This window comes from Microcystis aeruginosa NIES-4325 (genome assembly GCF_008974145.1).
Lineage (GTDB): Bacteria > Cyanobacteriota > Cyanobacteriia > Cyanobacteriales > Microcystaceae > Microcystis > Microcystis aeruginosa_G.
The window spans coordinates 1-51025 of sequence record NZ_BJKP01000026.1 but is presented as its reverse complement, the minus strand read 5'-3'; the positions used below and the strand labels follow the sequence as shown (position 1 = coordinate 51025).

General features: G+C 43.4%; 41 protein-coding genes, 1 tRNA gene and 2 pseudogenes. 20 read left to right on the top strand and 24 right to left on the bottom strand.

The features are described from left to right. The 8 genes from MiAbW_RS14130 to MiAbW_RS14095 all read left to right on the top strand — a co-directional run. A partial coding sequence (locus MiAbW_RS14130) for a hypothetical protein (protein ID WP_151696627.1) occupies positions 1–251 on the top strand: 251 nt, incomplete at its 5' end. Positions 252–895: 644 nt separating this feature from the next. Then, positions 896–1345: a nucleoside-diphosphate kinase gene (gene ndk, locus MiAbW_RS14125; protein WP_151696626.1), complete on the top strand. Its 450-nt coding sequence runs from the start codon at positions 896–898 to the stop codon at positions 1343–1345. Between the two features lie 158 nt (positions 1346–1503). Continuing rightward, a complete protein-coding gene (locus MiAbW_RS14120; protein WP_151696625.1) occupies positions 1504–2412 on the top strand; it encodes an RluA family pseudouridine synthase in 909 nt (302 codons plus the stop codon). A 204-nt stretch (positions 2413–2616) separates the two neighbouring features. Beyond that, the gene (gene dnaK / locus MiAbW_RS14115; protein ID WP_151696624.1) at positions 2617–4779 is read left to right on the top strand and encodes a molecular chaperone DnaK; all 2163 of its coding nucleotides are present in this window, start codon (positions 2617–2619) and stop codon (positions 4777–4779) included. Positions 4780–4952: 173 nt separating this feature from the next. Next, the gene (locus MiAbW_RS14110; protein ID WP_151696623.1) at positions 4953–5822 is read left to right on the top strand and encodes a DnaJ C-terminal domain-containing protein; all 870 of its coding nucleotides are present in this window, start codon (positions 4953–4955) and stop codon (positions 5820–5822) included. A gap of 71 nt (positions 5823–5893) precedes the next feature. Continuing rightward, positions 5894–7102 (top strand): quinone-dependent dihydroorotate dehydrogenase, encoded by a 1209-nt coding sequence (locus MiAbW_RS14105; RefSeq protein ID WP_151696622.1) that lies wholly within the window; start codon positions 5894–5896, stop codon positions 7100–7102. Between the two features lie 235 nt (positions 7103–7337). Continuing rightward, positions 7338–9023, top strand: coding sequence for an alkaline phosphatase PhoX (locus MiAbW_RS14100; RefSeq protein WP_151696621.1), 1686 nt, complete (start codon positions 7338–7340; stop codon positions 9021–9023). Between the two features lie 944 nt (positions 9024–9967). Beyond that, a complete protein-coding gene (locus tag MiAbW_RS14095) occupies positions 9968–11557 on the top strand; it encodes a DUF3352 domain-containing protein (RefSeq protein ID WP_151696620.1) in 1590 nt (529 codons plus the stop codon). Here MiAbW_RS14095 and MiAbW_RS14090 read toward each other — a convergent pair. The 8 genes and pseudogenes from MiAbW_RS14090 to MiAbW_RS14050 all read right to left on the bottom strand — a co-directional run bounded on the left by MiAbW_RS14090 (position 11531) and on the right by MiAbW_RS14050 (position 21370). Continuing rightward, the gene (locus MiAbW_RS14090) at positions 11531–12778 is read right to left on the bottom strand and encodes a bifunctional folylpolyglutamate synthase/dihydrofolate synthase (RefSeq protein ID WP_151696619.1); all 1248 of its coding nucleotides are present in this window, start codon (positions 12776–12778) and stop codon (positions 11531–11533) included. The genes MiAbW_RS14095 and MiAbW_RS14090 overlap by 27 nt on opposite strands. An 83-nt stretch (positions 12779–12861) precedes the next feature. Continuing rightward, positions 12862–13587, bottom strand: a complete 726-nt coding sequence (locus MiAbW_RS14085) for a 2-phosphosulfolactate phosphatase family protein (protein ID WP_002748299.1) — start codon at positions 13585–13587, stop codon at positions 12862–12864. A 618-nt stretch (positions 13588–14205) separates the two neighbouring features. Then, a tRNA-Met gene (locus MiAbW_RS14080) sits at positions 14206–14279 on the bottom strand. A gap of 91 nt (positions 14280–14370) precedes the next feature. After that, on the bottom strand, positions 14371–16197 hold the full coding sequence (locus MiAbW_RS14075; RefSeq protein ID WP_151696618.1) for a peptidoglycan DD-metalloendopeptidase family protein: 1827 nt from the start codon (positions 16195–16197) through the stop codon (positions 14371–14373). A 1025-nt stretch (positions 16198–17222) separates the two neighbouring features. Continuing rightward, a pseudogene (locus MiAbW_RS14065) lies at positions 17223–17532 on the bottom strand (IS1 family transposase); the annotation flags it as partial. A gap of 6 nt (positions 17533–17538) precedes the next feature. Then, positions 17539–19071: an NHLP bacteriocin system secretion protein gene (locus MiAbW_RS14060; protein WP_151696617.1), complete on the bottom strand. Its 1533-nt coding sequence runs from the start codon at positions 19069–19071 to the stop codon at positions 17539–17541. A 765-nt stretch (positions 19072–19836) separates the two neighbouring features. Beyond that, entirely contained in the window at positions 19837–20010 is a 174-nt protein-coding gene (locus tag MiAbW_RS19625; RefSeq protein WP_167341548.1) for a hypothetical protein, read from the bottom strand. A gap of 481 nt (positions 20011–20491) precedes the next feature. Next, positions 20492–21370, bottom strand: a complete 879-nt coding sequence (locus MiAbW_RS14050) for an integron integrase (protein WP_172967380.1) — start codon at positions 21368–21370, stop codon at positions 20492–20494. Between the two features lie 347 nt (positions 21371–21717). On the opposite strand from MiAbW_RS14050, the gene MiAbW_RS14045 reads away from it, so the two are divergent. From MiAbW_RS14045 to MiAbW_RS14000, 10 genes are all read left to right on the top strand, one after another. Then, a complete protein-coding gene (locus tag MiAbW_RS14045) occupies positions 21718–22527 on the top strand; it encodes a hypothetical protein (protein ID WP_151696616.1) in 810 nt (269 codons plus the stop codon). Continuing rightward, positions 22524–23192: a YopT-type cysteine protease domain-containing protein gene (locus MiAbW_RS14040; protein WP_151696615.1), complete on the top strand. Its 669-nt coding sequence runs from the start codon at positions 22524–22526 to the stop codon at positions 23190–23192. The genes MiAbW_RS14045 and MiAbW_RS14040 overlap by 4 nt, the downstream gene beginning before the upstream one ends. Positions 23193–23359: 167 nt before the next feature. Continuing rightward, the gene (locus MiAbW_RS14035) at positions 23360–23575 is read left to right on the top strand and encodes a hypothetical protein (RefSeq protein WP_151696614.1); all 216 of its coding nucleotides are present in this window, start codon (positions 23360–23362) and stop codon (positions 23573–23575) included. Further along, entirely contained in the window at positions 23563–24000 is a 438-nt protein-coding gene (locus MiAbW_RS14030) for a type II toxin-antitoxin system VapC family toxin (RefSeq protein ID WP_151696613.1), read from the top strand. The genes MiAbW_RS14035 and MiAbW_RS14030 overlap by 13 nt, the downstream gene beginning before the upstream one ends. 142 nt (positions 24001–24142) lie before the next feature. Then, positions 24143–24835, top strand: a complete 693-nt coding sequence (locus MiAbW_RS14025; protein ID WP_151696612.1) for an SDR family NAD(P)-dependent oxidoreductase — start codon at positions 24143–24145, stop codon at positions 24833–24835. A 50-nt stretch (positions 24836–24885) separates the two neighbouring features. After that, positions 24886–25938: a DUF4189 domain-containing protein gene (locus MiAbW_RS14020; protein WP_151696611.1), complete on the top strand. Its 1053-nt coding sequence runs from the start codon at positions 24886–24888 to the stop codon at positions 25936–25938. Between the two features lie 119 nt (positions 25939–26057). Continuing rightward, positions 26058–26333, top strand: coding sequence for a hypothetical protein (locus tag MiAbW_RS14015; RefSeq protein ID WP_151696610.1), 276 nt, complete (start codon positions 26058–26060; stop codon positions 26331–26333). After that, complete coding sequence (locus MiAbW_RS14010) at positions 26330–26698, top strand: clan AA aspartic protease (RefSeq protein WP_151696609.1); 369 nt, start codon at positions 26330–26332, stop codon at positions 26696–26698. The genes MiAbW_RS14015 and MiAbW_RS14010 overlap by 4 nt, the downstream gene beginning before the upstream one ends. Before the next feature lie 532 nt (positions 26699–27230). After that, on the top strand, positions 27231–27704 hold the full coding sequence (locus tag MiAbW_RS14005; protein WP_151696608.1) for a type II toxin-antitoxin system VapC family toxin: 474 nt from the start codon (positions 27231–27233) through the stop codon (positions 27702–27704). A gap of 2 nt (positions 27705–27706) precedes the next feature. After that, positions 27707–27934 (top strand): hypothetical protein, encoded by a 228-nt coding sequence (locus MiAbW_RS14000; RefSeq protein ID WP_016516182.1) that lies wholly within the window; start codon positions 27707–27709, stop codon positions 27932–27934. A 322-nt stretch (positions 27935–28256) separates the two neighbouring features. On the opposite strand, the gene MiAbW_RS13995 is transcribed toward MiAbW_RS14000, so the two are convergent. The 12 genes and pseudogenes from MiAbW_RS13995 to MiAbW_RS13940 form a co-directional block, all read right to left on the bottom strand. Beyond that, complete coding sequence (locus MiAbW_RS13995; RefSeq protein ID WP_151696607.1) at positions 28257–28559, bottom strand: DUF5615 family PIN-like protein; 303 nt, start codon at positions 28557–28559, stop codon at positions 28257–28259. Between the two features lie 181 nt (positions 28560–28740). After that, a complete protein-coding gene (locus tag MiAbW_RS13990) occupies positions 28741–29133 on the bottom strand; it encodes a hypothetical protein (protein WP_002753443.1) in 393 nt (130 codons plus the stop codon). After that, positions 29126–29344 (bottom strand): hypothetical protein, encoded by a 219-nt coding sequence (locus MiAbW_RS20165; RefSeq protein WP_002753442.1) that lies wholly within the window; start codon positions 29342–29344, stop codon positions 29126–29128. The genes MiAbW_RS13990 and MiAbW_RS20165 overlap by 8 nt, the downstream gene beginning before the upstream one ends. Before the next feature lie 191 nt (positions 29345–29535). Further along, positions 29536–29760 carry a DUF433 domain-containing protein gene (locus MiAbW_RS13980; protein WP_151696606.1) on the bottom strand — a complete coding sequence of 75 codons (225 nt, stop codon included), beginning with the start codon at positions 29758–29760 and terminating at the stop codon, positions 29536–29538. 275 nt (positions 29761–30035) lie between these two features. After that, a complete protein-coding gene (locus MiAbW_RS13975) occupies positions 30036–32246 on the bottom strand; it encodes a hypothetical protein (RefSeq protein WP_151696605.1) in 2211 nt (736 codons plus the stop codon). Positions 32247–32301: 55 nt separating this feature from the next. Continuing rightward, complete coding sequence (locus MiAbW_RS19620) at positions 32302–32478, bottom strand: hypothetical protein (RefSeq protein ID WP_170915562.1); 177 nt, start codon at positions 32476–32478, stop codon at positions 32302–32304. A gap of 497 nt (positions 32479–32975) precedes the next feature. Beyond that, a pseudogene (locus tag MiAbW_RS13965) lies at positions 32976–33296 on the bottom strand (DNA cytosine methyltransferase); the annotation flags it as partial. Between the two features lie 69 nt (positions 33297–33365). Next, the gene (gene gltB / locus MiAbW_RS13960) at positions 33366–37970 is read right to left on the bottom strand and encodes a glutamate synthase large subunit (protein ID WP_151696604.1); all 4605 of its coding nucleotides are present in this window, start codon (positions 37968–37970) and stop codon (positions 33366–33368) included. A gap of 826 nt (positions 37971–38796) precedes the next feature. Then, complete coding sequence (locus MiAbW_RS13955) at positions 38797–40554, bottom strand: hypothetical protein (protein ID WP_151696603.1); 1758 nt, start codon at positions 40552–40554, stop codon at positions 38797–38799. Positions 40555–40739: 185 nt separating this feature from the next. Beyond that, a complete protein-coding gene (locus tag MiAbW_RS13950; RefSeq protein WP_151696602.1) occupies positions 40740–42443 on the bottom strand; it encodes a hypothetical protein in 1704 nt (567 codons plus the stop codon). A gap of 25 nt (positions 42444–42468) precedes the next feature. After that, the gene (locus MiAbW_RS13945) at positions 42469–44124 is read right to left on the bottom strand and encodes a hypothetical protein (RefSeq protein ID WP_151696601.1); all 1656 of its coding nucleotides are present in this window, start codon (positions 44122–44124) and stop codon (positions 42469–42471) included. Positions 44125–44177: 53 nt separating this feature from the next. After that, positions 44178–45101 carry a glycosyltransferase family 2 protein gene (locus tag MiAbW_RS13940; protein ID WP_151696600.1) on the bottom strand — a complete coding sequence of 308 codons (924 nt, stop codon included), beginning with the start codon at positions 45099–45101 and terminating at the stop codon, positions 44178–44180. A 222-nt stretch (positions 45102–45323) separates the two neighbouring features. Here MiAbW_RS13940 and MiAbW_RS13935 point away from each other — a divergent pair, with 222 nt between their 5' ends. Continuing rightward, positions 45324–46016, top strand: coding sequence for a hypothetical protein (locus MiAbW_RS13935; RefSeq protein WP_110546079.1), 693 nt, complete (start codon positions 45324–45326; stop codon positions 46014–46016). Positions 46017–46333: 317 nt separating this feature from the next. Here the strand turns inward: MiAbW_RS13935 and MiAbW_RS13930 are convergent, their stop codons facing one another. Both MiAbW_RS13930 and MiAbW_RS13920 read right to left on the bottom strand, forming a co-directional pair. Next, entirely contained in the window at positions 46334–47221 is an 888-nt protein-coding gene (locus MiAbW_RS13930) for a succinate--CoA ligase subunit alpha (protein ID WP_151696599.1), read from the bottom strand. Positions 47222–47395: 174 nt separating this feature from the next. Further along, complete coding sequence (locus tag MiAbW_RS13920) at positions 47396–48580, bottom strand: ATP-grasp domain-containing protein (protein WP_151696598.1); 1185 nt, start codon at positions 48578–48580, stop codon at positions 47396–47398. Between the two features lie 425 nt (positions 48581–49005). On the opposite strand from MiAbW_RS13920, the gene MiAbW_RS13915 reads away from it, so the two are divergent. After that, positions 49006–49683, top strand: coding sequence for a hypothetical protein (locus MiAbW_RS13915; RefSeq protein ID WP_151696597.1), 678 nt, complete (start codon positions 49006–49008; stop codon positions 49681–49683). Positions 49684–49736: 53 nt separating this feature from the next. On the opposite strand, the gene MiAbW_RS13910 is transcribed toward MiAbW_RS13915, so the two are convergent. Further along, complete coding sequence (locus tag MiAbW_RS13910; RefSeq protein ID WP_151696596.1) at positions 49737–50675, bottom strand: GDP-L-fucose synthase family protein; 939 nt, start codon at positions 50673–50675, stop codon at positions 49737–49739. 12 nt (positions 50676–50687) lie between these two features. Continuing rightward, the coding region (locus MiAbW_RS13905) for a GDP-mannose 4,6-dehydratase (protein WP_172967378.1) at positions 50688–51025 on the bottom strand (338 nt) is incomplete at its 5' end.

Sequence of the window (51025 nt, the reverse complement as noted above, 5' to 3'; positions counted from 1 at the left end):
AAATCACCCAATACCTCATCCATACCCTCGATAAAAAGGGCGAAACCGGAGCGGCGGAACTCCTAGCCAAACTAGGAAACAAAGCCCACCTAGCCAAAGAACTCGCCTATAGACTTTATAGCCTCTGCGACAGAAAAGGTTGGACCCAAGAAGGCATAGCCTACAATAGCCTCGTCACCTCTTGGCCAGAAATCACCCGCCTAGCCAACGAATATAAACCCTCTCCCGAACAACTATCCTTTTCTTTGTGACCTCTGTGCCTCTGTGGTAAATCCCCCTTAGTGACCTTTGTGCCTCTGTGGTAAATCCCCCTTAGTGACCTTTGTGCCTTTGTGGTAAATCCCCCTTCGTGTGGTTATCTCTCCGATTACTATGACCGAATATGGTTTTCCCGTGTTCACTCTTTGCTCTGTCGTCCTTGACCTGCTACCCCTTACACAAGATGTGTCAGGCACTCAGGACGGCGACAGTCAAGCAGGTTAATTGATAATATTTAAATTCTCGCTCATTTATTAACTATCGATGCTTTTGGCTTAGTAGCTTTGTCCAATCTATTAATCAACTTCGTGCAGATTTTTTCTAATCGTGGGAAGCGGAAGGTGGGGAGAAGGGAGAGCCGTATAGATATTTCGGCAAAAATGAGATGCCACGGATCTTTATCTGGGGAAATTATTCTTTGTTTCTCCGTAATTCTCTAAATTACCACTATATTTAGGGTTTGCTGACAAAGTTTTTTCTAGGGGCAGGGTGTCCGGACTGAAAACGAAAACTTCCTATCTGATTCGGACGGCAAGCTAACTCAGCAATTTAAGCGAAAACTCTGCCATTCTCTAGGATGCCATTCTGGGTTAATCTGGGTTTTGTGACAATTTGTTACTAAATTTTAAGAGGCAGTATGGAACGCACTTTCTTAATGATTAAACCCGACGGTGTGCAGCGCAATCTGGTGGGGGGAATTATTCAACGCTTTGAAACTAAAGGTTTTACCCTTGTTGGTCTGAAAATGATGCAGGTTTCTCGCGAATTAGCAGAAAAACACTACGCTGTTCACAAAGAAAGACCTTTTTTCGGTTCTTTAGTCGATTTTATTACTTCTTCTCCCGTGGTAGCGATGGTGTGGGAAGGAGAAGGAGTCATTGCCTCCGCTAGAAAAATTATTGGGGCAACTAATCCCCTGAATGCTGAACCAGGTACGATTCGCGGTGATTTTGGCATTAGTGTCGGACGCAATCTTATCCATGGTTCCGATGGTCCAGATACCGCCAAAGATGAAGTTAGTCTCTGGTTTAGCGATGCAGAATTGGCTAATTGGACTCCCGCCATCACTACCTGGGTGGTGGAATAAACCCCTACTTGAAGCCGTCAGCAGACAGGAGACCAGAGATAGGAGATAGGGTGTTGGGGTGGTCACTGCGTGCGCGTTGCGGGGGGTGTTAGGGTTTTAGTTGAAATTCCCCCACTTCCCCATTCCCCACTTCCCACATCCCACACCCCACTTCCCCAATGCCCAATCAAGGCTGGATTTATCGAGATAAAATTAGCAAAAATCAGGCAGGATTAAGCTTATTAGCCTACTATACGGGTAAATATCCCCATTCTAGCCCCGAAGAATGGCTCGATCGCATTTTATCAGGAGCAATTCTAGTCAATGGTTATGCTGCTTCTCCTGAAACAGTCTTAGAAATCGGGCAGCAATTGACCTATCAGCGCCAGCCGTGGACAGAACCGGATGTACCGCTCTTTTTTGAGGTACTCTACGAAGATGCGGAGGTGTTAGTAGTGGCGAAACCTTCAGGATTACCCGTATTAGCGGGGGGTGGATTTCTCGAACATACTCTTATCCATCTGGTACATCAGCATTATGCCGAGGTCACTCCCTATCCAATTCATCGTCTTGGTCGCGGCACTTCGGGCATAGTCTTAATGGCGAAATCAAAGCCCGCTAGAGCTAAATTAAGTCAACAGATGCGAGAGGGGAAAATTACCAAAATCTATCGAGCTTTAGTGGGTCGGGGCGACATACCAGATAACTTTACTATTAATCAAGCGATCGGGAAAATCGCTCATCCCATTTTAGGCTACGTTTACGGTGCGGTGACAGATGGGTTATCGGCCCGCAGTGATGGTCGAGTCCTAAAAAAACATCCCGATAGTACCCTATTAAAAGTACAAATTTTTACGGGCAGACCCCATCAAATTCGCATTCATCTGGCCTTTTTTGGCTATCCTTTAATCGGCGATCCCTTGTATGGCGTGGGAGGATTACCACGACCAGATGCAGTGCCGGGAGATTGTGGTTATTATCTCCATGCCAAGGAAATCGTTTTTAATCATCCCAGTACGGGCAGAACAATCTCTATTTCCTGTCAGCCGCCACCCGAATTAGTGAATAGGGAAAATCTGAAAATCTAGCCATATTTTCATCCCCCCCAAACCTGAGTGTCAGCGATCACTAAAAGACCACTTCGGTAATCACACCCTCAATCCCCGCTAAACGATAGCGAGAAACTAACACAATTCGATACAATATTGTCAACAAGCATTAAGCGATTTAAACTATCGATCGAACGTAAAAGTCCCGAAGTTATCGAAATCTAGGGGGAGACAAAAACAAGCATGGGTAGAGTAGTAGGCATTGATCTAGGGACAACTAACTCCGTCGTCGCTGTGATGGAAGGCGGAAAGCCAGTGGTCATCGCCAACTCAGAGGGCATGAGAACCACCCCTTCTGTGGTCGGTTTTAATAAAGATGGGGAGTTAGTGGTCGGTCAAATGGCCCGGCGACAAGGGGTACTCAATCCCCAAAACACCTACTATGCAATCAAACGCTACATAGGTCGTCGCTACTCGGAATTAAACCCCGAATCGAAGCGCGTCCCCTACACCATCCGCCGGGATGAGATGGGCAATATCAAAATTAAATGCCCCCGTCTGCAAAAAGAATTCGCCCCCGAAGAAATTTCCGCCCTAGTTTTACGCCGATTAGCCGAAGAAGCCGGCCGTTATCTAGGGGAAGAAGTCACCGGGGCCGTAATCACCGTCCCTGCCTATTTTAATGACTCCCAACGTCAAGCCACCAGGGATGCGGGCCGAATCGCGGGGTTAGAAGTGCTGCGGATTCTCAATGAACCCACCGCCGCCGCCCTAGCCTACGGTCTCGATGAACAGGAAAGCAAGAAAATCCTCGTTTTTGACCTAGGAGGCGGTACTTTTGATGTTTCTATCCTGGAAGTGGGTGACGGCGTTTTTGAGGTGAAAGCCACCAGTGGCGACACCCAATTAGGCGGTAATGATTTCGATAAAAGAATCGTCGATTGGTTAGCCAATCAATTTTTGGAACAGGAAGGCGTGGAGCTGCGCCAAGACCGGCAAGCCCTACAAAGACTGACAGAAGCGGCAGAAAAAGCCAAAATTGAACTGTCTGGGGTCAGCGTCACCGATATTAATCTACCCTTTATCATCGCCACGGAAGACGGACCCAAACACATCGAAACTCGTCTGAGTCGCGCCCAATTTGAGGAATTATGCGGCGATTTAATCAGTCGTCTCCGTCGTCCTCTCAAACGCGCCCTTTCCGATGCCGGTTTGTCCCCCGTCCAACTAGACGAAGTGGTACTGGTGGGCGGCGGCACGCGGATGCCGGTGGTTAAGGATTTAGTGCGGAGTTTTATCGATAGGGAACCCAATCAAAATGTTAACCCTGATGAGGTTGTAGCGGTCGGGGCGGCTATTCAAGCGGGAATTTTAGGCGGCGAGGTCAAAGACGTGCTGCTCCTCGATGTGACCCCTTTATCCTTGGGTTTAGAAACCATCGGCGGTGTGATGAAAAAGTTAATCCCCCGCAATACCACTATTCCCGTCCGCAGATCTGACCTTTTTTCCACTTCCGAAAATAATCAAACTGTGGTGGAAATCCACGTTTTGCAGGGAGAAAGGGAAATGGCCAGCGATAATAAATCCCTGGGACGTTTTAAATTAACTGGTATCCCCCCCGCACCCCGGGGTATTCCCCAAGTGCAGGTGTCCCTCGATATCGATGCTAACGGTATTCTACAAGTCACTGCTAGGGATAAAATGACCGGACGGGAGCAAAGTGTCACCATTCAAGGTGCTTCTACCCTCAGCGAAGGGGAAATTAACCGCATGATCGGCGATGCTGCCCGATTTGCGGAAGCAGATCGTACCCGTCGCGAAAAGGTCGATAAACGCAATCGCGCCCGCTCTCTGGTGGATCAAGCCCAACGACGCTTAAAAGATGTTACTCTCGATTTTGGTAATGAGTTTACCCGTTCCTATCGTCGTCAAATTGAGTCTTTGAGTACGGAAATTATCGACGCTTTGGAGAAAAATGATGATCGTCGCATCGATCGCGCCCAGGCAGACCTACAGGATGTTATCTATGAATTAAATCGCGAGGTACGCCTACAATACGACGAGGAAGACGAGGGCTTTTTTAGTGCTATTCGCAAGACTTTTACCGGAGATAAGGAAGATGATCTTCCCTATGAACCGCGCCGCGATCGTTATCGCCAGGATTATCGTCCGGGTACACCGGGTTATCAGAGTGATTATCGACCCAATTATTCGGCTAATCAAGAGAGTTATCGCCCCCAGGGTCAGGACAATTACGACAATGGCCGCGATAGCGATTGGTCAAGTCCCCCTCGTTCGGAGGAAAAAAGTTATAACAATAATAAAAGTAGCCGCAGCGGCGGCAATCGTTCCCGCAATATTCCCCCCCAAAATAACTGGGATGATGACGATGACGATTGGTTCTAATTAGTGAGCGGTAAACAGTGACCAGTAAACAGTAAACAGTAATCAGTGAAAAGACAGTGGGAAACTACTATTTAATACTGCTCGCTTAATACATACTGCTCACTTAGAACCCAAATCTGAAAACTGAAAACTGAAAAATCAAATCTGAAAACTCAAATCTGATAACTGAATATATGCCAGAATTAGTTAATTATTATAATGTTTTAGGTGTATCTCGCACGGCTACTGGTGACGAGATAAAAAAGGCTTTTCGACGACTGGCGCGCCAATATCACCCCGATCTCAATCCGGGTAATAAATCCGCAGAGGAAAAATTCAAAGATATTAATGAAGCTTATCATGTTCTCTCCGATGATCAAAGGCGAATTCAGTATAATAGTACCTTTAAGGGGAATAACCACCGTGAGAAGCGTGCGGGGGAAAAAGGGAATAGTGGTGGTAATGGGAAAGCACCCCGTACAGAAGAGGATTTATGGAAGTTTAAAGATGACGCTGATGCTAAACGCGCTAAAATTACCTCCTCTACCCGTTTAAATCGTCGAGATGTGGAGGCGAAATTGACTTTACCGTTGGAGAAAGCTTATCAAGGTGGTAGACAAAGAATTCGTCTGGAAGATGGCCGATCGATCGAGGTTGATATGCCAGCAGCCATGATCGATGGGCAGAAAATTCGTCTCAAAGATCAGGGTATTGACGGGGGTGATTTATATTTAAAAATAACTGTCTCTAAGCATCCTTTTTTTAGGATTCAAGGTTCTGATATTGTCTGTCAAGTACCGATTACTCCTAGCGAGGCAATTGTGGGGGGGTTTGTGGAAATTCCTACTATTGACGGTTTAGTTAAAATGATGATTCCTAATGGAGTTAAAAGTGGTCAAAGATTACGTTTGGCTAACAAAGGCTATCCCACTTCCAAAGGAGAAAGGGGCGATCAATTAGTGGAAATTCAATTAGTTAATCCTCCCTATCCTAGCCCCGAAGAATTAGAACTTTATCAAAAAATACGAGCGATCGAAACCTTTAATCCTCGACAAGGTTTATAAAGATGATGCTAGGTGGGTTAGGGCAAATTTGTCCTCGCCGAACCCACCCTACACCTTAATCCCGCTTAATTATGACAAATATAATTGATACAATTAAACCTTTTTATCCTCTAGCTTTCAAGGCTATTCGGGGCAATTTAGAGGAAACACAAAAACAATTATTAAATACTCTGCAAAAAATTGATCGCTCGCGGGGGGAATTTTGGGGACAATGGTTAATCTCACAATTATCAGAATCCCTCAGTTTTAGCGATTCTCGCCTATCTCAAAGCCTCTGGGGGTTAAATTTCCCCAATCCCGTCGGATTAGCGGCAGGATTCGATAAAGACGGTGTAGGGGCAGGACTTTGGCATAGTTTCGGCTTTGGTTTTGCCGAGGTGGGTGCTGTCACCCTAGAAGGGCAACCGGGCAACCCAAAACCGAGATTATTTCGTTTACCGAAAGATTTGGCCGGATTAAACCGTATGGGGGCAAATAACCTCGGTGCGCCAGTTCTAGCGGCAACTCTCCAGCAATCTTGGCAAAGACAACCCCGACAGATTCCCATCGGCATTAACCTCTGTAAATCGAAAAATACGCCCCTAGAAAAGGCCCCAGAGGACTATTTAGGCAGTTTTCGCTATTTATTCCCCCATGCTGATTATTTTGTCGTTAATGTTAGTTCTCCCAATACTCCCGGTTTGCGTTCCCTGCAAAGTGGTGAACAACTCGATAAAATCCTCGACATTTTACAAACAGAAAATCAAGGCAGAAAACCCCTATTAGTGAAAATTTCTCCCGATTTGGAATGGCAAGATATCATAACGATTATTGAGTTAGCTTTCTCCTATGAGTTAGCCGGAATTGTCGCTACTAATACCACCACTAAACGCACGGGATTAAAAACTACAATTCTGCCTGAAACTGGTAAACCAATCACTGAAGAAGCGGGGGGAATTAGTGGGCAACCTTTGCGGGAACGTTCCACGGCAGTGATCCGTTTTATCTATCAGCAAACCCAAGGCAATTTACCGATAATTGGAGTGGGAGGCATTTTTTCTCTCGATGATGCTTGGGAAAAAATTACCGCCGGTGCGAGTTTATTACAGATTTATACCGGTTGGTTATACCGAGGACCCTGGCTAGTATCAAATATTTTACAAGGATTAACAGAAAAATTAGAGGCTAATGGGTTGACTAATATTAATCAAGCAGTGGGAATTAATAATGAACTTCTGCCAAAAATCAAAAATATTCCCTTAGGGAAAGAGTCACGGGACAGTATTAAGGAGTCAGAATAAGCAAAAGAAAGACATTGTTTACTAGGCTCGATGATTAAATAACAATTGTTAACAGAAAGAATCTAGGTCGTGAGCATCCAGCTTTTTTACAATTGTTTGCATAAATATTAATAATTATGACAAAGCATCAGTTCTTAAAGAGTTTTTATTCTGGGCTTATCAATCCCTTAATAAAAGCCTTCTAATCTCAAGAGAGAACGTTTTGTTTCCTTGAGATTAGAGGACTAAAAAATTAATGATTGCTTCACATTCTAACCCCAAAAATGTTCTAGCGGCAACTCTGCTAACAGTGGGAATTTCCCTAATAAACGTACCGACGGTTTTAGCGCAAGCCCATACTAATACAGGCGGACCGCAGGTGACAGGATTAAATGGTTATAAATATACGCCCCTATTTACAGTGGGTGAAACCATCAACAATTACACTCCCATCGGTATTCTGGATGGAATTGGCGTTATCGATCTAGGAAATGGGACGATTCGTGCCTTGGTCAACCACGAAGTTAGAAATAACCAAGGAGCCTCTTATGCCCTGAATCCGGGTACTGCTAACCAGCTTTCCGTGAGAGGAGCAAGAATCAGTTACTTTGACATCGACACCAGTAGTCGTCAAATTATCGGTTCTGGATTAGCCTTCGATAAAATCTACGATCGCTCTTACAATCTAATCACCAGTACCAGTCAATTTGAACTCGCTCCCACTATTGGAGGTTTAGATCGTTTTTGTGCTGGTGCCGCTTTCGGTCGTTATTCCTTCGGTCAGGGGATCGGTTTTGAAGATAATATCTACTTTGCTGGAGAAGAAACCAGCAATGGGACTCAATGGGTTCTCGATCCTACCAATTTCGATATCTGGGCTGCCCCAGAAATGGGTCGCGGTGGTTGGGAAAATTGGACAGAAATTGATACTGGTAGAAGTGATCGCATTGCGATGATCGGGGGTGATGATACCGAGTCCGCGCCTCTCTATCTCTACATTGGGGAGAAAAACGGGGTCGGAGATGGTAGTTTTCTCGATCGCAATGGTCTCAAACAGGGCAAACTGTATGTTTGGGTAGGCGATAAAGGTATCGATCCCCGGGACTTTGGCGGTACTGGTAACACCAGTGCCGGACGTTGGGTAGAAGTGGTGAACGAGGGAAATGGGGTTGGTTTTCTCAATGGTTTTGCCACCGATAGCAATCTTCGCGCCCAAGCGGACGCTTTAGGAGCTTTTTCCTTCTCCCGTCCGGAAGATGTTTCGACTAATCCCAGTGATGGTTCCCAAATTGTTCTTGCTTCCACCGGACGCAGTTCTTTATTCAATGGGGCCGATAGCTGGGGAACCGTTTATATCTTCGATAATAATCTGGTTTTCGATCAAAACGGCAATCTCGACACCGCTGCTTCTAGCGTCAGCGCTCGCATTCTCTACGATGGTAATGATGCGGGTGGCGGTCAATTTAGCGGTCCCGATTTTGGGGTGAGAAGTCCTGATAACCTCGATTGGTCCGATGACGGTACTATCTATATCCAAGAAGACCGTTCTTTCTCTGGTTTCGGTCAAACCTCTGGAGAAGAAGCCTCGATTTGGCGACTTGATGCCACCACTGGACGAGCGACACGAGTAGGTCAGATCGATCGTAGTCCTAGTTTACCAGGTGGTCAAACCGACAGCAGCCCCAATGATTTAGGTAACTGGGAAACTTCGGGGATTTTGGATATTACTGAATTCTTTCCGGGCGCTCGACCGGGAGAAAAAATTCTGATTCTCGACGTGCAGGCCCACAGTGTGCGAAATGGCAGCATCGGCGGTCCTAATAATCTTGTCGAAGGTGGTCAATTAGGTTTATTAGCTGTCCAAACCCCGGAACCGACTCTCCTTTTTGGTTTAGGTTTCTTTGGTTTATCTGCCTTGGCATTAAAACGGAAACAACGCTAAAACGATAATTTCTTGTAGTTTAGGGGACTGAAAATAATCCAGCCCCTATTTTTTGTCATTTTTGGCTCTCTTGGATATTGGGTTAAAAAGGGGCTCTTCGTTACTTGTTATGGTTCGATAGGGTGGCATAAATAAACTAAATCCTTATCTGGCAAGAGATTTAATTGATTAGTTCGCTCTAGATCAAAAACAATTGACAAAAATCGCCAAACGTCTTTCTCTATAAGGGTTCCATCCCTTATAACCCGCGTACATTGCATAACACAAACCGAAGAACCTAAAAAGGTCTAATACTAAATCCGTTGAGTATAGGCTACATATCAGGAGAGGCAATAGGCAATAGGCAAAAGGAGCAATAGATAATCAGTTTTTAATAACCAGATTTAGTATAATATAGGTTCATAATAACCTTATTTTTTCAAAAAGCTGTACTTTTCAACGAAATTATTATCATTCTGATAGCTTTTTAAGCATCAGAGTTAACAGCAGGAGTTTTAATATTTTTACATAAATATATTTGAAATAAATGCACCAATTCAGCAACAATATTTTTTAATCTCAACTATTTTCTAATAACAGGGATTTTTCTTGTCTGTATTTCTGCATACTTAGTAATCAGAAAATTTTCCAGAATCATGTCCAGTTTAATGATAAAATTAGCCCTTGATGGTGTTCATATCAACAATATTTGAGCATTCTAAGCTGTACTGCATTTAAACTGAGCATTCGATCTGTTATTACAAATGCCAAAACTCCCTCTCCCTGCTCCATTTTACCATCTTCCGTAAAGTCTTAACGAGTAATTTAGATAGTCAACAGCCTAGCACCTCCAGAAGCTATAATAATAGTTAAAGCTTACTAAAGATTAACCAATTCTCGAGAAACTACAACCAGAGACAAATCGATCGCCAAGTATTGAACTTTTTTAACCAAACCACAATTCTATGTCAAAAAAATCATTTTTACCCGGTTGTTTAGTCGTCCTAGGACTAACAGCAGTAACCGCAGGAGGTGTCTATCTTTATCTACGAGGACAACTACCTTGGCAAAGATTCACCCCCTTAGAATCGGCAAAAGTTATCCCAGAAACTGCCTTTGCTAGTAGTTTTGTCTCCACGGATGCAAAAGCTTGGTCAGTGTTAGCTAAATATGGTACACCAGAATCACGAACTGCGGTTAGTCAAGGACTAGAAGAATTACAAAAAAATATCTTCACCGATAAGATTGATTATCAACGGGATATCGAACCTTGGATCGGTAGTATTAGCTTTGCTTTCCTTCCCGCAACTGACCCCGGACAATCAGAATTATTAACGGTTATCGGGATCAAAGATAAAATTAAAGCGTCAGAATTCCAGAAACAACTAGGACAAAAAGTTAATCGCAAAACTAGCACCAGTGACTACAAAGGTATTACAATTACTGCTATAGATTGGCAGGATAACACCACCATTTATACTGCCGTTACTGGCGATTTTTTGTTGCTATCCTACGATAAAAAGGTGTTAGAAGCGGCGATCGATACCTACCAAGGACAGCCCTCTTTTAGCAGTAAACCGGAAGTGAGAAAACTGCTTTCCCAATCCCTCAACCTACCCAATACCCTAGCGACAATTTATATTGATGATTATGCCAAAATCTTGGGAGCAGATGCTAATTTATCTCCCCAAAGTCGGCAAGAATTAGCAAAAATTCAAGATATTGTCGCGGGAGTGGGTGTCACCGATACGGGATTACAATTACAAATGGTGGCTAAACTTGCCCCTGAAACTATTTCTAATCTACCTTCCCCTAGCAAAAATCAAGTTTTAAATTATTTACCCGGAGATACCATCGCACTCTGGAGTGGGAATAATCTTAAACAGGGATGGGAAGAAGCAGAAAAACAGTCCCAAACTAACCCAGAATTACAAGTTTTTCTGCGTCAGATCCGTGAGAATTTTCAGATGGCAACCCTTGACCCGGATAAGGAAGTTTTTAACTGGATGGATCGAGAATTTGCCTTCGGAATTATCCCCAACCAGCAAGCGGTGGGAGGGTTAGGTTTTGGGGGAATGATGATCTGGCAAACTGGCGATCAGAAAGCGGCAAAAACTACCCTCGATAAGTTAAGTCAATTGGTGAAAACTGTTCCTCTTATCACCATAGAAAACAGTCAAATTTCTGGTCAAGATGTGACCCAATGGAAAGCGGAAGAACAAGCGATTTTAACCTATGCTTGGCCTAATAATGATACCTTAAAAATGACCGTCGGAATTCCCTATCAACCCCAACCGAATCAACCGATTAGCAAAAGTGAGAATTTCCAAGCATCGATCGCAAATTTGCCTAAAAATAATCTCGGTTATTTCTTCATCGATGTGGAACAAATTATCGCTAAAGCAGGGGGAATTAATAATCTTCCTGCCACGGAATTAACCCCAGAAACAAAAGCCTTTTTAGAATCGGTACGCGGGATCGGAATTACTGCCACTATGCCTGATAAAACCACCAGTAAAATTGATGTTTTATTTTCCCTGAAACAAACTCCCTAAAAAGTAACCAACTAGATAAAGCGATCCACAGAGAATTATCTGACTATCGGCCGATTCTTGGAGGGCTTTTTTTAGTCCTAAAAATAAATCGGAACAAGTCTCTAGGTGAGATAATTCTGGACAAATTGATGCCGCTAATTCCGCTAAGTTTTCAGGATTGGCACTGCTATGATCGGGGACAGGAACTAAATATAAACTATCGCTTTTTTTTAATAAAGCTTGGAATATTTCCCGATGATCTTTAGTCGATAAAATTCCCATCACCCAGATAATTTTTGGAGCTTTTAAGCCATCTACATACTGCCTTAAACCCATGGCAGCAGCGGGATTATGAGCGCCATCTATTAAAATTTCTCGCTGACACCAATTAACGGTTTGTAAACGTCCTAACCAGCGAGTTTTTGCCATTCCTTCTTGCACGACTTCATCGCTAATTTGCCAACCTTGCTGGCGTAAAATATTAACAACAGCGATCGCTATAGCGGAATTAGTTAATTGAAAATCTCCTGCTAAGGATAAAGGGTATTCTAACCCTTGATATTTAGCCCGATTATCGGCAATTTTTTCGGCAGCTTCTACCCATACCGTCGGACAATTTAACAGCTTGATTCTCTCCCTAACTACCCCCCGCGCTGATTCCGGTAATTGTCCGATAACTGCGGGACAATTCGCTTTTAATATACCCGCTTTCTCCCCGGCAATATCGGCAACCGTCGGGCCTAAATTTTGCCAATGTTCCCGACTGATAGAAGTGATGACAGTAACCAAAGGTTGAGCGCAAACATTAGTCGCATCTAATCTTCCTCCTAAACCCACTTCTATCACGGCAATATCCACCTTTTCCATGGCAAAATACAGCCAAGCAGCGGCAGTAATTACCTCAAATTGAGTAGGACTTTCCTGCTGGGGATCGATAAGCGATTCTATATCTTTAAGCAGGTTTTCTAAAGTGGCGGTTTCAATATTTTCGCCATTAATAGAGATTCTTTCTGTCCAATCAATTAAATGGGGAGAAATATAACGTCCGACTTTGTAACCGGCAGTGCTGAGAATGGAGGATAGATAGGCACAAACTGAACCTTTGCCATTAGTTCCCGTGACATGAATAATCGGAATTTTATCTTGGGGATTGCCTAAAATCTCCAGCAGATTTTTTATTCTTTCTAAACTGAGATTGACACCAAAACGCTGAAAAGATTGCAGTAAAGAATCGATAGTCATGGTTGGCAAACTATAAATAAAAGAATCCGGGTAGGATTGATGCTCCTACCGGCACGGATGACCCTTTCTCTGGGGGGCAATGTCTAAAGTTTGACTAAAATGCTCGGTTCTTTTTGGATCGGTAAAACATCAAGAGAGTCAATATTAGCGCAGTATTTTAAATCTTCTTGACAGTGGAGACGCAAGAGGCGCTGACCGTGACTACAACTGTGGAACATTCCTAAAAGATCATTTTGCCATTGACGATAAAGAGCGATCGAGGCGATCACCTCATCATTACCGATCGCCATTTGCCCCGATTGTTCTTGTAGCGCATTGGCGATCGCTCCAGCACAGGCTGTATCTTCCAGAGAATAACCCCCTTCCCAACCAGAGCCAACAATCCAGACGGTGTCGGGCTGCCTATCCAATAAGTAATTAACCGCAGCTTGCCGATTGATCATAGCCGCAGTGATCACGATTGGGGATTCTTCCACTCTTTGCAGAGCGCGGGTGCCGTTAGTGGTGCTGATGAACAGACGACGACCTTTCATTAAATCAGGGGTACAATCGAGGGGAGAATTGCCCAGATCGCAGCCTTCCACTTTCGCGCCGCCTCTTTCTCCTGCCCGGAGACGTTTTTCTGGTTGCCAGGTATCGCTCACCTGCATCAGGGTTTTCAGATCGCTGAAGGTTTGCACTGCTTCTGCACCGGCATTGAGGGCAGTGGCGATCGTGGTTGTTGCTCTTAAAACATCGATAACGACGGCGCAATCGGGTAGAGTATGGACGGGGGTAAGTTCGGGAGTATGATAAATGAAAACCTGCACGATTTATACCAAGTAAAAAGTAAAAGGGGAAATAAGCTCAATATACCGCCGCTCGGTGTTGCGCTGGCAGAAGAAACACAAGGCCGATTTTATCACGATGGATGTCAGCTAGTTACCTAGGGTTGGCTGAAAAAGTAGGGGCGAAGCATTCGGACAATAACCTATCGCTGAAACCGTAGATTCTCTAACCGAATGCTTCGCCCTGACAGGATGCGATCGCCAGTTCAGATGTGGTGAGTCAGACCAAATTAGGCAAAATTTTGCTTGCTTTTGTCGGGAGATTTTGCGATAATATTTTTAAAGGATTTTATTCATAATGGGAATCTGTACGTTTTTAAAAATTTTGCACAGATTGCCATTATAAAAAGAGCATAGCGCAAGTCGCCAGCGAAGTCAAGTCCTTTCCCATTACTTATGGGTGAGAATTTCTAGGAATCAAAAAAGGGGGGCTGGTGTTGGGGAGATTTTTGCTGTGTTCGGTGAACATTTATAAGTGATCAAGGATAAATTGTATCATAAGCTACATTTTTTCCCTAAAAGCGAAATCCTTATATTTTCTTGACAATCTTCAAGGAAAATTCTGTATTTCTAAAATTCTACACTTAGGTTTTCCGAAAATGGCTCAGGGCAGATTTGAACTGCCGACCTTGGGCTTATGAGTCCCCTGCTCTGACCAACTGAGCTACTAAGCCGTTGTTTACACAGTTATCAATCATAACACACAATCACCCAATTGCACAAGAGCAAAAAAGGGAAGATTTTCTCTTCCCTTTGCGGGCATCTTTAACGTCTGCCTGGCAGGAAAGCGATGGGATTAACTGCGCCCTGGCCGGAAGGGTGAATCTCGAAATGGAGGTGGGGGCCAGTGCTAAAACCGGTGCTACCCATCTGGGCGATTGGCTCACCTTGCTGAACAGTTTGGCCGCGACGCACGAGCAGACGGCTGTTATGGGCATAGAGAGTGACGCTACCATCGGGGTGACGAAGTTTGACCAGATTGCCATAACCGCCAGAATTCCAACCGGAGGAGATTACTTCACCGGCAGCTGCCGCCACAACTGGAGTTCCCACTGGACCGGCGATATCGATGCCGCGATGAGGTCGGCCCCAGCGCCAACCAAAACCGGAGGTTAACACGCCCCTAGTGGGCCAGATAAAGCCGGTAAAAATGGGGGCTGGATTAGGTAAATACTCATCGGGATTAGTGAGGGGAGGAAGGGAAGGTTCTACGGTTTCGCCGACGGGAATTCGGAGGCGGTCATTATATTCTTCCACATTAGTAGGAGCCGAACCGATAATCTGGGGGGGGGGGCTTTGGTTAGAACGCGAACGAATGGCAGCCCATTGAGGATTAGGGGTTATTTGCCGATCATCGACGGTTTCTGCGGGATTATCGACGGGAATAGTGATACTTTTCTGGGTTTCCGAAAGGTTAGTTTCCCGCAGATTAGCCACCTCTTGGCGCAATCTTTCCCGATAGCTGCCAGTGATATTTTCGGGGAATTCTTCCGTCCCTGTGGTGGTAGTTTCTGCGGGCAAATTTTGTCGATTGCCAGGGTTAAAGGACAATCTTGGGCGATCGCCGACCAAGGGGGTGAGATTTTGATTAACTCTAGCGTTGGCAGAGCGATCGGGAACCACTAGGGTTTGATTAACTTTAATCCGGTTAGGGTTGTCAATGCCGTTTTCCCTGGCTAATTCGGCGGGAGTGATGCCGAGAGCGCGAGCGATCGTGTTTAAGGTATCCCCTGGCCGAACCCGATAAACTTGGTTTTCTGGGGGAACTATGACCCGAGGATTGGGAATAGCGGGAATTTCAGTCACAGGAGCCGGATTTCGTAGGGCAACGCTGGGAATTTCCGGTCTGCTGGTTAAGGGAGGATTAAGGGGAATTGTGGCTATCGGGCGATCGCTTTCAGGGGTGGGAACGGGAATCGGGATCACCTGGCCAGTGGGTCGGGGGGATTCTTCGGGAGCAATAACGGGAATCTCGACGCTAGTTGGCGAATTATCGGGAACGAGAGCGGTAGTTTCAGTAACGATTACCGTTTCCCCAGAATTGGACTGATGGGTGGTTTCCTCAGTCCGTAAGGCGGCCAAACTTTCTTGAAGACGTTGACGGGTTTGACGCAGACTAGCAGAGGAACTATCCAACTGCTCAGGAGTTGCTGCCGGGGCTGCCGGGGGCAACTGCTCAGGAGTGGGAATTTTTAAGGTTTGTCCGATAATCAGGTCCGATTGGGGGGAGAGATTATTGCTGTTAGCGATCGCTGTGGGAGTGGTTTGATAGCTGTCGGCTAAACTCCACAGGGATTCTCCCGGTTTTACCTGATGCTCAACCACTGATGTGGCGATGAATTTGACGGTGGCGAGTGCTTGGGATTGGATTATTTGCGGTTCTTTTAGTTTTTTCCCCGCATCCTTGGCTTTTGGGGACAGGTCGATCACTTCCCATTCTAAGGGTACAGAATTGGCGGCCTGGGCTGATTCTGAGGTGGAGTTGAGAATGCTAGGTACTCCCAGAGAGAGTGCTAATCCCAGCAGGGCAACTGAGTAACGGACTCGGTTAGACTCAGCAGTGCAATTCTGTGCTGGGGTAGCGGATGTCATGGGGTTGTGGATAAAAGTCTCTTTCAAACAGACCTCCTGTGGTGTAAAGAGTTAGCTAGAGCCAGTCGATTAAGCCGATGATTTTAGCTTTCAGCATTAGCCTTGAGGCTAGAGTAGAAGTTAGGCCACTTTATTTTTTAGTCAAAATACCTAAAGGTGACTTTTAGGTGAGACTAACTCAGATTTTGAAATTATGCAAGTCTCCCTCTGACTGTTAGCATCGGGATCACGGCAAGTTGCTGACATTTTGAATGTCCAGATTGACGATGCTCTATCTCAGATGTTCCAAGCTGATCAGCATTTTTCGTCCTGCCAATTTTTGCCAGTTTTTTGATAGAAATTTTTTATCGGTTTTGCCGTTTACAAAGAAATTATTAATCATTCGCTGCTCGAAAGGGGCAACGATGGTTATTTAGGAGGCAATACCGGATAATACTAAATCCTGTTGAGAAAGTATAAGAGAGTGGCAAGTGGGGAGCACCGGAGCCTGGTGTGAGGTGTGGGGTTTTACCGAGAACAATACGGGGCGTTGATGTCATAACAAATACAGCCCAACGCCTACTGGTTCCTCATAGAAATTCCCGAAGCTAGAGAAAATTATTGGGATGAGCCTCAAAGATATTATTGGTGCGTTACCTGCGGGTTTTTGCACCCGACAAGATCGGTGATCGTACTATCCTCATAATTGGTATCCTAATGTTACCAACACAACATCTTCTAGTTGAGCTATTGTTTCAGTCCTAAGTTGGCTCTTCTGGTTTCTGTGTGGAAACGAGGTCTATACTGAAAGTTTCTTCCGCAAAATAGCCCTAAAAGTCTTGCCCGATCAGCATTTCACGATTCCATAAGCAAAAATTATCACACAAAGTCGAGAAGAGCCAGATAGTGACAATGAACTACCCCGCCGCAAGCGGACGGGGTAGTTCATTAAGGATTTTTACTTACTTATTTAACCCCCAAAAAAAACTGGATTTACATCCAGTTTTTCGGGTTCCTTGTTTTTTGGTTCATGAATAATGCAGGTTAGAATAACAAAGAGTTTTTCTATGTAGCCTAGCCAAATAATGTCTTAGCTTAGTATTTTCTCCCTCTACTCTAGTCATATAGGTTTTGCTAATAATCTGATCTCCGTCGGGGATAAAATTAGGATAAACTTTCCATCCATCTGTCACATAAAAATGACATCTCCACCGACTAACAATTTCCCATAAGTCCGCACAAGTTTTAGCACTATGTTGCCGAAGGCACTCGCCTTGCAAGACCGCCTAAAACTCACCCTAAAATCCCTGTTTTAAAGTGGTCTACCGATGTCCATAACCAGATTTTGTTTTTTTTGAGTGGTTAACGGTCGTACACCCCTGTAATCCAGCGAAAAGCAGGGGTTATATAACTCACTAAAGAACGCTCTTCTACCACGGCATGGACATCTGCGGTAGTCCCGTTGGTAATTCTTTGGGGCGCTCCCTTAGCTTGAGTCCAGTAAAAACCACTCGGTGTATTGCGATCAACCTTCAGCGCTAAAGTGGCTTTGATAACACTTGCATTGACGGGTATAGGCTTATCGCGATCGTCTTCATCTCTACCCAGAAACAGCTTGCTGGCGAGTTCATTACTTCCGACTATATTTGCCAGTTCTGCGACAGTTACCGGCTGCTGATCGACGGAAACGACCTTAGCGACGATACCCCCATAGCGTTCGCGATCATAGAGATCTGGAACGACTTCTACTTCCTTGCCCGGTTCTAATCGTTTGGCATCACCACTCTTAAACAAGGCTACCACGTTGGTCTTGGCCTTTAGATTGGAGACTTCTAACGTACCTATGCGCCCCCCCGGAGCCAGAACTTCCCCCGGATTAACAGATAAGTCTAAAATCTTGCCGTTGTACAGACTCACTACATTTTTGTTGGCTTGAATAGTGGTTTTTAACGTATTAATCTCTCGTTGCTGATCAGCGATCGCATTGTAACGAAGAATATCACTGGCTGTATCTTGGAGGTCTATTTGCCGTTTTTCTGTGTTTAGTATATTATTCTGTGCCGTCAAGGCGTTCATCTGCGCTCGCAGGCTTTCATCAACCCCCTTCAGGCGATCGAGTTCTATTTGGACGCGATTGATACTATTAGAAGCCTCTAGATTATTGAACTGAAATAAATAGGAGGGAAAATCTAGCTTGGCGACAGCTCCCTCTTCGATAAGTTTATCGTAGGCGGCCAGTCTTTGATCCGTTGAGTTCTGGAAATTTTTAAGGTATCGAGCATGGGAGAGATAGGCTTCTCGCTGTTTTTGATTACTGGATAATTGAACTTGAAGTGCTTTAATCTGAAGCTGATTCGCCTTTTGCTGGCGATCTATTGAGGCTGCATTCAATTGGCGACGACTCACTTCAATAGAGTCAACTCTTTTATCCTGCTGCTTGAGATCTGCTAGTCTATCCTTTTTATCCTTTAATTCTGTTTCTAATTCAGGAAACTCTAAAGTTGCCAGTAATTGCCCTTTTTTGACAGAATCTCCCGGTTGAATCAGGAGGGTTAACACCCGCCCACCTTGACGGGGTTCGATATTAACAATAGAACGAGGAATCAAAATGACCGCTCGTCCTTGAATAGGAGTCGGAATCTTGCCAACTATCGCCCAATAACTCAGTCCTCCGAGCAAAAGACCCACCGGCATTAAGCGCAGGATTATCTCCCCTAATCTTCCTGTTGGCTCCGAATATTTAAACGTTTTTTCCGAATCAATTTTAGGATCAACTCCCGTTTTTATTTGCTTATTATCCTGATCTTCTATCCTAGCCTGCGTTGTTTTCTTCGCACCCATATCTGGTTGCTGATGATTCTGATCAGACATAGATTCGGCTTGATTTTTTGCCATTGTAATGAGTAAAAATCACTTAATTTGTAACATGATAAACATTCAGAGGATATTACTTTAGATTAGGAAAATCCTCTTAAAAAATCGCTCAAGCTATTTTTGACGTAAGATAACTAGGCTACCTCGAAAGATTTACCGAAGGCTCAAACCTTTAAAATTTCCTGTAAGAAACCTAATAAAGTAGTACACTTGATGTGACCTAAAACAAACTAATAGGCAGCAAGTGTTTGAGTCTAACACTCCGACTAGAGAGATAATCAATCGAACGAGTTTACACCATTCCAGTTTCTAACTTACATAAGGCGTATAGTCTCATTGTAACCGTTCAGGGGGGGGATGTCAAGCCGCCAGTATCATTGACTCAGTGGAAGAACTCTCCTGGTGCAGGAGAGAGGGAGGAGAACTCCCTTGACGAGAGGTGCGAATCGCCTCGGTCATGAATTCCAAGACATTAGGGGGGGGGCATCTCATTTATGCAAGTAAGTAATTATAGCGTTTCTGATTCACAAGAGGTACATTCCCGATCCTGAACAACTTAATCAGCAAAGGTTTAAGTGTGCCGCACAGATACGAGAACCGCTATATATTTATTCCTAAAACTGGTTTCTAGCAAGGCTTTCAAAATAGCTTGACATAAAAACCTGATTTAGGGGTTACAAAGGTGAGATGCTCCCCATTAGGGTTTGTCAAGAAGTTTGTGTTGAGAGAGAAAAAGCTATCAAGGAAACCGCCCATCAAACTCAATAGCAAAACGTAGGAGCTTACCTATTGGGTGTAGGCAGGTAAGTCTTGACTCATTTGATTTAAGTTGCTGGCAATGGCTTTCATCGTCATAAAAGCCGAGCTAAAGGCGATTAGCTCATTTAAGGGATAACTTCGACTCTCAACCCGCAAGCTCAGTAACTGCTTCTCAAGAGATTCAATTTCTTGGATGAGCAATCCTAACTTTGGTGGGTTGAGAATTACCTGGGCAGCGATCGCAGTTTGTTGTGCGGTCTCGCGTAGCGAGCGCGTTGCGACCGCTGGTAATTCATTTGGTTGCTAAAACTGTGGAAATTTGTTCGAGACTGGCAATCTTAACCGAGGCTCGCTCGACCCCGTGTCGGTTGAATGACAGTGACCACTGCACCTACTATCTAACAAAAATAGCATTTTCTGAATTAGAAATTATTTGTCTTGCTGACTTACTCAGAGTTTTATTATTATCTAACCACCAAAGCAAAATATGAGTATCTAGTAAATATTTTAAAATTACTCTCTTTCAAAACTGTTGATAATATCATCGGGTAAAACATCAAAATCATCAGCCATTTTTAGCTACTAATAATTAAGGTTCCAATATCGATAACGGTAGCAGTCATAATTTAATAATTCCCTGGTTTATTATGTAAATTATAGACTATCTGTCATTACCAATCAGTCAATCATCAAGGGGACTTCTCACACCTCTGCCACCTCTGGCTAAAACGTGGGTATAAATCATCGTCGTCCTCACATCTTTATGACCTAACAATTCTTGAACGGTGCGAATATCATAGCCATTTTGCAGGAGATGGGTAGCAAAACTATGGCGAAAGGTATGGCAACTCACTCGCTTCGGCACACCGGATTGCTGAACGGCTTGTTTGAGAGCTTTTTGGATGGTGCTTTCGTGGAGATGATGGCGGCGGGTTTCGCCGGAACGGGGATCTTGGGATAGGGTGTAGGACGGAAAAATATATTGCCAAATCCATTCACGGTCAGCCGTTGGATATTTTTGCGCCAGGGCAGAGGGCAAATAAACAGAACCGTAACCTCTTTCCAAGTCTTGTCGATGTAGGCGTTGTACAGTTTGGAGATGTTCTTTGAGAGAGGTTTGAAGGCGTTGGGGTAGGGGTGTTACGCGGTCTTCTTTGCCTTTGGTATCACGGATAATCAGTTGATTTTGGGCAAAATCCACATCCTTGACTCGCAGATTGAGGGCTTCAGCCAATCTTAACCCGCTACCGTAAAGGAGTTGAACGATAAGATGATCCACGCCACTGAGGTGCTTCATGACGTTTTGCACTTCTTCTTTGGTGAGGACGGTAGGCAGGCGTTTGTGGCCTTTTGCCCGTAAATATGAACCGATATTTTCCAGTTCAATTTTAAGAACTTCTCGATAAAGAAAGAGGATGGCGTTGAGGGCTTGGTTTTGGGTGGCGGCGGCAACGTTTTTATCAACGGCAAGATGGGTCAAAAAGGCTCTAATTTCTTCACCCCCCATTTCACGGGGATGTTTTTTCTGATGGAAGAGCAGGTAACGCTTAATCCAGTCCACATAGGTCTGTTCGGTGCGGTAGGAGTAATGCGGTAGGGCGGATCGTCTCTCGCACTACGTCTAGGAGTTTTCGGGGTGGGGGAGGGTTCATCACAGAGTACGCTAATCGGCATAACACGCTTATCGTAATATTATACGGAAAACTTCTTGCGATCACTCCATTTGAGCGTAATATACGGAAAGATTCTTTAAAAAGTGCGTATTTAGCGTGATATACGGAAAATTTCCGCATAATATATAGTTAGCTGGCTTCCCATAGAGACTTTGCACTCTTTTGTTAGTCATACAGTGCTCCGGAAATACGGTGTCGTACACCTGAACCACTCAAGAATAAGGATGGTAAGAAAATGGGAAAATCTCAGTCAATTGCGGATTTGGAAAGTCAAGACGACAGTTTCAGCAAATACATTGCACATGCAACAGACAATCTCAAACAGCGAGCAACATCAGACCAAAATACATTCGATCAATATGTCAAATCATTCTACGAACAAAATGGATGGGATCAACAGCCTATAGCAGGTGGTTCGTTCATGAACTACCATCAGGAAGCTGAGTTCGCTCTAGATTCAATCAAGACTACGCTCAATTCAGTTGCTGACTCCATTTTCAAAGGTGGCTCACCTCCTGACGGGACAACAGTAGATAAAGCTGAAGCAGTGGCAAAGGTTGTTACTGAGATCATGAGCTATGAAGCCCTTGCTTTATGTGCGGCAGAAGCATTTGTCCTGAATATTTTAGGTGCTTTCGACACAAGTATTTCAGCTGAATACCATTCAATCGTGAAGAGTCAGAGTCTTGCCCCAGGACTAATGTTACATGCTTGGAACTTTGGTGATGCCTTCCACCAAAGTGATTATTTTAATAACGAATTCATTGTCGAGAACGCCATTAACTTCAAGCTCATCTATTCATTCGCTCAAGCTGCTATGGAACAGGATATTGAGTACATGAAAAATCATTCCAAGCTAATTGAGGATCAAGAGACGCAAATTGAAAATATGCAGAAGAAGATGGATGAGTTGACGTTAGATCCAGATACTGACCAGAAAAAAATAGATACGTATCAAGCTCGTATTGACGGTGTGAAAAAGCAACTCGAAGCCTACAGAAATGAGGTAGATGCAGTTGTCAAGAAGCATGGAGGACATTCATGAACTACGACCAAATTGTGTCTCGAATTGATGGACAGGGCATTCAGGCATATGATCAGGGCGAAGAATCAGTTCAAGAACATATCAATATTGGTAATGGTGTTTGTCGAGCATTGGTTGTGATGTGGCTCAGAGCTAAAAAGGACAATCAAGATTTTTGGAGTAGTAGAGGTACAGTTGAAGAGCCATTGTTAGCTGCGAGTAAGAAGCTTGAGGACGCTGTTGATCTACAAGATGAATATGAGCGTGTAAATGAATCTCGTTTCATACCTGATTCGGCTACAGTCACTGAACTTCTACAATCTCATCTTCAATACAAACAAGAGGATGTTATTGCTTCTGCTCAAGAAGGGTTTGCTCAGGAACTTCCGAATGACGAACCAGCGAAGATTGCCAAACAAGTGCTTTCATCTAGCTCCCGTTTCTTCATCCTATCTGCGAAAGGTGATAGTGGTGCTCATTCAATTGGCATTCACAGACCATATAGCCTAGTTGGCAAGTCTAGCGATGCATATCTGTTCGACCCTAACATCGGAGAATTCAAAGTCAATGGTGAGCAAAATCTTAGGAACTTGTTGATTGAACTCAATGCCATTGGATATGTCAACTCTGGGATAGATTTGAACAAAAGCTATATTCTCTGGAGTTACTATGGCAACCCTATTTGAAATTGGAGGTGAGCAACACATCTTGTAAAACTTACGCTGTATTGAATATAGACAAGTATGGGGGCATTTTACCTTCTGTAAGGTTGAGATGCTCCCACAATACTTTTTAGATCTGTTAGCTGTAAGCAATGTGGCATGATTAACAGTAGAAGCATGGAGTAAAGGACATGACCACCTATCAAGAAGTTCGCCGCCAAGTTGAGACTCTTACCCCAGACGAGCAACTTCGCTTGTTAGAAGAGTTAGCTGTAATGTTACGTCGCCGTATGCTTGTTAAGCCCAAGCGTAGCATTATGGAACTAGAAGGACTAGGAAAAGAAATTTGGAATGGGCTTGATGCTCAAGAGTACGTTAATCAGGAACGTGCTTCATGGAATGGCTAATTCAACTGCAAGGTCAGGTTGTGGGCTTGGATACTGCGCCACTCATTTACTTCATTGAGCAAAATGAGGCATACTTGGAGCTTGTTCGTGCCTTTTTTGGGGCGGTGAGTCGAGGCGAGTTTCAAGTTGTTACGTCTACGTTGACGCTAACGGAAGTTTTGGTTCATCCATTACGGTCAGGCAATGTAGAACTTGCTGGACAGTATCGTGATATTCTTCTCGATCAAGAAAACTTAATTACAGTACCTGTTTCCGTTGAGATTTCCCAAGTTGCTGCCCAGTTAAGAGCAACACAAAACTTGCGAACTCCAGACGCAATCCAGATTGCAACTGCTATACGAGAAGGTGCTATGTTTTTCTTGACCAACGATTCCCGTTTAGCTGCTGTCCCAGATTTAGAAGTTTTGGTTTTGGATGCTCTTTAAATTACATGGAAGATAGTAAGCAGCCAGCTAACAACGCCCATGCACCTGACCGGCAAAAGGTTATCTGTGAGCAGTTGAGGTTATCTGCGGCAGGTGATGGGCAACGTTAGGCATACCAAATAATTTTGATGCCCAGAAGAAAATGTTTAATACTGTCCTTGTTGCTGGTGCCAGTCGTGGAATCGGCCTTGCAGTCGCCACACATCTTGCACCCAAGTCCCACCGATTGGTAGCTGTATCTCGAACAGTAGCTTCTGTTGGCGAGTGGGTAAGTGCTGATTTATCTTCTGTGTCTGGTGTTGAGATATCAAAAGAGGCAGTTGGCAGCGATATTCTTGATGCATTGTTGTATATGGGAGGTACATGGGAAACAAACGCTTTTACCAATCAGTATAGCTTTGAGGATTGTTCAGATGAAGATATTGCACGAGTGATCGCTGTGAACTTAGTCGCACCAATTCGTCTGGTTAAGGCACTCCTGCCCGCACTTTGTCGCTCTAAAAATCCGAAAATTATATTCATGGGCGCACTGTCTGGACGAGATAATTTCCCATCAAGAGAAGTTGCAAACTCGGCATCCAAGTTTGGTTTACGTGGAGCGGTTCATGCACTTCGAGAAGAGCTAAGGTCACAACAGATTGGAGTGACCGTGATTAATCCTGGAAACGTTGGAACGCCAGAAGTGCTAGAAGATCTTGGAGAGGGAGCGCTTGTAAGTGGCAATGCAATTCCTCTGAATGACTTAATAAGTATTATTGACTGTGTGCTGTCTTTGTCTAGGGCAACCTGCCTCAAGGAAATAGATGTACCTGCAATGCTTGGCAAAGGTGCCTAAACGCAAGCCGTTAGACTGCAACTCCAAGCCAAACTGACCTGAAGTTTCTGATGAAAATAAAAGCTATGCGTTACGTTTTACAGTCTCCACTTATTGCACTTATTGTTATTGGTGGAACTGCTATATCCAGCGAAGCTCGTCCACCAGGAGTTCCTAGTCAACACTGCTCAGACATCAGCAGACCGCGACCAGGGACTTTGTGCTATGTTCTGCACGATAATCTAGGTGGAAAAGCTACTGCTGGTGGTTCTCCTCAGGGAGGTGATCTTATTATTCAGCCCCAGGCAGGTAATTACGTTGTAGACTCCACGGCCATTGAAGTAACTAGCCAAGCTGGTAATGGCACACATAGTAAACGAGTTCTGTCGACTGGAGCTTCTGTCAGCTCTGTAAATGGCTATCAGTCTAAACTTGAAGAAGTAGATAGAGTTATTAATGAGCTTGAAGGTATAGTAGTTGGAGCCTGTGGCCAAGCTCTCTGTGAAGCAAGAAACAAGCTGACTTACCTGAAAGAGAGAAGAGCAGAATATGCCACATATTATCAAACAGCCGTGTCTGCTGGCAGAGATGCACCCAAGACACAATACACGTGGAGTGCAAGTTCTAGGAAATGTGGAACGTTTAATCTCGACACCTGTGGTTCTTGGATCAATTTTAGAGTTTATGAAGTAAGAAGATATTTAGGAGACCCAATTGCTGAATATAATGCTCTGATTGTTCCCGCCATAAACCAAGCGAAATCTGCTATACCGAGTGGAGGTCGACCCGCTACTACTTCGTTTGGTGCGATCGCGATTGGGAATGTAGGTAATAAACGCTACTATGGTTGGTCTTGGAATTCAAGTTCCTTAGGGAATGCTACAAGCCTCGCTTTACGCTCATGTGGTCAAACTAATTGCGAAGCCTATGGAGGCAGTAATGGATTTACATCCATTGCAGTTTCAAACGACTTTTATTGGGGTATTGGAACAAGCAATTCAGCTAATGGATCTCGTGATAATGCCATTAAATTTTGCAGACAAAGTTCCCGTGTGCCAGATACTTGTCAAGTAGTCCTCGTGATCGATCATAAAGACGGTGTTGTCTTTAAGGATTTACGTTAGTGGGGCGATTTCCTAGCGTCCTACCTGAAGTTAGCGAGGGGAAGTCCTTAACCTATGCTGAAACAATATGACCATGCAAGTTAGAATGAAAGGGTAATCGTTAAAACGAGGTCAAGCCGATGGCAATTCGACAGCCCCGCTATAGCAAAGAGGAGTTTGCCCAAAGAGGTAATGCGCTCTATGAAGCTCAGATACGTTCTCAAGTGGAGGAGGGAAATCAGGGGAGAATTGTGGCGATCGACATCGAAACTGGAGCGTTTGAGCTTGCCGACGATACGATTACTGCTACCGATCATCTCTATGAGCGTGTCCCTGATGCTCAACCTTGGGTGATTCGTATTGGACATAGAGCCGTCTTCCGTTTTGGCAGTCGCAGCCAGAGAAAGCCAGTATGATGTTCGGTGTGGTCAATAATAATTGTGAAGCAATCATCAAGGTGGCAGTTGGTCGCATTGGCTCACCGAAAATAGCACTCGATGCTATCATTGACACTGGATTCACTAGCTTTTTGTCTCTACCGCTTTCTATCATCACAGATATGGGATTGCCTTGGTACTATCGAGATATTGGCACATTAGGCGATGGGAGCGAAGTCGTTTTTGAAATATACAAAGCTTCTGTGATCTGGGATGGTCAAGATCAGATTATTGATGTGGCAGCTTCTGATGCAGAGCCGTTAGTGGGGATGGGTCTTTTGTATGGCTTTAAACTTGAGATTGAGGCAGTGGAAGGTGGGCGCGTTACGATTGAAGCGCTATGACTCGGCCAAAGTTATCGGTGAAGACGGTCTAACTTTACCGTTATACTGAATCGGTTTTTAATAGCATGATTAACCCCCAATCCAACTTGAAAAACCCGCTCCCTTCTCCCCACTGCTGTAACAAAAAACAACTATGGCATAGAACGAGTTAGTTAGGACGCTTTCAATTTTCAAACTCTTATCGGTCAAGGTTTTCAGCGATTGATTGTCCTAACCACCCCGAACTTTGCTATATCTCCCGATAGCGATCGCTAAAGGTCGAATAATTGTAAATTTCTGTCAAGGGGTGCGGTCAGATTATTGGGATAATGGATCGGCATCAGCACAATTCGTATTTATAAATTTGCAAGAAAGAGGTGATTACTCGGTGAAATGTGAGTAGAAACCATATCGTGCTGGTGTTGCATATTACAAAATACCTCGTTGATAAAGTGTTAGATCTTGTAGGTTGGGTTGACGGCTGTTACCCAACGCCCTCGAAACCAAGATTAAATGCGGTAGGATAGGCATTGGATAGATTTTCTAGATTGCCGTGAGCGAAACCGTTTATATTGAAACCAGTATCTTAGGCTATCTTACTGCTCGACACACCAGAGATATTGTTGTGGCCGCAAATATTGAGGTGACGAAGGAGTGGTGGAATACACGTCGCGGTGATTTTCAACTTTACTCATCCCAAGCGGTCGTGAAAGAAACCTCACAAGGTGATGTTGTGATCGCATCTCAACGACTAGAAATCCTTGCTAATCTATCTTTACTCGACTTGAACCAAGCTGTGCTAGATTTAGCAGAGCAATTTTTGGAACGCAGCAACCTTCCCGCAAAAGCTGATATTGATGCTGTTCATATCGCCGCCGCAACCGTTCACGGCATGGATTACCTGCTCACCTGGAATTGCAAGCACATCGCCAATGCTCAAATTCAGGGAAAGTTGGCAGAGATCAGCCTTGATTTTGGATACGAGTTGCCAATTCTTTGTACACCCTATGAACTTCTCGGAGGTTGATTATGTTTCAGGATGAGATTGTGGAAGAGATCCACAAAATTCGTGAAGAGTACTCTCGGTCATTCAATCATGACTTGAAAGCCATCTTTGCTGATTTGCAAAAGCAACAAGCTGAAAGTGGCAGAGAAGTTGTAACCTTATCTCGAAAACACGGTCTAACAACACGTTGGAGCGGACGAGCGAGAGATATTGATAGTGGTGCAAAGGATATTAGCCGCCGCTCAACTTAGCCGTTATGCCTAACCGATACGCTCATTAAAGTTGTCTATTATCAGCCAAGTTTAAGCAAGCAAAAATTGTCAGCTTCGTTGATGAGTTCCGAGAGATTGTCGGCGATCGCAAAGATAAATAATTGATAAGCGATCGGAGCATAACACACCGTTGGACCTGACTTAATAAAGCAACGGCTTTCTAAACCTATGACCATCCGGTTCTACGACTATAAATGTTCCTGCTATAGCAAAAAATGGGTTATTTAGGACGCTTTCAATTTTCAAACTCTTATCGGTCAAGGGTTTCAGCGATTGATTGTCCTAACCACCCCGATCTTTGCTATAGTTCCACTTCGGAGTAATTTTTGATGATTCGCGCTAATTCCCCATGAACTGCATTAACTGTCGTGGGTAATACCCGAAGGTAAATAACTCCAGTTCCTAATGCTCTGACGAAAACAAGATTCCCGTAATCCCTATCTCGTGTGACGAGGATACGATTTTCCTGCTGAGATGTCCTCAGTATTTCTTCATCACTAGCTTGTGATAGACCAAGCTGAGCAACAAGAACCACATCATGTCCAGCATCAATTAGAAATCTCGCAGTGATTGCGTAAACGTCTTGATCGAGAAGAAATTTCATTATTAAGCCTCGTAGGTTGGGCTTCCTTGCGTCAACCCAACAAACTCATCACGATTTGACAATTAGTTTTAGTGCGATCGTTTATCTCCGTAGGCTGGGTTGACGGCAGGAAACCCAGCATTGCTTTTCTCTATCAACACTAACCAAAAGCACGATCCCACCCAAAACACATCGACCCTTATTAGAAGCGGATAATTTCGATCGTGCATCGCGATCGTTGAAAACAGACATCAAATTCTCGAAAAAAGTTCGTTTGCCCAAGAATTAAGGGTATCTGAGAGGTTTTTGCCCAAGCAAAGGCTAGACGAACAGGTTCCAAATTCCCAATTTGAACATACACAAATAACCCTCGTGCTTCAACCCTTGCAAGATTTCCAGCCAATGGCAAGCGGACAGTTTGTTCCTCCCAAATTGCACCCAATTGCGGCCCGATGTCGTAAGGTAATAGATTGACCGTAGATCCGGTATCCAGCAGGGCATTCGCAGAAACAGAAAGGCCTGCATGACTCAGAGTGATGGGAATCGTGGGTAATGCTTCATCGTCGGAAAGGGGAAATTCGACTGTACTAGGCATGGGTAGATGCCTCTCGGTCATCCTGAATCATATGCATCAGAATATTGGCGGCTTCCGTGGCATCGTAGGGCGACCAAATCGGATACTCTGATGCGGAAAAGATAACCTGTAGTTCAGCATCCGGGATTTGTGCAGCTAGGAGTTTGAAGAGTGATAATTTGTCTGTCTGGCTCAGATTGTTGACCAGAAGAATTAACTCAGTGAGTGACATGGCTTAAACTTCTAGATATGCGAGAATAAATTGATCATACGCGATCTGTGAGGTACGGTCTAACAATCCCGTTGCACACCGACCGTATCAGGTTGGTCGGTGCTGAGTAACAAGAACCACATCATGTCCAGCATCAATTAGAAATCTCGCAGTGATTGCGTAAACGTCTTGATCGAGAAGAAATTTCATTATTAAGCCGACACGAGTTTAATGTCTTCAGCCGCTACTAAAGCGATAGCATATTGCAGACAAGCACGAATGTCTTCAATTTGTAAATCAGGGTAATAATCCTGAATAATTATACTGAAAGAGAGTCCCTCATTTAGCAACTCAAGAACACTCTGCACAGTGATGCGCGTCCCTTCTATGCAGGGCTTCCCAAAATTAATTTGAGGGTTAACAGAAATTTTATACATTGTTGTCACCTAGTCGTAAGATGCCCTTATTTTAGATCACATTGCACAAAAAAGCCGTATAACAAGTCGCTGCACCGGAACGCCGTCATTTGGTTGGTTGAGTGCGATGCCGAAGGCACTGCGTAGCAGCACGCCGATCTTGTAGGGTGCGTTACGGCGAATTATTAATTTTAGTTTTTTGACTAAATTGATAGCCGCCTAACGCACCCTACACTCTACTGAATATACAGCCCTGAGAGCAGAGATCCTTCAGGCTGATAATATTTGCCTATTACCTATTGGGTGTAGGCAGGTAAGTCTTGACTCATTTGATTTAAGTTGCTGGCAATGGCTTTCATCGTCATAAAAGCCGAGCTAAAGGCGATTAGCTCATTTAAGGGGTAACTTCGACTCTCAACCCGCAAGCTCAGTAATTGCTTCTCAAGAGATTCAATTTCTTCGATGAGCAATCCTAACTTTGGTGGGTTGAGAATTACCTGGGCAGCGATCGCCTCAGCAATTTCATCAAAAGCGATCGCGGTCTGTTGTGCGATCGCTTGTAATTCAGGTAAAAACTTTTGTCGTATCGGTTCAGGAAGCGGTTGCTGTAGCCCATCTTGTAAAGCATCCAATTGAGCCCAGAGTTTTTGTTCGTAGCCAATGGAGAAATTCCAAAAATTTTGGTGTTTGGTTGCTAAAACTGTGGAAATTTGTTCGAGACTGGCAATCTTAACCGAGGCTGGATGTTGGGCGATCGCCACTGTGATTGCCTGCTTCAGTTGGGCGATATCTGACGGTGGTATCGTATCCTGAAAATAGCCCGTCAGCAGTTTTTGATATAGCTGTCCCATTTTCTTAAAAGTCACAGAAAAATCTGTTTCCAGTTGGTTTGTAGCCGATTTTGTCATAAATACAGTGGTCAGCAACACCCCCAGAAACGCGCCTACGGGAACTGAAATCAGTGCAGCCCAAATTCCTTGCTCGAAAAAAGGAAAAATATCCTTCCCGATGGCATCGGCTGCTACAATCGCACCGATGCGAGCGATGGGCGTAAACCCCAGCCAAGCACAACTGAAGTAGGCGAAAAAATAAGCCAGACTGCTACTAAAAGGATTATAACCAAAGGACTTGACCAACAAGTAAATACAGAGAATTGTCAAACTCAAGGAAACAGTGGCCGCCCAACCGATTGCGATCGCTCGACCCCGTGTCGGTTGAATGACAGTGACCACTGCACCTACTATCACAATATCTGCCACTTTTTCGTAAGCAGAAGGATAGGGAAACTCGATGTGACGAATAATAGCCAGTAACAAACCAATAACCACGCCAAGACTGACAATTTCTCTCAGGCGTTTTAGGGGTATAGGGGCCCATTTGGGAAAGGTAATCAGGTGTCTTCGCCTGAAAGTTGCAGTTACTTTGGTTTTATCGATTATCCTACCTCCTAATCCCTCGCATTGTTGGATAAATCGAGATACAAGTTGAATAAATTGATAAAACTGTAGTGATTCTTGAACATCATACCGATCAATCTCTCCACTGGTTCGGAGATGATCAAGTTTACCCCCAATATTCGCTAAATCTTCTTCTAATTCTGTGAGGTAAGGGGTAGCTAAGATTTTTTTGCCGTTACTCAGCTCCCTCAAGCTATCAAAGCTGTCGGTAAGATGAGTCGCCAATTGGTGAAATTCCGCCCTGAACTGATGCACTAAATTTTGTTCATGCTTTTCGCCTTTAAAAGCCATCAGATCAGCTAATTGTCGAGTCAATTGGTTCTGAATTGCCAAGATTTCACTCCAATTTTCTGCCACCAATATCTCACTACCGAATTCATGGGTTGCTTTTGTGAGTGTTGAAAGGCTAGTTTGTGTTGATTTTTTAATCTGATTGAGCAAGTTAAGCTCGTTCTGCTCAATAGAAAGAGAATAATCCCGCTCGTCGACCTCAGTTTTTAGGTAGCGATCGAGGATTTTTTTGAACAAGTGCGGTATATCTTGAAGGATTCCCATCAAGTTCCGGTTGAGATCGGCTCGAGTATTCTGGGGCCAAAATAGTAAGGCCACAGCAATTCCGACAGCGATTCCGATCCAGTTATCGATCAGGCGCGATCGCAAGTAGAGCCAGATATTTTGTTGTGCTGATGTTCCTACCACTCTCATGGCAATTAAAGCGCCCAGTAGTGTGGCTTGGGAATAAGCGGCTTGCCATCGGTAAGTTTCACAGATCAGGGCGGCTAAAATGTAGGTGAGAGAGGGAATTACAAAAAAACTTGAGCCTTGGATTCCGTAGGCGTTCACCAGGATAGCCGCAATGATTCCCCCCAAAGCACTTCCCCCCAAACGCCCCAAACCGGCAGCGATCGCACCTCCCATCGATGGCTCAATCAGTACAGATACATACCCAAAGACGGGATAGACAAAGTTGTCTAATACATTTCCTCGGTGCCAAAAGAAACTCGTTAAGAGAGCAGCACCTAACGAAAACTTCAATCCCTGTCTGAGCATTAGCCCGTTTTTACTGTCCAAGGTATCTCTATATCCTTTTTCGGCTTACTCATTGTTACTCATTAATCGCCCGCTCAATCCCATATAAAATCAGTGCCAAAAACGTCACCAACCAAAACCAAAGCTGAGGAGGCTCACTATGGATCAAGATTACTAAAACAAAGGCTGCGGCAATAATCCACCACTTAAACCACCAAGTCCACCATTGAGAACGTCTTTTCGGATTTTCCATATTAGGTTTAACCGCTTATTCTAGTCGTTGTTTCTTCAAGCTACTTGCGATTGAGGTGGTCCCCATCGGTTGGACAATTTTAGCGGGGAGTCAAGCTCTAACCTGATTGACTCCCTGTAGCCGCCTCATCGTCAGCCTATTTCAAGCTCTTCCGATAAACTTGATCGGGAGTTTTATATTCTATAGCTTGATGAGGTATTTAACTGTTACACCAATTAACCCACTTCTTTACCGCTTCTGTCAAGTGTTTTCGGTTCTTCGGTTTGTGTTATGCAATGAACTGGGGTTATCAGGGATGTAACCCTTATATAGAATGGCATTTGGCGATTTTTGTCAATTGTTTTTGATCTAGAGCGAACTCATCAATTAAGTCTCTTGCCAGAGAAGGATTTAGTCAATTTATGCCCCCCTATCGAACCATAACAAGTAACGAAGAGCCAGTTTTTGCCTTTGTCGAGGTGTATTAGGTGTTTAACATTTTCCAGAAGAATTATTTTCGGCTTTTTTAATTCGACTATTTCGCAGATGTGAAAAAATAGAGTTCCCCTTGTATCTCTAAATCCGGCTCGTTTTCCAGAAATGCTAAAGGGTTGACAGGGAAATCCTGCTGTCAACACTTCAAAATCAGGCAGGTCATGGATAGCAATTTTTCTAATATCTTGATCGGGAATTTCTTGAAAATTATTGAAATATACTTTTCGACAGTTTTCGTCTATTTCACAAGAATATACACAGTCATAACCAACGCTCTCGAAAGCTAATCTAAATCCTCCAATACCAGCAAAAAGATCGATAAATCTGAGTTTTTCGTTTGTCATTGCAAAATTATGACACCAAAGAAATTAATCAATGGGTGCGTTAACCAAGAGTAACGCACCCCAAAGAAATTATACCGAAGTTAAGGTTTTCTCCGCGCTAATTTGCGCTTCGGGACTATCCGCTTCCGAGGGAGGGACTACTTGCCAGAATTGACCGAGATAGCTATCCCAATTAGCTAAAATTAACTTACCTTTGGGGCTATTAGTGCGTTCTACATGGGACTCAATTAAAGATTTTAACTGTTCCGCACCGGCAGCCGTGCCAACCCGTTGAATCTTGACAATTTCGGGGTTAAGTTTCTCCGGTAGGGACGGATCAAGGATATAAGCTAATCCTCCCGTCATCCCGGCGCCGACGTTGCGACCGACGGAACCAAGCACGACAATTACCCCCCCAGTCATATATTCACAGAGGTGATCCCCGGCTCCTTCGATAACCGCTTTCCCGGTGGAATTGCGGACAGCAAAGCGTTCACCAGCGCGACCATTGGCGTATAATACCCCACCGGTAGACCCGTAGAGACAGGTATTACCGATAATAGCGTTATCTTCGGGCTGATAATTGGCGTTTTGGGGCGGTACAATGACAATTTCGCCGCCGTAGATACCTTTACCCACATAATCGTTAGCTTCTCCCTCTAAATGGAGATTGACACCGGGTAAATTAAAGGCTCCGAAACTTTGACCAGCCGCACCCTGGAAATTGAGCTTAATTTCGCCTTCAAAGCCGTCATTCCCGTATTTTTGGGCAATTACCCCCGCAATTCTCGCTCCGACAGAGCGATCAGTATTGACAATCCTGTAGGTTTTGCTGACGGTTTCCTGTTGCTCGATCGCTTGTTTAATCTCGCTATCGGCTAGAATATCGTCATCGAGAACAGCACCGTTACTATGTACTTCCTCGTGCTGCAACCAAGAGCGATCGCTGCGGCCATCGGGTAAATTCAACAAACAATCGAGATTGAGGGATTCTGTCTTAGTTAAACGAGCATCGGAGCGCACTTTTAACAGATCTGCCCGGCCAATCACCTCATTTAAACTGTGATAGCCTAATTTCGCCAATAATTGCCGCGTTTCCTCAGCCACCAAAGTAAAGAAATTGACCACATGAGCGGGAATTCCTGGAAAACGAGTGCGGAGACGTTCCTGCTGGGTAGCGACTCCCACAGGGCAATTATTCGTGTGACAGACGCGGGCCATGATACACCCCTCGGCAATCATGGAAATGGAGCCAAAACCGAATTCCTCCGCACCCATCACGGCAGCCATGAGGATATCCCAACCGGTTTTCAGTCCCCCATCCGCACGCAAAATCACCCGATGACGCAGTTGATTTTCCATTAACATCCGATGCACTTCCGTTACTCCCAATTCCCAGGGACTACCCGCGTGTTTGATCGAACTTAGGGGTGATGCACCTGTACCACCATCGTGGCCGGAAATCTGGATAATATCAGCGTTAGCTTTGGCAACTCCGGCCGCAATTGTGCCGATACCGATCTCGGCCACTAATTTGACAGAAACTTTAGCCCGGGGGTTAATTTGGTGTAAATCGTAGATTAATTGCGCTAAATCTTCGATCGAGTAGATGTCGTGGTGAGGAGGGGGAGAAATCAAGGTAACACCCGGTTTCGAGCGCCGTAACATGGCAATATAGGGACTGACTTTTTTCCCAGGTAATTGACCTCCTTCTCCCGGTTTTGCTCCTTGGGCCATTTTAATCTCTAGCTGTTTTCCACTCATTAAGTATTCGGGAGTGACTCCAAAACGTCCCGAAGCTATCTGTTTAATGGCAGAATTGGCCGTATCACCGTTTTTTAAGCCGTTTAGGTGGGGCATGGTCACGGAATGTCCCTCGGCATCCACATCGCTTAAGCTGGTGTAGCGGATCGGATCTTCTCCCCCTTCTCCGGAATTGGACTTACCTCCGATGCGATTCATGGCGATCGCTAGGGTTTCGTGTGCTTCCCGTCCCAAGGCACCGAGGGACATTCCCCCTGTGCAGAAGCGTTGCAGGATACTTTCGATCGATTCTACTTCTTCGATGGCAATTGAGGCTCGATCGCTGTTAAATTCTAATAGATCCCGTAACGCAGTAGCGGGTCTTTGCTGCAAGATTTGGCGATAGGTTTCGTAATGGTCATATCCTTGACCTTGGGAGTGAGCGGCCACGGCTTTATGGAGTGCTTTCGCCATTTCTGGGGAATTCATGTGGTATTCTCCCCCCGGACGGTAGTTGACAAAACCGTAGTTTTCTAGTTTTCTAGCGGTAAGATTGGGGAAAGCTTGACGGTGGAATGCGATCGCTTCTTGGGCCACTTCAGCAATGCTTAAACCCCCAACGCGACTGGTAGTGCCGTTAAAAGCTAGTTTAACTAAATCTGCCGACAGACCGATGGCCTCGAAAATTTGCGCCCCATGGTAGGAAGATAGGAGAGAAATACCCATTTTCGAGAGGATTTTCAGCAATCCTGCTTCTACGGATTTGCGGTAATTAATTAGGGCTTTTTCGAGGCTAATAGCTTCTAATTTGCCATTTTCCATCAATTTCTGAGTTTTTGGCTCGATCCACCACTGGGCGATCGTTTCTAGGGCCAGATAGGGACAAACTGCGGAAGCGCCATAACCAATTAGACAAGCGAAGTGATGGGTACTCCAACATTGGGCTGTGTCGATAACGATCGAAGCTTTTAAACGCAAGTGAGAGCGAATCAGGTGATGATGGACGGCACCAACGGCCAATAAAGGGGGAATATAGCTAGTTTTTTCGTCAATAGGAGCAGTTCTGTCACTGAGAATTAAAATTTCCGCTCCCGATGCTACTTTCTTGGCGGCCTCAGCGCACAAATTAGCGATCGCGGTTTCTAATCCCCCCGGTCCGGTGGTCAGATCATAAAGGGTAGAAAGTTCGGCTGTTTTGTAGCTAGAGGTTTTAACCTTGGCTAATTCCGCATTATTGAGCAAGGGAGAGTCTAATTTCAGTAAATGTGCGTCATCAACCCCCAATTTCAGGATATTGCCCCGTCGTCCCAGATACATAGTCAGGGACATGACTAAACTTTCCCGTAAAGGATCGATGGGAGGGTTAGTAACTTGGGCAAAACGTTGTTTAAAGTAATCGTAGAGAAGATGAGGTTTACTGGAGAGGACTGCTAGGGGAGTGTCATCACCCATACAGAAAGTCGGTTCTTTTCCCTGTTCTGCCATGGGGACGATAATCATATCCACATCTTCGGCAGTATAACCGAAAGCGGTTTGCAGAGGAAGGAGATGACTAGGAGCGGGAATATTGATCGCTGTTTCTTTATCAATAAAGGTGCGTTGGGATTGCACCCATTCACCGTAGGGATTAGATCGGGCAATTTCCTGTTTTATCTGCCAATTACGCTTAATTTCGCCTTTTTCTAGGTCAACTGCGATCATTTGACCGGGGCCGAGACGACCTTTTTCGATAATGGTGGTTTCATCGAGGGGAATAGTTCCCGCTTCCGAGGAAACGACGATATAACCGTTGTTAGTAATGCTATAACGGGCCGGCCGTAAACCGTTGCGATCCAAACAAGCACCGACGATTCCCCCGTCACTGAATACCAGTAAAGCTGGACCGTCCCAGGGTTCCTGTAAACCGCTATAGTATTCGTAAAAGTCGATAATTTCGGGATAATCCTCTAAATCAGGCTGATTATTGTAGGCCTCTGGCACTAGGATCATAGCCGCTTCTAGGGGACTGCGACCGGTTCTGACCAATAATTCTAGGGCGCTATCGAGGTTATAGGAGTCGCTGTTAGCGGGGTTAACAATGGGAGTCAGGGATTGTAACTCTTCGTGGGTCCAACCTTGGGTTTCTAAAGCGGGTTCCCGGGCCGACATCCAGTTAATATTGCCCAAAAGGGTGTTAATTTCGCCGTTATGACCCAATAAGCGCATCGGTTGAGCGAGGGGCCATTTTGGTTGGGTATTGGTGCTAAAACGTCGGTGATAAATAGCAAATTGACTGCTATAGGCGGGATTTTGCAGGTCTAGATAGAACTCTCGCAGGATTTCGCCCCTTACCATGCCTTTATAGACAATGGTGCGACAGGAAAAGGAACAGAAATAGAAATCATCGGCCAGTTGCTTACCGACTTCAGAACGGGCAATATAGAGTAGGCGATCGAATTGAGAACCAGCTAAATCGGGGGAAGTAACCAGAATTTGCTCGACGTAGGGTTGATTTTCCCTTGCTTGTCTGCCGAGGACTTCGGGACGGACGGGAACAGCACGCCAACCTAAAATCTTAATATTATATTTATTGACAATTTCCTCAATGTGTGCTTTGGCTTCGGATCGTTCCAGGTTCGCTTGGGGAAGAAAGACCATACCCACCCCTAGGTGCTCAGATTCTGGCATATTTAAGCCATTTTCGGCGAACCAAGGAGCGAGGACATCTCTGGGGATAGCGGTCATCATACCGGAACCGTCACCGGAATCCTGATCGGCGCTGCAGCCTCCCCGGTGTTCCAAACAACCTAAGGCTAAAAGGGCCTGTTCAATCAGTTGATGGCTGCCAGAACCGCGCACATCGGCAATAAAACCGACTCCGCAAGCGTCCCGTTCCTCTACGAGCCATCGGGGACCCCAATAGGGATCGATTTGGTGTATATTGTCGGTTTTTAGGTTATTTTGTTGCGCCATAGAAGTTATCCTTAGGGTCGTTGTCTAGAAGGGTGGGATAGTTAGTCTGCTGATAAGGTCAATCTAGAATAGAATTTTTTTTGATCTTGCCGTTTCGATTGTCGCTGATTTTTCCTAATTTTTGCCTGTTGCCATCTTTATCTTGGCCAGTCTGAGGAATCACAGGTGATCTACCATGATATAGTAGCTCTCAGGAATTGTCATTGAAAATCCCCTGGATAAGATGGGGGTTAAACATCTGAATTTCCCTGTTCTATCAATTGCCAGCCAAATATATACCTTTATCTTCTTACAATAAACCAAAGACCACATTTGATCACACTCTATAACTAATTGGCCTTTTGATTTTTCAACAAACCTTTACTTAACGGGGGACAGCCACCAATTTATTGTTGACCCTTCGGCTTCGGGATGGGTCAACGTCGAGCGAAGTCGAGACGTTGACGTAATTTTGTAACCACGACCAACTTACACCTCTAACTCTGGTAATACTTCCTGGAGAAATTCCTGCAGGAATTTCTGGAACTGAAGAATTTTTCGGTGGGAGCAGTTAACCATCTATGGATAAAAGAAATTAGCATGATGTTTTTTAGATTGGGATAACAGGTTAAAATTCTCTAAAACAAAGGGCGATTGTGACAAGTAATATCCACTATAAATAAGGACAATCCTAACTGTTTCGCCTGTAATCTTGCACTCCTTATACAGCCCTTCTCGTCAAGGTGAGGCACAATCTGAGAAACGCTGTAATAGCTACTTCAGTCATTTATTTGATTGGCCTTTACTTCAATAGATATAATAGCATCTAGAACGCAATAGTCTTGAATCATAAAGAAGATTGAAGAATACATTTTGCTTCCAATAACAGCAATTTTTCGCTCTCAAAAACCGTGCATTGTTCCTTGAGATTAGTAAGGACAGGAACAGAACCTTGTTCTAACTTTCGTAAAGCTTCTTCGGTGGCAGGCTGAAACGGATTCAACCAAGCATTTCTTCGTATATAGTCAGGACTAAAAGAGTCTCGCTCTAATAACCAAAAATCTACTCCATACTTATTAATAAAAGTTTTGATGGTTTCCAAATTTTCATTATATTGAGCGTCTATCAAATCGATCGCTTGTGAACGAAACCGATTATAATAGCCTAACTCATAGGGAAGGGCGAATTCTGGGGCGACGAGAACTGAACGTTGAGTAAAACTGGGTAAGTTGGAGGCTTCGTGGGCTAAAGAAGCGGTTAGTGAGTCTTTAGGCTGCCTAGTTAAGAAGTCGTATAATTGAGGTTCGTCGCCATAAACATACCAGTTTTTGGGAACTAATAAAAAACTAGGGTAGGTTAGAACCGTCGCCGCCAGAATTACCGCCACCAGCTGTACAAATAATCGCCTTTGAGAACTCAATTGAGAGCCAGAATTTTTACTATCGGCAAACCAATATTGTAATTGCAAGAAAAGTGCATCTAAAATTATGACTATAGCGATTGCGGTTGCTAGTCGTAAGACGAAGTCTAGGCCTTGAGCGTATCGATTGGGAAGATAAAGTTTAAAAAGTATAGCATGGGCGGCAAAAAATAGACCGAGAGAAACCACTATCATTTGGGTGAGGATATTCACTCCTGAATTAACTCGTTTAGCCAGGGGGAAGCGAGCAGGAAAGTTCATGAGTATTGGCAAAAACAACCCTAACCAGATTATGGGTGGATTAAAAATTTGCTGAAGTTGTAAACTGCTCCGTTTGCCTTTGAAAAACCAATAATTCTGAAAACTATTGCCAAAAAAAGCCGTTCGTCCCCCAGGTTGGAATTCAATCATTGTTTTAGCTTGAGCATGGGTCACTGTTGGTCCGTATTCCGAGGGACTCAAGACATAGGGCAATAACACCAGAATAGCGACTATCAGTTCAGTGCCGCATAGCCAATAATTATTAGGATCTAAGGATAGAGTTGGCCAACCTCGTTGCCAACGTAATGCGCGTAAGGCTAAAATACCAGCGATGATCAGGACATAAGGAGGATAAAATAACCCCTGCAGAAAGATAGCTGCTAAACAAGGCCAAAGAGAACGTCGCAGTAAATAATACAAAAATGCTAAGAAAAAGAGAGCGGAAAATGCTCTAGGAGTAGCACTAACTAAAATAGGTGTATTCCACTGCATATAATTAATTAGAACCGTGGACAAAAAACCAACTGTTGGCACTGGTAAAATTTCTAGTGCCAGGAGGAAACTATAAACAGAGGTTAATACACCTAGAATGATGGGCAAGAGTTTACTCGCTAGAATCGGGTCAATACCAACTTTGGCTAATAATTGATAGAGAGTCGTGTAACCGAATGGTAGTGAAGAAAGATAATAATCAGCAATAAAATCACCCCGAAATAGCTCCTCATCCCAAAAACGAAAAAGCCAAGTAATATGTTGTCGAACATCATCTTGAACGACATAATTTTGGCTAAAAGCTTCTCGTAAAGCCATAACTCCAAAAATCGCCCCAAAAATTAAACTTAAACTGAACCAAAATAAGTTTCTGGCACTGAAGAATTTTTCGGTGGGAGCAGTTAACCATCTATGGATAAAAGAAATTAGCATGATGTTTTTTAGATTGGGATAACAGGTTAAAATTCTCTAAAACAAAGGGAGATTTTGATGGGTATCATTTTCCAAGAAATATATTTGTTGAAATTTTAGTCTTTCCTAATTGAGTTAAAACCTTAGTTTGCCTGTTAATGAGTTTATATTTAAGCTGGCAAAATTTCAAGATATGGTAATTATAATCAAGTTTTTTTCGCAAAAATATTAAAGACTTTTTTAGCAGTGAAAGTCACTAAAATTAGGGTAGTAAGCGACAAAATGCTAGGCAAAAAAACTGAATAAGCTTGGGTATATCGTGGTATAGGTCGTGCTACTAAAATAGTTAAAAAAGTCCCTCCTAAAAAGAAAAGTATTCCTGTCATAGTTATAGCAGATAGCTCGGTAGGTATGGGCAAGAAAAACTTAAGATCACTTGAACTAAATTTGAAAATACCGATAATTCTAATCAACACAAAAATAACTATAGCAGCGATTATTACTAAGAAATTATACCACAAAATAATTATCAAGAAATCGGAGAAATCAAATCCCCACCGCAACAATAGACCATAAACAATCAACAGAGATGAACTAATAATTGCTAAAAAGGAAGTTGGTGATTCCAGAAAAGCTGGTTTCTCTAAGTAAGTAATACCGATAATTTTAAGTAAAAATAATAAACATAGTAAGACTAGAACAAAAGTAATAACTTTAGCGATATAACTTAAAAATACATCTTCTGTAAGACTTTTTTCTACGCCCCCAACTTCTGGATACGTCAATCTCTTCAAAGCTAATTTTAGTCCGTTATATATCCATTTAAAATAGAGACGAGGTTGAATTTTTATAATCGATAAAGATAAATCTTTTAGAGAGTCATTAACAAGGACGGGATTGTCTCCGTACAGATTGTTAGCTACTTTAATGGCAGTTCTCCAACTATTAAATCCGAAGCAGTAGTACCATTGAGTGTAGGTAGCTTTAGAGGCAGGAATAAGACATGGTGTCATATTTTCATGGTTGAATTGTTCATCTATAGCTTGAGATAATTCTTCAGGACTCATATTTTTTAATTGCTCACGCCAATCCACAATCGCCTGGGCTAATTGTTGCTGTTCAACAGGTAATTCTGGGATTATATCAGCTGTCAACATTTGGGTGGTAATGCCACTCAGACTATATCCAGAAAAAGAAACAACTCCTGATGTATTGACTAAAGAAGTGCGGAGAATATTAAATAACAAATAAGGAATAAAACAGGCAATTACAACCTTGATTAATATGTTTCTGTAAAAGTTATTTCTTACTCTATGGTGATAATTAAAAAAGAATACTAGAACAAAAGTAAGCAGAGGTACTAGAGGGATGAGAAACAAAAAGGAAGGTCGAGTTTGATAGGTTAGGAATAAGCTCAACGACAGAGTAATTAGGAGAAAAGGGTTATAGGTTTGTTTAACAAACATAAACATAAAAGCTATGGTTAGGATAGCCATAGATACCGATAAAATCTCTGGCAATTGCGCCGGAACAAGTCTCCAAAGAATTTGGGTATGTAGCAGAGGCAAAGCAGTGACAAGGGCTTGAATTTTGGAAAAGTTTGCTATCCTTAGACCTCTAAAAAAAACAAATACCGCTAAGGCATACACAACAAACTGAGCAGCTGGTAGCAGATGAAAATCTGGGGAGATTACTTTGACTAAATTGAGAAATAGTGGATAAAAAAAGGTTCTTTGTTGGGAAATTATGGCACTCAGAGAATTAAAACTAAAATTGACATAACCAGGTGAATCAGTAGCCACCCATAGATCGAAACGATCTTTTGTTTGAAAGTATAAAAATACAGAAACTGCGTAAACCCAATAGATCAGCGAAGGATTTGTAATTAATTTTGCTATCTTATTTTTCATGATTGAATACCATTAATTTTTTCTGTTAAACTACTGTGCAGAAACTAATTTGGTTTTCTCTATCTTTCTTTTTCCATAATAAATTAACAACAACAAAAATGTTTAGTAGGGAAAAGGCAGAAAATAAAGGCATACCCGGGAAAGAATAGCGCATATGCACCAACAGTAAACTTGCATCCACTAAAGAATATAAAAGCAAGCGAAGGAAATTAATCACAATAATAAACAAGAGAATAAATACATAATTAGATAATAAGGGCGATTTAGGTTTACTATAAAAATAGTATATCAGTAAGAATACTATAGAAATTATCCCGATGGTATTGATGATATGAATAGCTCTAGTTATCACTTTAACTAGCAGTAATCTTATTCTACTAGTCCGTTCTTTTCCCGTCCAAGCTGCACGAAGATTAGCTACCTTATTAAAGAGGGTAATACTTGACCTGGGATCGTCCACAAGAAAAATTTTTTCTACTTCTGAAAAGGGAGGATAGAGAAACTTAGTGATAACCTTTATAGAAGATTCCTTAAGGTGAGGCAACCAAATCCCAAAATTAGGATCTATATAGCTAAAACCAAAAGCTTTTGTTGGTAAAAGACGATTACGAAAAGCAGTTTTTAATTCTTGATTTATCTCGGTAAATTTTTTATAAACTTGCCGAGTAGTTACCGACCTAGGGTTAACAGGGTTGATGCTATCACCCACAGCATCTGCTAACAGCCAGACTGTAAATTTACTGCGAATTTCTTCTTTAGGAAGGAAAGGTTCTAGGGTTTTGAAGGTGGGACTAACTTGATAAGCTGCTTCTAACTGTGCTGGATTAATAGGAACCTGTCTGACTGGAGTACCAGCATCTATTTTCATTAATCCTGTGTACATACCCTTAAAACTAGGTGCATTCCACAAACTTACCCCCGGCACACCCAAGAAAATTGAGTTAAGTGAGACTATGGCAAAATTTACCATAATGAAGACTAACAGAGGTAAAAATACTAAAAAACAAGACTGTTGGATTTTTTCTCTTAATTTCCACTGAGGCTTGGTTAAAAACATAATTAGAATTAAACTTAAAATATAGATGTATTCAATTCCTTTTTCTGGTCGAGTAATGCCGATAAATCCGAGGGTTAATCCAGCCAAACAGGAATAAATAATTTTTTCTGATATTTTTTTCTTAAACAACAAAAATAAGATCAACGCAATCAATATATTAAACAATGAAACCGTTATTGCTTCGCTTCTCGCATCATTAAAAAATCTGAACGTCAGGGGATAGAAAATTAGTAGAGAAAAAATTAAAACACAGACAATTTTCGGTACTTTTAGTAAGCGAATAGAATAAATCAATAAAAACACTGAAAAAATGTAAAATAGTTCGTGAAATATTCGCAAAGGTATCCCTGTAAAACTGACTAACCAAACCAATAAGGAATAACCTGGGGGATGGCCTAAATTTAATATACCGATACCATCGGAAAACCAAACCGCTCTTTCCGCACGACTTAGATAATTCTGGGGATCACTGGGAGAAGCCACTATTTCACTGGTTCTGATTAAGAATAGTTTAATTAAACAAATTAAAGTCAAAATAATTGGGAAAATTTTCGACACGACTTGACGCTTAATTTCTACTGTACCTTTACTTATCATAGTTTTTGTACTTAACCAATAGCTCATTTTATACCTCTCCAAATTGTCGCAAAAAATGCTAGTTATACCGATATTTATTATCAAGTTCGTTTATCAATCATGTCTGCTAAAAGAGCAAACATTCCCGTTTGTGTTGCTGCTATCAAGAGCAAGAGACTCCTTTCGGTAAGATTTTCGCGAACAAAAATATCTTGAATAAAAGTAAATAAAAATGCCAGAAAAAACAAGCCAGCAATCGGTAGAAAAACTCGAAGCGGTGCAAAATACATTCCCACCCGGAGGATTAACTGGACAAAGCGCAAAGTATCGCGTATAGGTTTAATTTTACTGTTGCCCTGGCGAGCAAAATAGTCAATCGGTTCATAATGGACTAAATAACCATTAGTCAACATGGCTAGGGTAATCGTAGTGGTAAAACTAAAAGTATCGGGTAAGATATTAAAAAATCTCTCGACTACGCTCTTACGAAAAACCCGTAAGCCACTATTAAGATCTGGAATGCGACTATTGCTAATCCATTCGGCAAAACGGACAAGAAACCACTTAGGAATTTTGCGAATTGTTGGATAACTGACATTGGCCCCAGTACGCGCTCCTACCACCATATCAGCATTTTCTAGCAGGGCAACTAATTGGGGAATTCTTTCGTTAGGATAGGTTCCATCCCCATCCGTAATCACGATTGCCCCATATTTAGCCTGTCTAATTCCCGTTTTCAGTGCCGCACCATAGCCACGATTTCTGGGATGTTCGATTACCCTAAATGTCATCAATTCCTGAAGTTCTCGCAGGATTTCACCCGTTCGATCCTTAGAACCATCATTAACCACCACAATCTCATAGGTACAATTAGAGAGTTTTAGTTGTTCTTGGAGAAGTTCTAAAGTCGGAGTAATACCCTTTTCCTCATTATAGACGGGAATGACAATAGAAAAAGCGGCATTGTTCTCCTTTCTTGCTGAACTTGACGATAATTGACTCTCCAATTTTGCACTGCTTTCCATTATTTCCAGGTGGATTGTTATTGGTTGAACCTCTGATTATGATTGGTTTTTTCAGAGATAGCCTCGTCGGGGTTAACCATAACCATATTTAGTCAATGGCTATAGGCGAGCAAGGTTAAGAAAATTTTTTCCTCAACCGCACGAACTTTTTCTCCCTAGTTAGTATATAAGTGTATATTGAACAGTTGTCAAGTCTTTCAGAAAAAATTAGGGAATAGATTTATGGTAGAAAAATTAGGCATCGATTATTTTGGCAAAAACCGCCCCCTGGCGAAACTTCACGGCAAGACCACCCTGCAAATGCGCCGCAAAATGTATGATTTTTTAGAGAATGCCGTGGATGGTGTGAGGGGAAAAAAATTTTTAGACCATGGTTCTACACCGGAAACCACCAGACAAGCGAGTAATTGCTTGATTCGCTGGTTGTTGGAAGACGATGCTAGGGTTTGTGCCTGCTCTCCCGAAGAAATTAGCCATTTAGCGGCAGTTTTTCCCGGATTAGTTGTCCTTGATTGGCCTCCCACACCTTCCCAAGTAGAAGGAATTGACTATATCATCTCATCGGCGGTTATCGAACACGTCGGCAATGAACAATCGCAGATTGAATACGTCAGCAGCCTGCTGCGATTATGTCCCCGCTTATTTATCACCACTCCTAATCGCTACCACTGGCTAGAATTTCATACGCGCTTGCCCCTCTTGCACTGGCTGCCGAGAAGTTGGCATCGCTCTGTCTTAAACTTAATTGGGATGAAGTTTTGGGCTAGTGAAAAAAATCTGCGCTTGCTTGCGGAAGATGAATTTGCCCGTATTATTGAACAAGCTGCCCGAATTAATGGTTTAAAAGTTACTCTCCACTGGTATAAGCCGAAATTTCTGGGCTTAGTGTCTAATCTCTGCGTTTTAGTTAACTAAGGCTCTCAGTCCTAAAACCACAAATCTATTCCTGGCCACAAACAGAAAATAAGTTATCAAAAAAAGACGAAAAGAAGGGACTTTTTCCGATAATAAAGGGCAGAGTTAGACCTGCCCTTTGATCTTCTTTCTTGCCACTGATTACTGATTAATGATTAACGTCAGTTCGGGATAAGGAGGGAAGGAAAAGAGGGCGGCTAGTAAGCTGAAAAATATATAACCATATCCTCGATAGTTCCAGTGCCCCCAACTCCAGTGCAGTCTTAACGAGTAATTTAGGTAGTCAACGGCTTACTATTGAGGCAATGGGGACAAATTCAGGACAAGACTTTCCCTAAACAGGCGGGTAAATCGGCCAATTTTTCCACCACTGTCACCCCAGCTTCTTGAAAATGACGTAAGCTATCTTTTCTGGTATTCTTAGCGGCAACAGAGTAGGAAAGTTGGTTAGAAATAATTGTTTCTGTATCGCCGAAATTGGTTTCAATCGCTGCATTTAACCCCACAAGATAGGCAATCACCGGTTTTTCGATCGCCGAGGCAATATATTTGGCTGCCTCGATTTCGGCCTTTCCTCCCACCTGACTGACGAGGAGAATCGCCTCGGTATTTTCATCTTCCTCAAAAACCTGCAACCATTGAGACAAATTTGAGCCAATAATGCCATCAGTACCCAAATTTACCGCCATAGATTCACCATACCCAGCTGCTGTTAAAGTTTTCGCCACTTCATCCCCTATGCGATCGCCACGCGTAATCAGACCGATTGTCCCCAATTGATAAAAACTTGGTTCACAAATACCCAACCAAAGATAATTGGGAATAATTACACCTTGGCTGCCGGGTCCGAGAATTAATGTCCCGGTGGTACTAGCTATCTTTAATAATTCCACCAGATCCAAGGGGGGAACTGCGGGGGTGACGATAATTAATTGGGGAATACCCGATGCGATCGCTTCTAAGGCCGCATCTAGGACTTGATTGGGGGGGACTAAAATTAAACTGGTTTTGATTTCTCCGGCTTCAGCAACGGCCTCGGCCACTAGATCAAAGACTGGTATCTCTGCGATTATCTCACCACCTTGGCCACTAGCTACCCCCGCTACTAAACAGGTTCCCTGGGTTTTCAATCTTGCCGCATAATATTTGCCCAGGGGTCGATCGATCCCTTGCATAATTATCTGATCTTTATCTGTCCATTTCATATATTAAGTGTTGGGGTTAGGTGTTGGGGTGTTGGGGTGTTGGGTTGTTAGGGTGTTGGGGTGTTGGGGTGTTGGGGTATCAGTTGAAATTCCCCCATTCCCCCCCGCAACGGCTCGACTGAGCTTCGCCGAACGTCGCGCACGAAGTGGTCTCCCCATTCTCCCATTCCCCTGCTAGGCTAATTTAATGGCTGCAGTGACCACCTCTTCTAAAGACTCTAACCAATGAAAGTTAACATCAGCTAAACTCTGACTGAGATCGATCGCTTGGTTGTCACCTAGGACGCGAAAAATTATTTGTGGTGGGGTGGGATTGAGAAAAGTTCGGGGTTCCAAGGTTTGTCTTTCCTGTCGGGTGGCCCGGATCGTTCGTTCGCCGCTGCCCTGGCCGGGTGATAATTGGCTATAACTGCGGTAGTAATTGCTAATAGTCTCGATCGCTTTTTGGCCAAAGTCGGGATAACCGACGATATCAACGATAACCACTTTTAAATTAGGTAATAGTTGGAATTGTTGCAGACCACCCTCTATTTGCTTGGTTAATTGCTCTAACTCTAGTCTTTCCTCCAGTATAAGCCATGCTGCTAGTTTTGCCCCCTGGCCAGCTAAGACATCCCAGATACTGGACATCAAACCCTGGCCATTGCTGATCATCGCTATTCGGCCAGTTTGATCAATTATCGACCAAGGGTATTGTAATTGGGGTGGGGCCAAGGCCAGAAGATCGAGATGTCTAGCTAAAGCGGCATCATTAACAGTTATTTTGCCATCTAGGGCCATCACTTCCCCAACTTCGTTGATACCCAGGGGATTAATCTCGATAATATCGAGATCTTTGCTGACAAAGAGACTATACATTTTTTCGAGAATTTGACTGATAGACTCGATCAAAGACCCTCTTAAACCCATAGATACGGCTAATTGCCGACAGAGATAGGGGGAAAATCTCTCTTCAATGACCACTTTTTGCATGGTTGCCAGCAAACTGTCCACATCCATCCCCCCTTGACTCGCACCCAGTAAAACCGGTCTTTGCAGATGATAATCGAGTAAAATCGCTAAAAATATCTCCTGTTGCGGATTATACCTGGCTTCTGCTAGGATTACCTCTGGATATTCTCCGGCGATCGGTAAATGAAAGATAGCATGGGCAGCAGCGATCGCATCGATGGTATTAGCGACAAATTTCACCCCTCCTGCTTTTCCTCGTCCTCCCGCTCGTACCTGGGACTTCAGCACGATAGGATAGGGAATGTTTAATCTTTTTAGTCCCCCCGGTTCGTGGATTGGTTGGGAAGGTAAAATGGGGATGCCGACTTGAGCAAATATTTCCTTGGCCTGGTATTCGAGTAAATCCATAATTGATTAATTGATAAAGTGGCGATTCTCTCTTTGCTCGTTTCGGTAGCTTGGGGACCATGAAGATTATTTTAGCAACAGCATCCGGTTTGCGGGTGATCAGGGAGAATGTTTTTGGCTTACTCGATCGCAAAACTTAAAGTTAATTCGATCGGGTGATTTTTTTTTGATAGGATTTAACCTATAATTTTTCCATAAATAGTTCTTGTTCCCCATTAACCGTGCCAAGCTAAGAACTGCGGACAAATCAAGAGTTTTGGCGTTTCAATAGACCAAATAAAATAATAACTGGCAATTAGTCGGAAATCTCAGCTATTTTTTGCTAAAACTATCCTTTTTCCCGCATTTTATTGCTTGGAAACAAACCTTTTCCCGCTTTCGTCTCTATCTTTAAATTCGCTCCCACTAGGAAACTCAAGGGTAAGATGCTAAATTTTCAAAAGCAGGGTCGTCATCATCCTCTGACCCTATTAACAATGCTTTTAAGTGCTTCTTTCGTTGTGGTCTTCCTTTCCTTGACTCCTGCGATCGCACGTCAATTCGCCCCAATTAACCCGATTAAACCAATGCCTTTGGGGAATGATCGATTAATTCCGGCCGGGACAGATATCCCTGTAAAATACGAGCAAGGAGAAAAAATTCTTTTAACCAAACAGGAAACTTTTTCTTTATCCCTGACCGTCACCGATAATATCAAAAATCACCAGGGACAGACAATTATTCCCGATGGTAGTCAGATTATCGGAGAAATTAAACCCGATGGTCAAGGTTCGCGTTTTCTATCCCAAAAAATCTTTTTAAAAACCCGTCAACCCCAAGAAAAATCTATTGATGCTATTTCGGCAGTTTTCACCCGTATAGAAAGGCTAATTAAGGGAGTTAACCCCGATAAAATTATTCAGGGTGCAGTATTAGGAAAATCCGCCGCTTCTGTCCTCGCTTCTTTTACTTCTGACCGACCGGTTAGCGAGGGATTATTAAGAGGAGGGGGATTAGAAGTATTAGCCGGCTGGTTATTACGAGGAGAATCGGTGGAATTATTGTCAATTAACCCCAAGGAAGATTTAAAATTAACCCTTCGTTCTGATTTTACCGGTCAGTAAGCTTAAAAAAATTAGGTGTGTTAGTTATTAATCTAACACACCAGCTATCGAGACTAAGCGGCGTTTTGCCGATACCATTCAATGGTTTTCCGCAAACCTTCTTTAAATTCCATTTGGGCAACAAAACCGAATTTTTCCTCAGCGCGGGTTGTATCTAAACAGCGCCGCGGTTGACCATTCGGTTTATCTATTTCCCAAACAATTTCGCCATCAAAACCCATTAAACCACAGATTAATTCCACTAAATCTTTGATAGAAATCTCATAATTTGTACCAAGATTAACCGGGTCTGATTCATTATAGAATTGACTGGCCATGACAATGCCTCGCGCTGCATCGGTGGAGTAGAGAAACTCCCGGGTTGGACTACCATCTCCCCAGACAGGAAGTTGTTTATCTCCCCGTTGTTGTGCCTCATAAACCTTGCGAATTAAAGCAGGAATTACATGGGAACTACCCGGATCAAAATTATCCTCCGGCCCGTATAAATTCACTGGTAAAAGATAAATTCCGTTGAAACCATACTGTAAACGATAGGACTCTAATTGTACCAATAAAGCCTTTTTAGCGATACCATAAGGCGCATTGGTTTCTTCGGGATATCCTGACCATAAATCGTCTTCACGGAAAGGTACTGGAGTAAATTTTGGGTAGGCACAAATTGTCCCCACACAGACAAATTTTTGCACTCCTGCTAGATAGGCAGCGTGAATTAATTGGGTTCCCATCATCAAATTATCATAGAATAATTCGGCGGGTTTTTCCCGATTGAGACCGATACCTCCCACATGGGCCGCCAAATGGATAATTAAATCTTCTTCGTCGGCTAAACGTTGACAGTTTTCCCAAACTCTTAAATCACAATCCTTTGACCGAGGAATTGTAATTTTTTCGGGATTTGCCCCCGCTTCGATTAATTGATTAACTACTTGCCGACCTAAAAATCCGGCCCCCCCGGTGACGACGATTCTTTGTTCGCTTAAATTCCGCATATTTTCACCTCTTTAATCCACAGTTGTCATCGAACGATTGCGAAGATAAGCCAAATCTTTTAATAACTGTTGGCTATCACCACCGTTATTAAGATTAATCCCCAAAGCCGCTAAATCCGCATCTACCATTAATTTTACCAGTCCCTCGAATGTCACCGACGGCTGCCAACCTAATTTCTCTCTGGCTTTCGTGGAATCTCCTATCAGTAAATCTACTTCCGCTGGACGCAAATAACGTTCGTCAAACTCCACATAATCCTGCCAATTTAAATTAACGTATTGGAAAGAAATATCGAGAAACTCCCGGATAGAATAGGTTTCATTTGTCGCCACCACATAATCATCCGGTT

Coding starts and splice junctions, on each gene's coding strand:
- MiAbW_RS13935 (WP_110546079.1), top strand. CDS start 45,324: ATGGTAGAAAAATTAGGCATCGATTATTTTGGCAAAAACCGCCCCCTG.
- MiAbW_RS13920 (WP_151696598.1), bottom strand. CDS start 48,580: ATGGATTTACTCGAATACCAGGCCAAGGAAATATTTGCTCAAGTCGGC.
- MiAbW_RS13955 (WP_151696603.1), bottom strand. CDS start 40,554: ATGCTAATTTCTTTTATCCATAGATGGTTAACTGCTCCCACCGAAAAA.
- MiAbW_RS14015 (WP_151696610.1), top strand. CDS start 26,058: ATGGCAATTCGACAGCCCCGCTATAGCAAAGAGGAGTTTGCCCAAAGA.
- MiAbW_RS13995 (WP_151696607.1), bottom strand. CDS start 28,559: ATGAAATTTCTTCTCGATCAAGACGTTTACGCAATCACTGCGAGATTT.
- MiAbW_RS14010 (WP_151696609.1), top strand. CDS start 26,330: ATGATGTTCGGTGTGGTCAATAATAATTGTGAAGCAATCATCAAGGTG.
- MiAbW_RS13930 (WP_151696599.1), bottom strand. CDS start 47,221: ATGAAATGGACAGATAAAGATCAGATAATTATGCAAGGGATCGATCGA.
- MiAbW_RS14095 (WP_151696620.1), top strand. CDS start 9,968: ATGTCAAAAAAATCATTTTTACCCGGTTGTTTAGTCGTCCTAGGACTA.
- MiAbW_RS13915 (WP_151696597.1), top strand. CDS start 49,006: ATGCTAAATTTTCAAAAGCAGGGTCGTCATCATCCTCTGACCCTATTA.
- MiAbW_RS13975 (WP_151696605.1), bottom strand. CDS start 32,246: ATGCTCAGACAGGGATTGAAGTTTTCGTTAGGTGCTGCTCTCTTAACG.
- MiAbW_RS13990 (WP_002753443.1), bottom strand. CDS start 29,133: ATGCCTAGTACAGTCGAATTTCCCCTTTCCGACGATGAAGCATTACCC.
- MiAbW_RS14030 (WP_151696613.1), top strand. CDS start 23,563: ATGGAATGGCTAATTCAACTGCAAGGTCAGGTTGTGGGCTTGGATACT.
- MiAbW_RS13950 (WP_151696602.1), bottom strand. CDS start 42,443: ATGAAAAATAAGATAGCAAAATTAATTACAAATCCTTCGCTGATCTAT.
- MiAbW_RS20165 (WP_002753442.1), bottom strand. CDS start 29,344: ATGTCACTCACTGAGTTAATTCTTCTGGTCAACAATCTGAGCCAGACA.
- dnaK (WP_151696624.1), top strand. CDS start 2,617: ATGGGTAGAGTAGTAGGCATTGATCTAGGGACAACTAACTCCGTCGTC.
- MiAbW_RS14025 (WP_151696612.1), top strand. CDS start 24,143: ATGTTTAATACTGTCCTTGTTGCTGGTGCCAGTCGTGGAATCGGCCTT.
- MiAbW_RS14060 (WP_151696617.1), bottom strand. CDS start 19,071: ATGGCAAAAAATCAAGCCGAATCTATGTCTGATCAGAATCATCAGCAA.
- MiAbW_RS14090 (WP_151696619.1), bottom strand. CDS start 12,778: ATGACTATCGATTCTTTACTGCAATCTTTTCAGCGTTTTGGTGTCAAT.
- MiAbW_RS14100 (WP_151696621.1), top strand. CDS start 7,338: ATGATTGCTTCACATTCTAACCCCAAAAATGTTCTAGCGGCAACTCTG.
- MiAbW_RS14045 (WP_151696616.1), top strand. CDS start 21,718: ATGGGAAAATCTCAGTCAATTGCGGATTTGGAAAGTCAAGACGACAGT.
- MiAbW_RS14035 (WP_151696614.1), top strand. CDS start 23,360: ATGACCACCTATCAAGAAGTTCGCCGCCAAGTTGAGACTCTTACCCCA.
- MiAbW_RS13940 (WP_151696600.1), bottom strand. CDS start 45,101: ATGGAAAGCAGTGCAAAATTGGAGAGTCAATTATCGTCAAGTTCAGCA.
- MiAbW_RS13980 (WP_151696606.1), bottom strand. CDS start 29,760: ATGTATAAAATTTCTGTTAACCCTCAAATTAATTTTGGGAAGCCCTGC.
- MiAbW_RS14110 (WP_151696623.1), top strand. CDS start 4,953: ATGCCAGAATTAGTTAATTATTATAATGTTTTAGGTGTATCTCGCACG.
- MiAbW_RS19620 (WP_170915562.1), bottom strand. CDS start 32,478: ATGGAAAATCCGAAAAGACGTTCTCAATGGTGGACTTGGTGGTTTAAG.
- MiAbW_RS13910 (WP_151696596.1), bottom strand. CDS start 50,675: ATGCGGAATTTAAGCGAACAAAGAATCGTCGTCACCGGGGGGGCCGGA.
- MiAbW_RS13945 (WP_151696601.1), bottom strand. CDS start 44,124: ATGAGCTATTGGTTAAGTACAAAAACTATGATAAGTAAAGGTACAGTA.
- MiAbW_RS14075 (WP_151696618.1), bottom strand. CDS start 16,197: ATGACATCCGCTACCCCAGCACAGAATTGCACTGCTGAGTCTAACCGA.
- MiAbW_RS14120 (WP_151696625.1), top strand. CDS start 1,504: ATGCCCAATCAAGGCTGGATTTATCGAGATAAAATTAGCAAAAATCAG.
- ndk (WP_151696626.1), top strand. CDS start 896: ATGGAACGCACTTTCTTAATGATTAAACCCGACGGTGTGCAGCGCAAT.
- MiAbW_RS14000 (WP_016516182.1), top strand. CDS start 27,707: ATGTTTCAGGATGAGATTGTGGAAGAGATCCACAAAATTCGTGAAGAG.
- MiAbW_RS14020 (WP_151696611.1), top strand. CDS start 24,886: ATGAAAATAAAAGCTATGCGTTACGTTTTACAGTCTCCACTTATTGCA.
- MiAbW_RS14105 (WP_151696622.1), top strand. CDS start 5,894: ATGACAAATATAATTGATACAATTAAACCTTTTTATCCTCTAGCTTTC.
- MiAbW_RS14040 (WP_151696615.1), top strand. CDS start 22,524: ATGAACTACGACCAAATTGTGTCTCGAATTGATGGACAGGGCATTCAG.
- gltB (WP_151696604.1), bottom strand. CDS start 37,970: ATGGCGCAACAAAATAACCTAAAAACCGACAATATACACCAAATCGAT.